53 protein-coding genes and 1 tRNA gene (1 of these 54 running past the window's edge) are annotated in these 57671 nt (G+C 56.8%); 24 read left to right on the forward strand and 30 right to left on the reverse strand.

Features of this window, described 5'->3' with window-relative positions:
* The 6 genes from H9X86_RS04870 to H9X86_RS04895 form a co-directional block, all read left to right on the forward strand.
* Nucleotides 1-839 (forward strand): DUF6076 domain-containing protein (locus tag H9X86_RS04870; RefSeq protein ID WP_204900455.1); only part of this gene is annotated, 839 nt, incomplete at its 5' end.
* Nucleotides 836-1684, forward strand: coding sequence for a sigma-70 family RNA polymerase sigma factor (locus tag H9X86_RS04875; RefSeq protein WP_204900456.1), 849 nt, complete (start codon nt 836-838; stop codon nt 1682-1684). The genes H9X86_RS04870 and H9X86_RS04875, both read left to right, overlap by 4 nt.
* A gap of 170 nt (nt 1685-1854) precedes the next feature.
* Nucleotides 1855-3300 carry an ATP-binding protein gene (locus H9X86_RS04880; RefSeq protein WP_204900457.1) on the forward strand — a complete coding sequence of 482 codons (1446 nt, stop codon included), beginning with the start codon at nt 1855-1857 and terminating at the stop codon, nt 3298-3300.
* Nucleotides 3301-4027: 727 nt separating this feature from the next.
* Complete coding sequence (locus H9X86_RS04885; RefSeq protein WP_204900458.1) at nt 4028-4357, forward strand: multidrug transporter; 330 nt, start codon at nt 4028-4030, stop codon at nt 4355-4357.
* 88 nt (nt 4358-4445) lie between these two features.
* A complete protein-coding gene (locus tag H9X86_RS04890) occupies nt 4446-5474 on the forward strand; it encodes a DUF6930 domain-containing protein (protein WP_204900459.1) in 1029 nt (342 codons plus the stop codon).
* 697 nt (nt 5475-6171) lie between these two features.
* On the forward strand, nt 6172-6639 hold the full coding sequence (locus H9X86_RS04895) for a helix-turn-helix domain-containing protein (RefSeq protein ID WP_087257261.1): 468 nt from the start codon (nt 6172-6174) through the stop codon (nt 6637-6639).
* Nucleotides 6640-6754: 115 nt separating this feature from the next.
* Here the strand turns inward: H9X86_RS04895 and H9X86_RS04900 are convergent, their stop codons facing one another.
* The 4 genes from H9X86_RS04900 to H9X86_RS12870 form a co-directional block, all read right to left on the reverse strand.
* Entirely contained in the window at nt 6755-7615 is an 861-nt protein-coding gene (locus tag H9X86_RS04900) for a DUF368 domain-containing protein (RefSeq protein ID WP_243416835.1), read from the reverse strand.
* A gap of 8 nt (nt 7616-7623) precedes the next feature.
* On the reverse strand, nt 7624-8292 hold the full coding sequence (locus H9X86_RS04905; RefSeq protein ID WP_087257259.1) for a potassium channel family protein: 669 nt from the start codon (nt 8290-8292) through the stop codon (nt 7624-7626).
* A gap of 17 nt (nt 8293-8309) precedes the next feature.
* Nucleotides 8310-9614, reverse strand: coding sequence for a TrkH family potassium uptake protein (locus H9X86_RS04910; protein ID WP_204900460.1), 1305 nt, complete (start codon nt 9612-9614; stop codon nt 8310-8312).
* A gap of 757 nt (nt 9615-10371) precedes the next feature.
* Nucleotides 10372-11781 (reverse strand): GNAT family N-acetyltransferase, encoded by a 1410-nt coding sequence (locus tag H9X86_RS12870; RefSeq protein ID WP_243416836.1) that lies wholly within the window; start codon nt 11779-11781, stop codon nt 10372-10374.
* A 465-nt stretch (nt 11782-12246) separates the two neighbouring features.
* Here H9X86_RS12870 and H9X86_RS04920 point away from each other — a divergent pair, with 465 nt between their 5' ends.
* Nucleotides 12247-12483, forward strand: a complete 237-nt coding sequence (locus H9X86_RS04920; protein ID WP_204871543.1) for a MurR/RpiR family transcriptional regulator — start codon at nt 12247-12249, stop codon at nt 12481-12483.
* Nucleotides 12484-13098: 615 nt separating this feature from the next.
* Here the strand turns inward: H9X86_RS04920 and H9X86_RS04925 are convergent.
* The 9 genes from H9X86_RS04925 to H9X86_RS04965 all read right to left on the reverse strand — a co-directional run bounded on the left by H9X86_RS04925 (nt 13099) and on the right by H9X86_RS04965 (nt 20999).
* Entirely contained in the window at nt 13099-13611 is a 513-nt protein-coding gene (locus H9X86_RS04925; RefSeq protein ID WP_204900461.1) for a transcription repressor NadR, read from the reverse strand.
* A 15-nt stretch (nt 13612-13626) separates the two neighbouring features.
* Nucleotides 13627-14613: a biotin--[acetyl-CoA-carboxylase] ligase gene (locus tag H9X86_RS04930; RefSeq protein WP_204900462.1), complete on the reverse strand. Its 987-nt coding sequence runs from the start codon at nt 14611-14613 to the stop codon at nt 13627-13629.
* 2 nt (nt 14614-14615) lie between these two features.
* The gene (locus tag H9X86_RS04935) at nt 14616-15842 is read right to left on the reverse strand and encodes a trypsin-like peptidase domain-containing protein (RefSeq protein WP_204900463.1); all 1227 of its coding nucleotides are present in this window, start codon (nt 15840-15842) and stop codon (nt 14616-14618) included.
* 154 nt (nt 15843-15996) lie between these two features.
* Complete coding sequence (locus H9X86_RS04940) at nt 15997-17439, reverse strand: sensor histidine kinase (RefSeq protein ID WP_204900464.1); 1443 nt, start codon at nt 17437-17439, stop codon at nt 15997-15999.
* Between the two features lie 36 nt (nt 17440-17475).
* Nucleotides 17476-18159, reverse strand: a complete 684-nt coding sequence (locus tag H9X86_RS04945; RefSeq protein WP_204900465.1) for a response regulator transcription factor — start codon at nt 18157-18159, stop codon at nt 17476-17478.
* A 101-nt stretch (nt 18160-18260) separates the two neighbouring features.
* A complete protein-coding gene (locus tag H9X86_RS04950) occupies nt 18261-19430 on the reverse strand; it encodes a cation diffusion facilitator family transporter (protein WP_204900466.1) in 1170 nt (389 codons plus the stop codon).
* Between the two features lie 175 nt (nt 19431-19605).
* The gene (locus H9X86_RS04955) at nt 19606-20193 is read right to left on the reverse strand and encodes an NADH peroxidase (protein ID WP_204900467.1); all 588 of its coding nucleotides are present in this window, start codon (nt 20191-20193) and stop codon (nt 19606-19608) included.
* Nucleotides 20190-20600 (reverse strand): Fur family transcriptional regulator, encoded by a 411-nt coding sequence (locus tag H9X86_RS04960; protein ID WP_204900468.1) that lies wholly within the window; start codon nt 20598-20600, stop codon nt 20190-20192. Before H9X86_RS04960 ends, H9X86_RS04955 begins: the two co-directional genes overlap by 4 nt.
* Nucleotides 20601-20922: 322 nt before the next feature.
* A tRNA-Arg gene (locus H9X86_RS04965) sits at nt 20923-20999 on the reverse strand.
* A 195-nt stretch (nt 21000-21194) separates the two neighbouring features.
* On the opposite strand from H9X86_RS04965, the gene H9X86_RS04970 reads away from it, so the two are divergent.
* The 9 genes from H9X86_RS04970 to pgsA all read left to right on the forward strand — a co-directional run bounded on the left by H9X86_RS04970 (nt 21195) and on the right by pgsA (nt 30408).
* A complete protein-coding gene (locus H9X86_RS04970; protein ID WP_204900469.1) occupies nt 21195-22565 on the forward strand; it encodes a hypothetical protein in 1371 nt (456 codons plus the stop codon).
* Nucleotides 22566-22579: 14 nt separating this feature from the next.
* A complete protein-coding gene (locus H9X86_RS04975; RefSeq protein ID WP_204900470.1) occupies nt 22580-23269 on the forward strand; it encodes a response regulator transcription factor in 690 nt (229 codons plus the stop codon).
* A 30-nt stretch (nt 23270-23299) separates the two neighbouring features.
* Nucleotides 23300-24763, forward strand: a complete 1464-nt coding sequence (locus H9X86_RS04980; protein WP_204900471.1) for a sensor histidine kinase — start codon at nt 23300-23302, stop codon at nt 24761-24763.
* 126 nt (nt 24764-24889) lie between these two features.
* Nucleotides 24890-25870 carry a DUF1385 domain-containing protein gene (locus H9X86_RS04985; RefSeq protein ID WP_204900472.1) on the forward strand — a complete coding sequence of 327 codons (981 nt, stop codon included), beginning with the start codon at nt 24890-24892 and terminating at the stop codon, nt 25868-25870.
* An 18-nt stretch (nt 25871-25888) separates the two neighbouring features.
* Nucleotides 25889-26782, forward strand: a complete 894-nt coding sequence (gene prmC / locus H9X86_RS04990; RefSeq protein WP_204900473.1) for a peptide chain release factor N(5)-glutamine methyltransferase — start codon at nt 25889-25891, stop codon at nt 26780-26782.
* Nucleotides 26783-26785: 3 nt separating this feature from the next.
* Complete coding sequence (recA, locus tag H9X86_RS04995) at nt 26786-27886, forward strand: recombinase RecA (protein ID WP_204900474.1); 1101 nt, start codon at nt 26786-26788, stop codon at nt 27884-27886.
* Nucleotides 27883-28542 carry a regulatory protein RecX gene (locus H9X86_RS05000; RefSeq protein WP_204900475.1) on the forward strand — a complete coding sequence of 220 codons (660 nt, stop codon included), beginning with the start codon at nt 27883-27885 and terminating at the stop codon, nt 28540-28542. The genes recA and H9X86_RS05000 overlap by 4 nt, the downstream gene beginning before the upstream one ends.
* Nucleotides 28543-28555: 13 nt before the next feature.
* Nucleotides 28556-29881, forward strand: a complete 1326-nt coding sequence (gene rimO / locus H9X86_RS05005) for a 30S ribosomal protein S12 methylthiotransferase RimO (RefSeq protein WP_204900476.1) — start codon at nt 28556-28558, stop codon at nt 29879-29881.
* A 5-nt stretch (nt 29882-29886) separates the two neighbouring features.
* Complete coding sequence (gene pgsA, locus H9X86_RS05010) at nt 29887-30408, forward strand: CDP-diacylglycerol--glycerol-3-phosphate 3-phosphatidyltransferase (protein WP_204900477.1); 522 nt, start codon at nt 29887-29889, stop codon at nt 30406-30408.
* A 134-nt stretch (nt 30409-30542) separates the two neighbouring features.
* Here pgsA and H9X86_RS05015 read toward each other — a convergent pair whose 3' ends face one another.
* Together H9X86_RS05015 and H9X86_RS05020 are read right to left on the reverse strand one after the other, a co-directional pair.
* Nucleotides 30543-31580 carry an aldose epimerase family protein gene (locus tag H9X86_RS05015; protein ID WP_204900478.1) on the reverse strand — a complete coding sequence of 346 codons (1038 nt, stop codon included), beginning with the start codon at nt 31578-31580 and terminating at the stop codon, nt 30543-30545.
* A gap of 76 nt (nt 31581-31656) precedes the next feature.
* Nucleotides 31657-32223 (reverse strand): manganese efflux pump MntP, encoded by a 567-nt coding sequence (locus H9X86_RS05020; protein ID WP_204900479.1) that lies wholly within the window; start codon nt 32221-32223, stop codon nt 31657-31659.
* A gap of 317 nt (nt 32224-32540) precedes the next feature.
* Here H9X86_RS05020 and H9X86_RS05025 point away from each other — a divergent pair, with 317 nt between their 5' ends.
* The 3 genes from H9X86_RS05025 to H9X86_RS05035 are packed head-to-tail and all read left to right on the forward strand — an operon-like array spanning nt 32541 to nt 36951.
* Nucleotides 32541-33242, forward strand: coding sequence for an ABC transporter ATP-binding protein (locus tag H9X86_RS05025; protein WP_204900480.1), 702 nt, complete (start codon nt 32541-32543; stop codon nt 33240-33242).
* Nucleotides 33236-36451: an ABC transporter permease gene (locus H9X86_RS05030; RefSeq protein WP_204900481.1), complete on the forward strand. Its 3216-nt coding sequence runs from the start codon at nt 33236-33238 to the stop codon at nt 36449-36451. The genes H9X86_RS05025 and H9X86_RS05030 overlap by 7 nt, the downstream gene beginning before the upstream one ends.
* Before the next feature lie 2 nt (nt 36452-36453).
* Complete coding sequence (locus H9X86_RS05035; RefSeq protein ID WP_204900482.1) at nt 36454-36951, forward strand: GNAT family N-acetyltransferase; 498 nt, start codon at nt 36454-36456, stop codon at nt 36949-36951.
* A 44-nt stretch (nt 36952-36995) separates the two neighbouring features.
* Here H9X86_RS05035 and H9X86_RS05040 read toward each other — a convergent pair whose 3' ends face one another.
* Nucleotides 36996-38024 (reverse strand): sugar-transfer associated ATP-grasp domain-containing protein, encoded by a 1029-nt coding sequence (locus H9X86_RS05040; RefSeq protein WP_204900483.1) that lies wholly within the window; start codon nt 38022-38024, stop codon nt 36996-36998.
* A 135-nt stretch (nt 38025-38159) separates the two neighbouring features.
* Here H9X86_RS05040 and H9X86_RS05045 point away from each other — a divergent pair, with 135 nt between their 5' ends.
* Nucleotides 38160-38717: a biotin transporter BioY gene (locus H9X86_RS05045; protein WP_204900484.1), complete on the forward strand. Its 558-nt coding sequence runs from the start codon at nt 38160-38162 to the stop codon at nt 38715-38717.
* Between the two features lie 19 nt (nt 38718-38736).
* Here H9X86_RS05045 and H9X86_RS05050 read toward each other — a convergent pair whose 3' ends face one another.
* The 14 genes from H9X86_RS05050 to rpmG form a co-directional block, all read right to left on the reverse strand.
* Nucleotides 38737-40956, reverse strand: coding sequence for a hydratase (locus tag H9X86_RS05050; protein ID WP_204900485.1), 2220 nt, complete (start codon nt 40954-40956; stop codon nt 38737-38739).
* Nucleotides 40957-41085: 129 nt separating this feature from the next.
* Nucleotides 41086-42378: a zf-HC2 domain-containing protein gene (locus H9X86_RS05055; RefSeq protein ID WP_204900486.1), complete on the reverse strand. Its 1293-nt coding sequence runs from the start codon at nt 42376-42378 to the stop codon at nt 41086-41088.
* Nucleotides 42362-42853, reverse strand: a complete 492-nt coding sequence (locus H9X86_RS05060; protein WP_204900487.1) for an RNA polymerase sigma factor — start codon at nt 42851-42853, stop codon at nt 42362-42364. Before H9X86_RS05060 ends, H9X86_RS05055 begins: the two co-directional genes overlap by 17 nt.
* A gap of 354 nt (nt 42854-43207) precedes the next feature.
* The gene (locus tag H9X86_RS05065) at nt 43208-45334 is read right to left on the reverse strand and encodes a sodium-translocating pyrophosphatase (RefSeq protein WP_204900488.1); all 2127 of its coding nucleotides are present in this window, start codon (nt 45332-45334) and stop codon (nt 43208-43210) included.
* Between the two features lie 125 nt (nt 45335-45459).
* The gene (locus H9X86_RS05070; RefSeq protein WP_204900489.1) at nt 45460-46899 is read right to left on the reverse strand and encodes a TrkH family potassium uptake protein; all 1440 of its coding nucleotides are present in this window, start codon (nt 46897-46899) and stop codon (nt 45460-45462) included.
* Complete coding sequence (gene trkA / locus H9X86_RS05075) at nt 46896-48281, reverse strand: Trk system potassium transporter TrkA (RefSeq protein WP_204900490.1); 1386 nt, start codon at nt 48279-48281, stop codon at nt 46896-46898. Before trkA ends, H9X86_RS05070 begins: the two co-directional genes overlap by 4 nt.
* Before the next feature lie 40 nt (nt 48282-48321).
* Nucleotides 48322-49500, reverse strand: a complete 1179-nt coding sequence (locus H9X86_RS05080; RefSeq protein WP_204900491.1) for a MalY/PatB family protein — start codon at nt 49498-49500, stop codon at nt 48322-48324.
* 199 nt (nt 49501-49699) lie between these two features.
* Entirely contained in the window at nt 49700-50071 is a 372-nt protein-coding gene (gene rplL / locus H9X86_RS05085) for a 50S ribosomal protein L7/L12 (protein ID WP_204900492.1), read from the reverse strand.
* A 71-nt stretch (nt 50072-50142) separates the two neighbouring features.
* Complete coding sequence (gene rplJ / locus H9X86_RS05090) at nt 50143-50673, reverse strand: 50S ribosomal protein L10 (protein WP_204900493.1); 531 nt, start codon at nt 50671-50673, stop codon at nt 50143-50145.
* A 287-nt stretch (nt 50674-50960) separates the two neighbouring features.
* Nucleotides 50961-51659, reverse strand: coding sequence for a 50S ribosomal protein L1 (rplA, locus tag H9X86_RS05095; RefSeq protein ID WP_204900494.1), 699 nt, complete (start codon nt 51657-51659; stop codon nt 50961-50963).
* A 19-nt stretch (nt 51660-51678) separates the two neighbouring features.
* On the reverse strand, nt 51679-52104 hold the full coding sequence (gene rplK / locus H9X86_RS05100) for a 50S ribosomal protein L11 (RefSeq protein ID WP_204900495.1): 426 nt from the start codon (nt 52102-52104) through the stop codon (nt 51679-51681).
* 82 nt (nt 52105-52186) lie between these two features.
* A complete protein-coding gene (gene nusG, locus H9X86_RS05105) occupies nt 52187-52708 on the reverse strand; it encodes a transcription termination/antitermination protein NusG (protein ID WP_204900496.1) in 522 nt (173 codons plus the stop codon).
* 12 nt (nt 52709-52720) lie between these two features.
* Complete coding sequence (gene secE, locus H9X86_RS05110) at nt 52721-53014, reverse strand: preprotein translocase subunit SecE (protein ID WP_204900497.1); 294 nt, start codon at nt 53012-53014, stop codon at nt 52721-52723.
* A 33-nt stretch (nt 53015-53047) separates the two neighbouring features.
* The gene (gene rpmG / locus H9X86_RS05115) at nt 53048-53212 is read right to left on the reverse strand and encodes a 50S ribosomal protein L33 (protein WP_087232476.1); all 165 of its coding nucleotides are present in this window, start codon (nt 53210-53212) and stop codon (nt 53048-53050) included.
* A gap of 299 nt (nt 53213-53511) precedes the next feature.
* Here rpmG and ruvX point away from each other — a divergent pair, with 299 nt between their 5' ends.
* The 4 genes from ruvX to H9X86_RS05135 form a co-directional block, all read left to right on the forward strand.
* Nucleotides 53512-53931 carry a Holliday junction resolvase RuvX gene (gene ruvX / locus H9X86_RS05120; RefSeq protein ID WP_204900498.1) on the forward strand — a complete coding sequence of 140 codons (420 nt, stop codon included), beginning with the start codon at nt 53512-53514 and terminating at the stop codon, nt 53929-53931.
* Between the two features lie 480 nt (nt 53932-54411).
* A complete protein-coding gene (locus tag H9X86_RS05125) occupies nt 54412-54780 on the forward strand; it encodes a GntR family transcriptional regulator (protein WP_204900499.1) in 369 nt (122 codons plus the stop codon).
* Between the two features lie 2 nt (nt 54781-54782).
* On the forward strand, nt 54783-56138 hold the full coding sequence (locus H9X86_RS05130) for a hypothetical protein (protein WP_204900500.1): 1356 nt from the start codon (nt 54783-54785) through the stop codon (nt 56136-56138).
* Nucleotides 56139-56279: 141 nt separating this feature from the next.
* Nucleotides 56280-57671, forward strand: partial view of an ABC transporter substrate-binding protein gene (locus H9X86_RS05135; RefSeq protein WP_243416837.1) — the 5' portion only. 162 nt of this gene lie beyond the right edge of the window; only the first 1392 of its 1554 coding nucleotides appear in the window; it begins with the start codon at nt 56280-56282; its stop codon lies off the right edge, out of view.

A 57671-nucleotide genomic window follows, 5' to 3' on the forward strand; every position in this document is an offset into this window, starting at 1 on the left:
AGGAGGAAGAGAACCAAACCATTCCCCCACAACTTCTCATCTATCCTGGCAGCCGCAGAGAAAAATGGCTGTACTACCGCAAGCAGATCGACCGCTACCAGCGTTACCTAGAAGAAGTGGCGGCGTTCAATCCTACCGTCCACAACTTTATCAACTTCGTTCTCTCCAAACTGGAACACAATTCTTCTGAGAATTATGCCGCTGCCATCTACCAGCTTTATCACGACGAGCGTCTGATAGAGAAGCTGATTGTAAACCCCATCGGCCTGGAACACTCCTTTTATCAGAAATACGACCGCTGTGTGGTGAGCTATGTACCAAGGGAATTGCCAGATGGGAAGTTTGCCATCTGCCAGGAGCATACTACCGACAGTTTGCAGATGCTGCTGAAGGCAGATTATATGACAGCCCTGAACGCCGGATACAACATTCGACGGTGCATTGTCTGCAAGAAATATTTTCTGGTACGAAGCGGCGCCCATGTGCTCTACTGTGAGGGGCAATGTCCGCTGGATGAGCGCTTTACCTGCCGGCAGTATGGCAGCTATGAAATTCAGAAGGAACTGGCCCGGGATGTGCCAAAGATCAAGGCCAAGATCACCGCCTTCAACCGTATCCGAAAGGATTATCAGCGGGGGATCATCACAGAGGAGGAAATGCGGCTGCTCAAGGATGCCGTGCGGGACAGGCTGTTTGACGCACTGAGCAGCCCTGACATCTCCAATGAAGATTTTGAGCGCTCCATCTCCTCCCAGCATCTCTATCCGATTTGCAGAGTGGCCCGTCAGGCCAAGCCTCGGGGCCGTCCCCGCAAGGCAAAGGACGGTGACGGTGCATGACCAACGAAGAACTGTTGGTGCGAATCTCCAACGGCGATGAGGCTGCCTTGACCAAACTGTGCCTGATGAATACAGGTCTGGTCAAGGACCGTGCCCGGTTGATCGCTCGGCAATATCACTGCCTGCGGCAAAACCAATATGGAGGGTTAAGTGATTACGCAAAAGAAATGCTCTCCGAACTGGAGAGCGTAGGAAGGCTGGCGCTGGTGGAGTGCGTCCGAACCGGCGGTTATGATGTGGGAAAGGGTCGATTCACTACTTATGTCACCCCGTTTTTGGACGGAGCCATGCGGCGGCATTTGGAATGCAGCATGGGGACACTATCTCTGGACCGGGACAGCATGGGGGTGGTGCGCAAGGCGCAGAATCGCTATCATCAAAAAGGGGAGAGTGTGGAGGAGATCAGCAAGGCGCTGGGCATCTCATTGCCTGCGGCAGCCAGAGCCATTGCCTACCCCACACATTTTTTCTCTGTCTATGACCTGCAAGCCCCGGATGAGGACGGAGACATCCTGGAACGGCTCACACCAGGTTGGTTGTCTGGGTCACCAGAAGAAACTGTAATTCGTTCTTTGACCATGGAATGCCTGCGGGAAGAGTTCCTGCAGCTTTCCAAGAAGGATCAGGAGATTCTGGGACGGTGCTTCGGCGTGTATGGCCACCCCAAGTCAGATCTGCGGGAAATCGCCATGCGCAACCGCATGAAGGAGGCTGGCGTGGAGAAAGCCAAGGATCAGGCCCTCAAGCGGCTGCGGGATCGGTGCCAGAATAGCCTTGCGTGGAAACTTCGTCGGGCCAGGCGGATGGTGGAGCGGTCTGTGTCAAAGGCAGGCAAGCTGCCATAGTAGCCAGATCTATAAAGACATGGCAAGCCTCGACAGGCAATACAAGACTAAGAGCGGGGAAAACGACAAAAAGCAATTGCAAAAGAAAACGTTGGAAGGTATAATTTCAACAGAAAATTTGCAAGAAGAGACCATAATGATGAAAAGTGAGCTAGTATTGGAGCGAGAATATGAGTACTATGATGTCTAAAATTGATCCTTCACTAACAAGTGAGAAACTGCGGTTTTCGGTAGAGAATCAATACTTTGAGCGTAAGTGTGCGCAAATTAAGGATAATGAGATTGCACACCAGATATCGGCGTTCGCAAATGCCTCCGGGGGTGTCATTGCTGTCGGCATTGAGGATAATGGTGATGTAACAGGAATTACGGAGGAACGAGAAAATAGGTTGCGTCAAATCCCCCATGATTTTTTAAAGACCATACCAGAGTATGAAATAGAAATTTTAACAAGTGAGAACGGGAAGAAAGTATTGCTGTATCATATTTCCCCTATGCCGGATGATGTGATTAAGGGGAAAGACGGTGAGGCGTATTTGCGGGTGGGCGACAATTCACGGAAGCTAAACACCGAAAGTCTTCTGGAACTTGAATACTCAAAGGGGATTCGAAGCTACGAAACGCAGGTTGTCGATGATGCCACTCTGGATGACTTGGACTTGGGTCTGGTTCAAGAGTATTGTCAAATACTAAATTTAAATGCCAGTAGCCCCTCGGATATTTTAAAAGCACGGGGGCTGATTAAGAAAAAAGATGCGGGCTGGGCTATAACTGTGGCGGCAGTTTTGCTGTTTGGGAAAATACCAACTCAATTTTTGCCTTCAGCAAGAGTACGCTTTTTAAGATATGAGGGAACTACCGCAGGTGTGGGCAGTGAATTTAATGTGGTGAAGGATGTAACTATTGAGAGGCCCCTTCACTATCTGATTACAGAGGGGAAACAGCTCATTGCCAGCCAGATGAGAGAATTCCAACAGTTAGGCAAAGACGGAAAGTTTAGAAAGATTCCGGAATACCCGGAGTTTGCCTGGCTGGAGGGATTGGTAAATGCAGTGACACACAGAGACTACTCGATTTCTGGTGAATACATTCGGGTTACGATGTATGATGACCGAATTGAATTCCTGAGCCCTGGCAAGCTACCCAGTATTGTAACAATTGAAAATATTCAAGAAACGCGGTTTTCCAGAAATCCGCTCATTGCGCGAGTCTTATCCGACTTTGGTTGGGTTCGAGAGCTAAATGAGGGCGTCAAGCGGATCTACACAGATATGAAATCTTATTTTCTGGAGCCGCCTGTGTTCAGCGAGCCGAATAAAAAGACGGTACTTCTGGTGCTGAAAAATAATATTGCATCCCGCTCTGTGCGAAAAATGGAGGGGCTCAAATCGCTCAGTGTTGATGAGTGGGCAAACCTGGGCAAGTTGGATCGAGAGATTGTTTATTATATTGCCAATTTGGAACAATGCACCATGAAACAGTTAGAGGAACACACAAGAAGGTCTCGGCCGGCACTGGTAAAGCATATAAAAGCCTTATTGAAAGAAAATGGGGGCCCCATTGAGGAACATGCGTCTTCACCGAACGATCCCAGAAAATACTACACGATAGAGTAAACAGACTTCTCAGGAACTCTAAACTTACTCTCAATGTGATGGAAGATTGAACCGCCATAAAAGTTTGCAATAATATGAAATATAATGAGAGATACGAACATTATGTTGTGAATAAAAAATCTACTCTTAATTTTCTCTCAGGAACTCTTAACTTCTTAGGCAGCTGATAGGGACATATAAAACGGGCCGAGGACACTGATACCAGTGTTTCCTTGGCCTGTTCTGTTTACTATAAAGGTTTTGTTGTTGAACAGCAATCGATGTGCTATAATAACAACAAATTTAAAAGATATTCCTTCTGGCAGTAAATATGGGAATGGTGGAGGAACCAAGTGATTATTAACATTCAAGATGATATTCTGAAACTTCATGCCCTCGGGCTGCGGGACAGAATGTTGATGGATCGAACGACAAAACAGCATATCATGTGGGCCACCGGCGCTTATACGCCCCTCGGGGAACGATATGAGTATTACCGAGGAAATTACATCAGATCTCATTGTATGGGGATAAGAACGCCAAACTTGGAACCAACTTGTAACTAACTTGCAATATAGTTGTAAGCTGGAGCAAGGTATAAGATTTGAGATGTGGCTATCATATGGAGCAGTCCCATGCTGAGTGCGGTTTTCTTTGTTAACACCGTGCTAAACTTTCCCTCATTGAAATTTTCAAGCCCTCATGATACCCTGTTGTCAGGAATTCCGTATAGAAAGGTGGGCCTTCTATGGAGCCATCCAAGAAGGATTGGAAAATGTTCAGAGAAAAGATCGGTCAGTGGCAGGAAGCCTATATGGAGATCTTGAACCAGAGATACATAGCGCTTTTGTCTAATGAGGAGTTGCCTGCCTCTGAGCGGTTTTGGAAATTGCAGCAAGCCATTCAGGTAGACAGGCACAGGCCGGGTGTTTGTCTTGAACTGAGAAAACAGACGATAGTATATGACCTTGCTGCGCTGATTGCGGATTGTGCCATTACGGTCGAGGACCTTGCTGAGTTTAGTGATGAAGTGAAGGAACGGGTAGCCATTCTCTTGCAACAACCGCTTGGAGAGTAACTCTCACCCTCGTTGCCAGAAGAGCCATGAGGCGGAGATCTTGACCACACAACCCGCCACAAAACAGAGGAGAAAGTAGGGGGAGAGCATGGGGAAAAAGATTGATTTTCGAAAGGCAGCGCAACGAGAGCGGGAAAAGCGGGAGCGGCAGTTGTGGCAGGCGCTTTGCAGGCCCTTGCACGCGATTGTGGAGCTATGGCCCTGGGGGTGGCTGGACCCGGAGGATCCCTTTCTCTTCATCACCAAGTCCGGGGATCGGGCGGTCTATTTTAGCTGCGTCCAGGAACAGGAGAACGATGTGGGAATTCTCATATTTCCCTCCCCAAGGGACTACCAATACGCCTTCCACCAACGGCAGCCCACCAGACAGGAAATTCGTCATTTCATTGAAATAGAGCAGTATACCGTCTCCCTGGTGCATTGGGAGGCGCTGCCCGGTGAGGTGACGGAGCGCTACCGGCACTTGGGACTGGACTTCGGAGAGGGGATGTGGCCCTGGGTGACGGGAAAACGCAGAGGCTACCTGGACACCGACGTCCAGGGGGAGGAGCTGGCCTTTGTGGCCGATTGCCTGGGGAACTTTCTCATGCAGCTGCGGGCCATACAGGAGGACGGGATGCGCCCGGAGTTTCAAAAGGGAGATATGATGCTCCGCTTCTATTCTACCCGGGAAAACCTGTGGATGAACGTAGTGGCACCGCTGGAATTTCCCGCAGACCCCGGAAATCCAGTGGTTTTCCGTCCAAATTCCTCAAAGCTGCGAGCCATGCAGGGGTTAGGGCGCAGTGCCACCCATCGGAAGGTGGAATTTGACTTTGGCTGGCAGCAGGAGCCGGAGGAGGACGGCTGTTTTTGGATGGAAGTGCTTCTCACCGACCGGGAGACGGGAGAGCTGCTGTGCCTGTATCGGTGCAGGCCGGAGGAGCTGATGAACTGTGCCTTTACGGCATGGAGAGAAGTGGTGGAGGAACATGGGATCCCATCTACGCTCTACCTTTGCCGGGACGAGAGCTATGATCTATTTGAAGATCTGGCCCAAAAGTTGGGGGTCAAAATCAAACGGGTCAAGCGTCTGCCCGCTGCGGAACGGATTTTGCGGGATTTGGGCGCAGTGTAGGAATAGCTGGCAAAGCGTGTTTGACCACACGGCCAGCCACAGACCGGCGTGGAATATATGGACACTCCATGGCTGGAAAGTGACGGAAAGCAATCAGACTGGAGCAGAAACTGCGGAAAATAGGCCGAAATAATTTGAAAAAAGTCTCCTTTTCGCTTGGTAAGGATGAGGTCGGCAGTTCGAATCTGCCTAGCAGCTCAAAAAAGCCTTGAAAACTTCGGTTTTCAAGGCTTTTTTGCTTCCAATAATGATATTTTGGTGTGGGGCAAAGAGTGCCGGACAGGAAGGTCATGATTCCTGTCCGGCTTTTTCTCTCTGCTTTACATCACTTGTGCCATAAAGCTGCCCATGGTGGCCGCTGCCAGTGTCCTTGAAAGCCGCTTAAATTGGGCAGAGCCGCCCTAGGTGGGGGAGAATATGGCCCTGCGCCGAAGAAGGGGACACAGAGGCTTACAGGGGCAATGGTTGGGTCATCGGCCTGTCCTGGGTGCCGGTTTGGGAAGGCAAACAAGAACGGCAAACCCATCTGCCCAAACAGACGGACGTATGGTAGGATACAACAGGATAGGAAAAACCGTATGAATGGGTATCGGCATGTCCTTATTTCATGGATTCCCCCGAAATTCTCCAGATAGGGGGTGTTTTTTGCGGGATGCTTGGGCTATACTCGTTCCATCAAATGCGAGGAGGGGACATTGTGAACCAAACCGGCATTGGCCATTTCATTGCCTTGAAACGAAAAGAGAAAAACCTGACTCAAGCGCAACTGGCCGAGCGTTTAGGCATTTCCAATAAGACGGTCTCTAAGTGGGAGAATGGAAGGTGTATGCCCGACTACAGCGTGATTCAGGCCTTGTGCCGAGAACTGGGCGTTACCCTACAGGAGCTGATGGACGGAGGAGAGGCAGGCCCCAACAGCATCAGCACTTGCGATGAAGCGCAGATGTTAGATTTGCTGCGGCGGACCCAGACCCTGGAGAATCAGCGTACATCTCTATACGGCATTGTGTTGCTGTTGATGGGAGTTGCCATGTTGGCTTTGCACGATAATGTGGGCGGGAGCGACGTGCAGGACTTTGTTTCCGGTCTGCTGCTGGGGATCTCTGTGGGGGCAATGCTGGTAGGCATCTATGTGACCATATTGGGTTTCTCAAAACGAGACTGAGAGAACAACGTGTGGTGTGTTCCGTGGATGGGGAATGCTTTGTTTAAGAGCAATAGACAACGAGAGGTCGCCCGATTTCTGGGCGGCCTCTCGTTGTGTTTGCATGATAACGTGATTAAGCATGCTGTTCGCTTATGGTATGAGGCCCGTCGTCCGGGCAACTGCTTGGTAAAAAGTATATCGCCGCAAATCCACCACAAATGGCGATGGAGCAGCTCAATAGTTCACTCAAAGTGGGAAGTCCAGGGAAAATGCTGACCACTGAACCAAGAATAAAGCCAAGAATCACTAAATAGGTCACTTGTGGATAGCGGGCCATCGCTTTTTCCAACAGTTTGGCCATTAGGATAATACCAACCAGGCCGCCCAGTGCCATGGGGAGTAAAAAGGAGAATTGGAGGGCTTTGATCGCAGTGATCGTCTTGCTGTACAGTCCCAGCAGCAGCAAAAGATAGGATATACTGATGCCTGGGAGGAGCAGGGCGATAGCAGCAATGATTCCCGCAAAAAACAGAAGCAGAAGTTCGAATATCCCATTGGATTGCTCGATGCTTTCTGAGTTCAACGGAAGAATGGAGATCGCACAAACCATTAGCATCCCGAGAAGGATATAAACAGGTACTTTCCATGAAAAACTCTGAATTTTCGCTTCTCGAAACATCATGGGGATGCCCCCGACCACTGCACCGATAAAGAAATACATCATCGGTTTGGGAAATGCGTCAATTAAATCGGAGATGGGATTGGCAAGCAGTGCCATTCCGATGACGGCACCGATGCAAAATGTAAAGAGGAAACAAAAGCTATCCTTTTTTCTCTGGTAAAATGAACTGACAGCGGAAATGAGAGAGGAGTATATACCAAGAATCATTGCCATCGAACCACCGCTGACACCGGGAACCAGCATGGTCCCTCCGATGACGAATCCCTTTGCGGCAACCGAAATATATTTCTCCCAAATGTTCTTCATTTTCATATGTGCAATCAATGAATGTCCTTTTCAAAATATTCTACGTTTTTGCTCTGCCCCACGATACAAATGGCATCGCCCTCGCGGAAGAAATAGTCCGCGTTGAAGTTTACATTTGTATGGCCATCGTGTTCGATTGCAATGATGTTTACCCCGTAGCGATGACGGATGTTCATATCCTGGATTGAGGTGCCGATGAGCTTTTTGGTCACCAGGATTCTCCGAACTTCGGCATCTCCGCCTAAGGCGACAGAGTCCAGGAAACTGTCATAAATTAACCCTTTTCCAAGGCGGATTGCCATATCTCGTTCAGGGAAAACCACAGAAGCACCTAACTGCTTGAGTGCCTCCCCATGAATAAAGCTGGTGGCTTTTGAGATAACATGAGCAATCCCCATTTTCAGCACGGTCATGGTGACAAGGATGCTGACATCGATTCTTTCTCCAATACACACCACCACGACGTCGCAGTTTCGGATGCCTGCTTCTTCCAGCGCCTCTTGATCCAGGTTCTCCACAACCAGAGCCATTTCTGTGAAACGGCGTGCTTCCCGCACACGAGACTCTTCTTTGTCAATGGCAATGACTTCTTTTCCGGCGGAGGAAAGGCATTCCACAAGGGCCATGCCAAACCGTCCAAGACCAATCACTCCATAGCTGCTTGCGTAGTCTTTTCTTTTCATCGGTATTTTCTCCTTATTTATCCGATCGAAACGGATTCTTCTGTATAACGAACGCTGGGGGCTGGACGATCAATCCACATTGTCAGCAGGGTAAACGTGCCCACTCGTCCAGCAAACATGGTGAAAATCAAAATTAACTTGCTTGCTACACTCAGAGTCGGCGTAATGCCGGTAGAAAGGCCCACAGTACCGAACGCGGACACTTCTTCAAATAGCAGTTGGACAAAGCTGTACTCCGGCTCCAGCACACAAAGGAAAAATGTTCCCACACATACGAGTAGAAGGGAAAGCAATGAAATGGTGCAGGCCTTGGAAAAGACTTCCAACGGGATGTTGCGCCGGAAGGCACTGATATGCCTTTTTGTGAACAGGCTTCGTACGTGCTGCGATAAGACGAAGAACGTGCTTGTTTTGATACCGCCGCCGGTAGACCCGGGGGAAGCGCCAATAAACATCAAAATAATGAGGGTGAACAGACCGGCATTTGTAAATTCGCCAATGGGGTAAGTAGAAAAACCAGCTGTTCGTGCAGATACGCTCTGGAAAAAGGCTCCAAGCCAGGTGATATCCTCCGTGGCCTTTAATAGTAACGTACCCGCCACAAGCAGAGTGAGCGTTGTGGTTAAAACCACTTTGGAGTGAAGGGTTAGTTTGCGAAAAGATCTCTTTTTCAAGACGTCTAAAATCACAAGGAAACCCAATCCACCAAAAATGATAAGTCCGCTTGTGGTCAGATTCAAAAGAATGTTGTTCTGGTAAGGGATGAGGTTTCTCAGCCCGCCTAAAATATCAAAACCAGAGTTGTTAAAAGCTGCGATGGAATGAAATATGCTGATCCAAAGGGCTTTCAGCACAGGATAGTCCTGAACAAATACAAGAAAACTCAAGACAATACCCATCAGTTCAAAGCACAGCGTCATAAGCAAAATAGACTTCACCAAACGGATCATGCCTTTGATTCCCTCGATATTTAAGGCTTCTTTGAGCAAAATACGCCCTTTGAGACCCACGTTCTTTCGTGCGGCCAAGATCAAACCCACACCAATGGATGTAACGCCTAAACCGCCAACCTGAATCAAAACGGCAACGACAGCTTGACCAAAAGTAGTGAAGTGATCTGCCACATCAATTGCAATGAGACCTGTCACACAAACTGCACTGGTGGAGGTAAAAAGAGCATCAATAAAGTGTACCTCCGCGTCGCCTCTCACGGACAGAGGAAGAAGGAGAAGAACTGCCCCAAACAGGATAAGCATTGCAAATCCGGCAGCAATCAGTCTTCCCGGTGGCTGTTTTTTGAATTGAATCATCAGTTTTTCCATAATGACGGCCGGTAATCATTCCGGCAGAATACGCCCCTTTCCATCTTGAGCAGTGTTCGCACTGAACATGGATTTGTGGTACGACGATAGGATTCCATCTGTACCGACAGATGTGGTATTTTCACCTCCTACACTTGTTCCAGACGACAGGATGAGATGGAACACGATAATTGGAAATACAAAAAGACCAGTCCAGAGATGAGCCATGACGATGGAACAAGCAGCTCCAAAAAAACAGAACGCTGATAAACATTTGTCCATCCTGCGCTCTGTGAATGAATGGTATGGCCACGGAATAAAGTCTCCGCAGCACCACCAAATGGATCGTTCTGTCTGCACTCATTGTCATCCCATCAAGAGGTCATCAAATTACATATCATCCGCCTCAGTACGATCCCAGGTCTGGGAAACCCACATGTTCATCGTGGTTATGCTTGGAACGATGGCGGTTCGTCCATCGCTTCAATCCTGGGAAAGACTACTCCAAGTGTAAACTGCACGGTAACAAGTGGCGTGAAGTTTGATACAATCCCGTCCGTAGATGCGCCAAAAGGATACGAAAGAACCTTTTAAAACGCAAAAAAAGACAGTCTCCCCCTAGAAGAGCTGTCTTTTTCTCTTAATCAAGAATTATACTAATTTTGATTAAAATCCCCTTTGGAATAAATAGAGATGCATCCAAGCACTCTATGACAGACTCCACCACTTATTCCTACGTGGGAGTATAGCACGGAGTGGACAAAATGTCAAAATGAATTTACTGGTGTATGAGATAGATCCGTTTTTGACGGACCGCAGCCCAATGCCCTATGCCTTTCCCACAAACAGCAGGTGGTTGGTTGGAGGCGCCCAGGTGTTCAGGTTTCTCGCAGGTGTAAAAGTGGTACCGCAAATATTGGGCGTAGCTGGCGGCATCCATCGCGTTGATCTGATCCTGGAGCAATTCGCTCACACCGTCGGAGGCCACTTCATGCAGCACCTTCACACCACCCTGACGGAGCAGTTCCCGACATGCGTCTACGGTGTGGAATACGAAGGGGAAGTCCTCACAGCGGAAGGTTTCCTTGTCATAGGCGCCATGGAGAAAATAGTCCGGCTCCTCATGAAACATGGTGAGAATGACCATATCGTTGGCGATGAAGGCGAAGAACAGGGTGCCATCCGGTTTGCACACCCGCTTGGCCTCCTGAATACAGCGGAGTTTGTTGGCCTGGCTGTGCAAGTGATACAGAGGGCCAAAGAGAAGCACAATGTCAAAGGCGTTGTCCGGGTAGCGGCTGAGGTCCAGGGCGTTGCCCTGCGCCAGGTCGATGTTGTCCTCTGGGGTCAGTTTGGCCCGGAAAGCTGCGATGTTGGCCTCAGACAGCTCCAGAGCAGATACCTGGTAGCCCTTTCGGGCGAAATACAGGCTATATTCTCCAGCCCCGGCTCCGATATCCAGAATCTTGGCCACCGGAGTGAGATAGCGCTCTATGTAGCGCACGGTGGTGAGAAACTCTACCCGGGCCGCCTGGGAGCGGGTGAGACGGCGGCTTTCATCCAAGCGGCGGAACAGGTCATGCACCAGTTGGGTGTCGTTTTCGTATACAAGCCCCTCCGTGAAGTCCTTGGGGCGATTCCATTGGCGTTTTAAGATGGCATAGTGGACGGTGTCGCAAATGCCCTGGATGTTGCAGTACGATTCTCGGGAGGTGCCCTCGCAGGTCATACCACATTTTTGCATGACCCCGCCGGAGTGGGGATTGCGGGTGTCGTGTTTGGCGGTGATGCGGTTGAAGTCGCAGGTTTCAAACAGGTAGCGGATCACCCCTTCCACCGCCTCGGTGGTGAGGCCCTGGTGCCACCAGGGCCGCCCAATGCAGTAGGCCAGCTCCACGCAGGAGAGCAGGTCGTTGGGGTTCATGCCGCTGATGCTGCCGATGGGCTGTCCCAAGTCCTTGTGTACCATGAGCCACTGGTAGAAGTTGTCCTGCTGGTAGCCATTCACCCAACTCTGGAGCACCTGACGGGTGAGGTCTGTGCTGGTGTGGGCCGGCCACATGAGATAGCGGGTCACCTGGGGGTCGGAGGCCCAGTTATTAAACATGGCCTGGGCGTCGTCTACGGTGGCCCGGCGGAGCATGAGCCGGGGGGTCTCGATGGTCTGGGTTCCTCGGTGGGTGGGCATACAATCAGTCCTTTCCGTGAAAATAAAACGCAGTGCAAGCACCCGGTGATGGGGTGAGCTTGCACTGCGTCTGCTTTTTGGGACTATCCCTGGGGGTTATGCCGAAAAAGAGTATGACCATGCAAGCCCGACACTGCCACAAGGCATACCGGACAGAAGATCGTTCATATTGCCGTTATCCATACGACGAAGCATGGTCACACCTCCCAAAAGTTTTGCACATTATACGTCCCCGCTGTGGAAAAGTCAAGGGGTGGAGGAACATTTTACACGCAGCACACCCAGGGATACTTGGGGCCTTTACATGCCTTTGTTAAAATCATATAACCCCTAAAATGACAACGCCCCCCGGGGGAGGGGGAAAAAAGTTTTGTATTTCTTACAAGACGCCTGGCTGGATTTTGTAAGAGAAAGCAGGGCGGGGAAAACGGGATGTGTAAGTTTATTACATAAGGAGGAAGACCCATGCGGCAGGATATTCAGGTCTTAGATCGAGTAAAAAGCGCCTATGCCTCCCTGCGCCCTTCGGAGCAGCGAGTGGCAGACTATGTGCTGGGAGACCCGGAGGGATGCACCCAGTGCACCATTTCCGAGCTGGCCGAGCGCGTGCAGGTCAGCCAGCCCACGGTGGTGCGCTTTGTTCAAGCTATGGGCTTTGACGGGTACCTTTGTCACAAGGGGTTCCTGCTAATACCTTGCTAATACGACATTTGAAAAGCCGTTACAAGGCAGCATGTTTTAGGGGGGGTGTGCAAATTGACCTGCCTCCAAGCAGCGCAATTTGCGAAAAAACAACATGGGAAGATATGATATGAACAATCTGCGAAATGGTAGCCGTACTCCTAAACGGTATGTTTTCAACTTCCCGTTATGCCCATAATTACACGAAGCCTATGCAATACGTCGAAAAGTGGAGTGAGCGTCATCCTCTGACCATTCCAAAGAAATGCACCCACAGCAGTAGTATGTGGACCGTTTCTATAGAAACTAGTATAATCCGTTGAGCGGCTTTCTTTGTTAACGGTGTACTAAAACCACTGAGAAGAGAAAAGCCATTGTGGCTGCTCTTTGGCTGGCTGAAAAAATTGACCACACAACCAGTCACAGACAGCCCCGGAACACGTGAAAACCCTGCCAGCGGAAAGTGCTAAAAAGCAAATAGAATGGAACGAAAACTACTAAAAACAAGCCGAAATTATTAGAAAAAGTTCCCCTGACGCTTGACGTGCAGGGGGTCACAGGTTCGAGTCCTGTATCGTCCACCAAAAATCCCGAATGCGAGAGCATTCGGGATTTTTCTTTTTCCCCATTCCCTCTTCAATCTTCCACCAAAAAACCAGCTTGTCTCAGGCCGTCCACCACGCGCTGAAAGGCCTGGGCGTCCTTGCACCGCAAGGTGTGCAGATGGATGCCACCGGTGAGATCAGACAGGGGGCGCATCTCGTGGGCCTGAGCTTTTTGGACAAACTGGGCCACATCGTACCGGGAGGACAGGTTCAGCTGGCCCACCAGCTGCCCGTATACGGGGTGTTCCACCACCACCGACTCCACGGTGCAGCCGTGATCCACCATCAGGTTCAGCTCCTGCTCCATATCCTGGGCGGCATGGCGGCAGGCCACGGTGTATGCCTGGCCTGGGGCGGGTGCATCCAGCACGTAGCCCCGGGGGGTGGCGATGATATGGGCACCGGAGGCCCGCAGCAGGGCCACATCTCCCACAATGATCTGGCGGCTTACCTCCAGGGCGTGAGCCAGCCAGGTGGCAGATACGGGCTCATGGGCCTGGGTGAGATATTCTAGGATGCGCCCACGGCGCCCTTGGCTGTTCATGGCAGTGTCCTCCCGTCAGGAATTGGTGTGTAGGGTGCAGGGGGTGACCCGGCCCGAGGACACCTGGTGTGTCTCTCCCTGCCCGTCCAAGACTTCCAGGGAAAAGTCGGGCAATACGGCCTGGGCCGTAGCCCGGTAGCTGTGGCTGCCCACTTCCACCTCCACAGGCTGGTGGAGGGTGAGACAGTGGGCGGTGTAGGCCTGCAAATAGTCCTCCCGGGCCTGGGGGAACTGCTGGGCCATGGTGTGCAGGCAACGCAGCAGAGTTAGGGCCATGTGGTTTGGCTCCACCGGATAGCCTTCCAGGGCCAGAGAGGTGGCGATACCATTCAGACCCAGTGACTGGAAGGTATGGGCATCCTGGGTGAGGTTGATTCCCACCCCAATGACCACATAGTCTGGCTCACTGCTCTCTCCCAACAGGGACAGCTCGGTGAGAATGCCGCACAGTTTGCGGCGGTTTAGGTAGATGTCGTTGAGCCATTTGATGCTGGCAGGGGCCCCGCAAGCCTGTTCTACAGCCTCCCGCACTGCCACCGCCACCCACCCGGTGAGGGAGAACAGCTGGGACAGCTCCACCTGGGGGCGCAGCAGCAAAGACAGATACAGGCCACCGGGGGGAGAGGAAAAGGTGCGGCCCCGGGTGCCCCGTCCGGCAGTTTGCTCCAGGGCAGCCACCACCGTGCCGTGGGGAGCACCCTGGGCGGCCATGGCCTTGAGTACGGTGTTGGTGGAATCCACCTGGTCAAAGACGTGGATGTGTCCTGAGGAGATGGTGCCCTCCAGCATCCCCTCCAGATAGGCGCCGGAGAGGGTGGGAGGCGGGCCGTCCAGGCGGTAGCCCAGCCGGGTGGAGGAGGAGATGGGCCAGCCCTGCTCTCGCAGCTGGGACAGCTCTTTCCAGATGGCACCCCGGGTCACCCCCAGCTCCTGACTCATCTCCTGGCCGGAGACATAGCCTTGGCGGCGGGCCAGCAGGGCGATGAGGTGGTCTCGATTCATGCTCATTCCCCCTCGCCCTGGGTCAGACGGTCATAGAGGGTGATGGAGATGGAGAGGGTTTCCCCGTCCCGCAGCACAGACAGCTCCACGGGGTTGCCCACCCCGGTGTTGTTGAGCACCCGGGTGAGTGCGTAGAGAGTGGGGGTGTTCACCCCGTTGGCGGAGACGATCAGATCTCCCTCCAGCAGCACTCCCACAGCGGGGGTACCGGGGGTGGTGCTCACCACGTAGACACCGGAAGTGCTGTCCAGCTGTGCCTCCTGGCACAAGATGCCCAGGGAGGGGCGGAAGCTCTGTCCGGTGTGGATCATCTGGTTGAGGAAGGGCAGGGCATCACTGATGGGGATCACCAGGCCCAGACCTTCGATGACGGTGTCATTTTCAATGCCGGTGATTTTGGCGGTGGTGATGCCCACCACCTGTCCATAGGCATTGACCAGGGCGCCGCCGGAGTTGCCGGAGTTGAGGGCGGCGCTGGTTTGGAGCACATCCATGTCCTTGCCATCCACCTGGACGGTGCGGGTGGGGGAGGAGATGATGCCCTCAGTCATGGTTCCGTGGAGATAGCCCATGGGGTTGCCAATGGCGTACACAGTGTCTCCCACCGACAGCTGGTCAGAGCTGGCCAGCTTTGCGGGGGTGAGGTTGTTGGCATCCACCTTCAAAACAGCCAGATCCAGCTCCTGGTCATAGCCCACCACCTGAGCGTCATAGCTGTCCTGGGTGGAGAGCATGGACACCTGGATGGATACGCCTCCCTCGATGATGTGGAAGTTGGTGACGATGTACCCGGAGGCGGTGACCACCACCCCGGAGCCCACACTGGCCGAACCGTTGCCCTGATCGGCGGTGACGCACACCACCGAGGGGAGCACTTGCTTGTAGATGAGGTTGCTGGAGATCACCTGGGTGCCCTGTCCCTCGACGGAGAGAGAGACGGAAGGATCGGCCTGGGTCCAGGGCAGAGCGGAGGGATCCCAGTTGGCGCTCACCCCCACATGGGCGGTGGGACTGGGCCTAAAGGAACCGGAGTGGGATCCCACCAGGGTGTTGGCCAACTGCATCATGCCCAGATATCCGCCCAGAATAAGGGCGGCGGTGGAGACCAGGCCCAGCACCAAATACCGCAGTACCCGGGCGGGATGTCTGGTCTTGACGGCTGGGGTGTAGCGATAGGTGATAGGCCGGGGATCCCCCTGGGGCCAACGGTGTGAGAGATGGTTGGACACTAAAAACGCCTCCTGAGTCAGTTTGCGGTGCAAGCGCACAGCAAACCAATGAAATGTGTCATTTCCTCCCCTGTGGGGCAACTGGAAATGATGCACAAAACTCCATGGGTGAGCCATTTGGCTCTTTTGCGGGGCGCACGACACACATGGAGTTTTATGCACGGGGCAGACTGAAGGTAAATGTGGTCAGGCCGTCCTGACTGGTGCAGGTGATGGTCTCCCGGTGGCTGTTGAGGATGGTCTTGACGATATACAGACCCAGTCCAACGCCGTCCCGGTTCTCACTGCGGGAGTGGTCAGCTTTGTGGAACCGGTCAAAAATGAGGGATAGCTCATCGGGGGGGATGGTCTTGCCCTGGTTGCTCACCGACACATTGGCCTTGGAGCCTTTGGGCACGATGGATAGGGAGAGGGTGCCTCCCTCCTGGGAGAACTTAATGGCATTGTCCAGCAGGTTGTAGCACACCTGGGTAATGGCATCCTGGTCGCCCCACACCATGACAGGCTCCTCGGGGACTTGGGTGTCCACCTCCAGGCGTTTCTGGGTGATCTTACCCTCCAGGCTCACCAGGGTACGCAGCATGGTCTCTCCCAGGTCAAACTGCTGCTGAGCGGCCCGCTCATCCGACTGCAGCCGGGACAGATCCAGCATAGAGCGCACCAGCCGGGACAGACGCCGGGTCTCCGAGGAGATGATGCGCAGATAATCCCGCTCTTTTTCCGGTGGTATGGTTCCATCCAGAATGCCGTCGGCAAAGCCGGCAATGGTGGTCATGGGGGTTTTCAGCTCATGGGAGACATTGGCGATGAACTCACTGCGCCGCTGTTCACTTTTGGACAGGGACTCAGCCATGGCGTTGAAGGCCTCGGCCAGCTCCCCAATCTCGTCCCGGCGGTTGCCCACGTCCACCCGCACATCCAGCTTGCCCAGACCGAACTGGCGGGCAGCAGCGGCGATCTCCTTCATGGGCTTGGACTGGTGCATACTGGTCACCGAGCTGAGAATGGCGGCAATGAGAATGACGGCGCAGGCCACCACGATGAAAATGGCGGAGAGATCCCGCCACATGGCGGTGATGTCTGAGGTGTTGGTGGACAAGAACACCAGTCCCTGTAAAAAGCCTCTGGACGTGGCAATGGGCAGGCCCACCATGAACCGGGAGCTGGAGTACAGCCCATTTAAGGTGGTCATCCCCTCATAAACCTGGTCATTGACCACGGCGTTGACGATATCCCGGGGCATATTCTGGGAGGCCATGTTGTACAGTACCCGTTTGCCGTCGGTGGCAAAGAGAATGGTGCCTTCGTTGGTGGCTACGATGATGTGGGAGTCCGCCACCTGTGCAACCGTAGCGAGGTACTGCTGAAACTCTGCGGTGGTCCACACAGTGCTGCCGTTGCCGGTGGTGCTGGCCGCGTTTTCAGCGGCAAAGGAAGTATATTCCGCAATGTACTTGGCATTGCGTATGAGAGTATCCTGTTTTTCCTTTAACGTATACTGGTAGCTCAGGGCGGCAAAGGACGCCCCCAACAGGAGAAAGGACAACAAGACCATACCGGCCATGGTGGCAAATTGTCGGCCATACATGGATTTCATGGGTAGGACACCTCCTGGTCTGTGGTGTAGAAGCGGTTAGCTGTTGGATTCGAATTTATAACCCACACCCCAAACCGTCTTTAGGCTCCACTTGTCGCTGACTCCCTCCAGCTTCTCACGCAGACGCTTGATGTGCACATCCACCGTGCGGCTGTCGCCGAAGTAGTCAAAGCCCCACACCTCGTCCAGCAGTTGGTTGCGGGTGAATACCCGGTTGGGGGCGGAGGCCAGGTGGTAGAGGAGCTCCAGCTCTTTGGGGGGAGTGTCCACCCGCTTGCCATCTACCAGCAGCTCGTAGGAGTCCAGATTGATGACCAGCTTGTCAAAGCTCAGTCGCTTTTCCGTCTGTTCCTCCTCGCCATACCGGCGCAGCACGGCGTGGACCCGGGCCAAGACCTCTTTCATCTCAAAGGGCTTGGTGATATAGTCGTCTGCGCCCAGCTCCAGGCCGTTGACCTTGTCCTCCAGCTCGCCCTTGGCGGTGAGCATGATGATGGGTACCTTGGAGCTTTCCCGGATCTTGCGGCAGATGGACCAGCCGTCCATGCCGGGGAGCATGATGTCCAGCATCACCAGGTCGGGCTGGAACTGGTGAAACTTCTCCAAGCCCTCCAGGCCGTCGTTGGACACCTGGCAGTCCATAGACTCCTTTTCCAGATACAGACGCATGAGGTCTGCGATATTTTTGTCGTCTTCTACGATGAGCACTTTACGGGGCATAGCCAACACCCTTTCTTTGATATCGAGGGGGTTCCTCGTGAAATTTTGTGATAGCTGTATTATAACTCATTTTATGGGGAATTGGATAAGAATTTGTAAATTTACCCCACGTAAGAACGATCCACGTGAATGACGGGGTTGTAAGAGGGGTCTTCGTTATGCAGGGCCTGGGCCAGAGACTCCTTGACCTGCTGGGGCGGGAGGGACACATCGTAGGGGATCACCAGGTCAAAAATCAGATTGGTGTACAAGGGTCCGGCGGTGATGCGGAAGTCGTGGATGGACAGATTGGGATGAATGTCCTTGGCCAGCTGGGCGGTGAGTGCTCTCAGCTGTTCCACCTGAGGATTTCCAATCTGCACCGGATCCATGTGGATGACTGCCTCGATCTGGAACCGCTCTCCCAGCTCGCGCTCGATGTGGTCGATGATGTCGTGGACTTCCATCACATCCGCCTGGGCGGACACCTCGGCATGGACGCTCATCATCCGGCGTCCGGGGCCGTAGTCGTGGATGATGAGATCATGAATGCCCACCACCCGCTGGTGCTCCAAAATAAGGGCCTGGATCTGATTTACCATCTCCGGGTCAGGGGCAGTGCCCAGCAGGGGGTCAATGGTGTCCTTAGCGGAAGACCAGCCGGCCTTGAGAATGAACACTGCCACCAGAAGGCCCAGCCACCCGTCCAGCTGCAAGCTGGTCACATGGGTGATACCCAGGCCCAGCAGCACGGTGGAAGTGGCCAGAGCGTCGGAGCGGGAGTCCGTGGCGATGGCCCGCAGAGTCTCGGACTGGATGCGATTGCCCAGAGCGCTGTTGAACCAGCCCATCCACAGCTTTACCAGAATGGAGACTACCAAGATGATACCGCTCAGTGCGGTGAGTTGGGTGACCTGGGGGTGTAAAATCTTTTCCAGGGAGCTTTTGCCCAGCTCCACCCCCACCAACAGGATGAGCAGGGACACCAGCAGGCCGGAGAGGTACTCCATGCGCCCGTGGCCAAAGGGGTGGTCGGCATCCGGTTTTTGTCCAGCCAGGCGGAACCCCACCAGGGTCACCACCGAGGAGGCGGCATCTGAGAGGTTGTTAAAGGCGTCTGCGGTGACGGAAATGGCACCTGTGAGCAGTCCAGCCGCCAATTTTCCGGCAAAAAGCAGCAGATTCAGGGCAATGCCCACACTACCGGCAAAGACTCCGTACTGTCGGCGCACCACAGGATCTTTGGTCTGGGTATGGTTGGGAATGAAACGATGAAGGATGATATCCAACAAGGGAACTACCTCCTATGCGAATAATTAACACCCTATTATACACAATAGCGAGGAATAAGGCAACGCAAACTCCCACCCCCGGCACTGGGGGCAAAAAACTCCCCTGAACTTCAATTTGACGAGGCCCGTCACGACAGCAAAACCCCCGAGCCGAAGCCCGGGGGTTTAGGAAATCTTACTTGAAGTAACGCTCCAGCAGACCCTTCAGAGCCTTGCCGTGGCGGGCCTCGTCGCGAGCCATCTCGTGGACGGTGTCGTGGATGGCGTCCAGGCCGTTCTTCTTGGCGCAGATGGCCAGATCCATCTTGCCCTGGGTGGCGCCGAACTCGCAGTCCACACGCCAAGCCAGGTTGGCCTTGGTGGAGTTCTTCATGTTGGGCTCCAGCTCCTCGCCCAGCAGCTCGGCGAACTTAGCGGCGTGCTCAGCCTCCTCATAGGCGGCCTTCTCCCAGTACAGACCCACCTCGGGGTAGCCCTCACGGTGAGCAATACGGGCCATGCACAGATACATACCAACCTCGGAGCACTCGCCGGTGAAGTTGGCCATGAGCTGCTCACGGATGTAAGCCTTATCCTCGTCGCTGATGTCGGGGTTGTTCTTCACGGTCTTGGCGTAGATGCCGTACTCGTGCTCGGCAGCCAGCTTCAGCTCGCCGGTCTGCTCAATGAACTTGGAGCCGGGGACGTGGCAGACGGGGCACTCGGCGGGAGCGGTCTCTCCCTCGTGAATGTAACCGCAGACAGGGCAAATCCATTTCTTCATGATGTAATCTCCTTCGTTAATTTAGATTTTTTGCAGGCCTGACACAGGCCTTTGACGTGAACCTCATAGCTTTCTGCTTCGAACCCAAACTGTTTGCTGCATTCCTCCACATACCCCTGGGTGGGAGGGCTGGGAGGCAGGTCGATGACCGACCCGCAGCAGGTACACACAAAGTGTGCGTGGGGACTCACATCCCCGTCATACCGCTCTTGCCCGTTGACCGTACCCACCCGCTTGATGAGCCCGTGCTCACACAGCTGGTTGAGGTTGCGGTACACCGTGCCCAGACTCAGGTCAGGGTACACGGGCCGGAGCTGCTGAAAGACCCAGTCTGCCGAGGGGTGGCAGTCGGTGCTTCGCAGCAGGTCCAGCATGGCGTCACGCTTCACACTGCGTCTGCAAATCATCGCTGTCACCTCACTAACAGGAACTGTTCTTGATAAGAGAATACCACAGGGGGTGGTGTTTGTAAAGAGGAAAATTGAGATTTCTTGAAAAATTTTTGAAAGCCATAGTAGGGGAGATAACACCTATGTGATACATTATAATAAGAGAAGAGGGAAAGCAAAAAGCCAGGGTAGACCTTACGATCTATCCTAGCTTTGTATCGTATCGATGTCAGTAGGACATGGGGCCCCACAGGGTGGGGCGGCTTTGCTGCCCCGAGCATTGAAATGAGCCTGTGGCGTACCAAAATAAAAGCACCTGCAAAAGCAGGTGCTTTTATTTTGGTACGCCCGAAGGGACTCGAACCCCCAACATTCAGAACCGGAATCTGACGCTCTATCCAATTGAACTACGGGCGCATCTTGAATGCTAAAGTAGTATAGCAGATAATTCCGCCTTTGTAAAGGAGAAAATAAAAAATAACTGGAAGAGGGTGAAATAGGCATAGGCAAGGGGAGGGGATTGTGGTATCATACTATAATGGTAAGAGATAGACTCCCTTCCAACGGCTGAGCAGGGGGAGGGATGTTCGGAAAAGAAATGAGGTTGAAACGGTGAAGAGACGAGTATTTCGCGGTGTGGGTCTGTGTGCCCTGCTGCTTTTGCTGTCGTTGAGCTTGTGTGGATGTATGTTTGAGCAGGCGGAGGGGCTGTATGCCCTGCCCATTTTGCCTGAGGAATATGCGCAGTTACAGAGTACCATCCAGAACGTCATGGATCAGCAGGGGGCGGAATATGCCACCATCAGTTCGGGCAGCAACACCTCCACGGTACAGCTGCTTGATCTCAATGACGACGGACAGCAGGAAATGGCGGCGGTGTTCCTCCGGGTGACCTCGGCAGAGGAGAAACCTTTGCGGGTGTGCCTGTTCCGCAAGGGTGCAGACAACAATTATCGCCTGACCTATGTGGTGGAAGGGGATGGAACTTCCATTAACTCGGTCTCTTATGAGGATGTCACCGGGGATGGGACGCTGGATCTGGTTGTCTCCTGGCAGATGAGCAGCAAGGTACATATTCTCTCTGCCTATGCGCTGCTGGATGCCGGAGTGAGTGAGCTGATGAGCACGACCTATAATGAGAGCTACTTGGTAACAGACTTGGACAAGGATGGCACCAAGGAGATCGTGGTCTGCCACCAGGACAGCACCGGAGAGGGGGTAAACCTGGCCGAGCTGTATGACTATAACGGCGGTGTGATGACCATGGCTTCCTCCACCCGCCTGTCCAGTGGGATCTACGGGATCTATTCCATGGTGGACGGGAAGCTGTCCAACGGGGCTCCGGCGGTGTTTGCATCCTCGCTGTTTTCAGGCGGAGTGCTCACTGACGTGATGACCATAAAAAATGGAAAGCTGCACAACGTCACCTTGAATGCCGAGGCGGGATACAGCCAGGCAACGACTCGGGTGGATACCGGTGTTGCCCTGTCTGACATCAACAAGGATGGGGTGCTGGAGATTCCCATCACCAGGATGCTGCCCAGCCTTAAAGAGGAAGAAGAAGCGGGTGAGTCGGTGGTGTACTGGTGTCAAGTGGACCAGGGCGGCACCCTTGCGGTGAGCTGTGTGACCTACCATTGCCAATCGGATGGATGGTACCTGGTGCTGCCGGACAACTGGCCGGAAAATATCACCGTGGCCCGTGACGATACCCTCAGCCATCGGGGGGAGCGGTCTGTGGTATTCTACTATTATCCTGGCGATGAAGACACCGAGCCGGAGCCGTTTTTGACCATCTACCGCCTGACTGGAAGCAACCGTCAGGCCAGAGCCATGCTGCCAGGCCGAGTGATCTTGTACAGTGACAGTACAACGATATACGCCGCCTCTTTGCAGGAGGACGTATGGGACTGCAAGCTGGAGACCAAGGATCTTGCGCCCCGGTTCTTCCTCATTACAACGGAATGGGCCAGCGAGTCATAAAGGAGTGAGTGAGCATGAGAAAAGTTTTGGTTTTGGAGGATGAATCCAACATTCGCAGTTTTGTGGTCATCAACCTCAAGCGTGCGGGGTATGAGACCATTGAGGCGGGCACCGGCGAGGAGGCACTGGAACAGATTGCCCGCAACCCGGACATTCGGGTTGCCCTGCTGGACATTATGCTGCCCGGGGAGATGGACGGCTTTGAGGTGTGCCGCCGCATCCGGGCGGGAAACGCCCAGATCGGCATCATTATGCTCACTGCCCGAACCCAGGAAATGGACAAGGTCACGGGCCTGATGACCGGGGCAGACGACTATGTGACCAAGCCCTTTTCCCCCGCTGAGCTTACCGCCCGGGTGGACGCTCTGTATCGCCGCACAGGAGGGGAGCCAGCCCGGGAATCTGACGAGATCCACCAGCCGCCCTTCCTGCTCAACACCCGCAACCGCACCTTGGAGAAAAATGGACAGCGGGTGAAGCTGACCCAGGTGGAATATTCCATTGTCAAGCTGTTCATGGACAACCCGGGCAAGGCCCTGGCCCGGGAGGAGATCCTGGATGCCGTATGGGGCAAGGACTACATCGGAGAGCTGAAAATTGTGGACGTCAATATCCGTCGCCTGCGTATCAAGCTGGAGGATGACCCCCAAAGTCCCACCTATATCAATACTGTGTGGGGGTTTGGCTACAAGTGGGGCTGTTAATGGGCGATGGAATCATGGAGAGGATATAAGATGATATGGAAGAACATCCCTTTTGTGAAGCGCAAGCATGAGGGACAGGAAGATAAAAAAACAGTGCGCCGGGGCGTACTGCGCCGCCGCTGGCTGGTAAACACCCTGGTGACCACCTTTGCCATTGTGGCCATTGCGGTGTCCGCCTTTTCTCTGTCCATCTATAATTACTATTTGGCCACCATTTTGGCCACCCTGGAGAGCAAGGCCCAGACGGCGGCAGGAATGTTTCAGAATTACACCGAGACCACCTATCTCTACGCTGCCCGGCAATTCATCAACCAGTTTGAGGAGAAGACCACCATTGAGGTGCAGTTTCTCACCCCTGATGGGGAGGTGCTCATGACATCGCTTATGGACATTTCCGGCGCTACCCCCCAGGGCCAGGATATTCCCGATGCCATCAAGACCCAGGAGCTGTCCACTTGGCGAGGGGAGGATACCTCCACGAGAGACTATGTGATGGCCGCCTCCGCCCCCATTGTGTACAACGGCTCGGTGGTGGGTGTGGTGCGCTTGGTCACCTCTCTGCGGCTGCTTCAGGCACAGATGCTGAAAGTGGTGGGTGTGAGTGTGCTGGTGGGTATGGTCATCATTGCCCTCATGGTGTTCTACGCCTCCTATTTCATCCGCATGATTTTGGAGCCTGTGACCCGAGTCACGGAGACCGCCAAGCGCATTGCCGCTGGCAGCTACGGGGTGCAGATGGAGGTGCGTGGAGACGACGAGATGGGCCAGCTGGTGGATGCCATCAACGACATGTCCCTCAAGATCGACCAGGCGGAGAAGACGCAATCTGAGTTTATCTCCTCGGTGTCTCACGAGCTGCGTACCCCTCTCACCGCCATCAACGGCTGGGCAGAGACCCTGTATAACGGCGAGGTGCGGGACGCTGAGGACGTGAAGAAGGGCATGGGTATCATTGTCTCCGAGGCCCGACGCCTGACCAACATGGTGGAGGAACTGCTGGAGTTTTCCCGCATCGAGACAGGGCGGTTCAACCTGTCCGTGGAGCCCATCGACATCAAGGCAGAACTGGAAGATGCCGTGTATACCTACCGGGAATTTTTCCGCCGCAAGGGTCTGGAGCTGGAATACATCGAGTGTGAAGAGGAGTTCCCCCCCATCAGCGGCGACCCGGAACGGCTGCGCCAGGTATTCTGCAACCTGCTGGACAATGCAGACAAGCACGGCGGCTCCGGCGGCAAGGTGGACGTGTCCATCCACCCCGAGGGCAACGTGGTGGCCATCCGGGTGCGGGACTACGGCCCCGGTGTGCCTGAAGAGGAGCTGCCCTATGTGAAGTACAAGTTCTACAAGGGCTCGTCCAAGGCCAGAGGCTCCGGCATCGGCCTTGCGGTGTGCGAGGAGATCGTTACCTGTCATGGAGGTACCCTGGAGATTGAAAACGCCATAGGCGGCGGGTGCGTAGTCACCCTGCGTCTACCCATGACCGTGGAATAATGAAACAAATGTACGAAAAGCCCTTGTCAATTTTCCCGGCATCTGCTAAGATGTTCTGTGAAGTGACAACGGGGAGATATATGATGAGAACATGCCGGTATTCCCCGGCATAAAGGAGTTTGTCCCATGGAAAAGCACGAAAGAGCCGCCGGCGCAACGCCGTATAAGACCACCTGCGGCGGCCAGGCCCTCATTGAGGGGATCATGATGCAGGGCCCGGAGAAGCGGGCCGTGGTGGTGCGCAAACCCAGCGGCGAGCTGGATATCACCACCAGCAAGAACAAGGCCAGGGGCGCATGGGCCCGCCTGCCTTTGGTGCGGGGGGTATTTGTCTTCGGCTCAGCCATGGTGCACGGGGTGAAGGCGCTGATGTACTCCGCTGAGGTGTCTGAGGAGGGGCTGGAGTCCCAGGAGACCCAGGAGCCCAGTCGGCTGGAGACCTGGCTGGAGTCCCATTTTCCCCAGGAGAAGGCCAGCTCTATTTTTGTGACGTTGGCGGCGGTGTTGGGCATGGCCTTCTCCGTGGCCCTGTTCATCCTGTTGCCCACCGCCATCACGGGACTCATTCGCCTGGTGTGGCCCCAGATGCCCCTGTGGGTGCAGGCTGTGCTGGAGGGTGTGCTGAAGGTGGCCATTTTTATGTGTTATCTGTGGCTGTGCTCCCGCACCAAGGAGATGCGTCGGGTGTTTTCCTACCATGGGGCAGAGCACAAGGCTATTTTCTGCTATGAGAACGGCCTGGAGCTGACGGTGGAAAATGTGAAAAAGCAGCCCCGGCACCATCCCCGCTGTGGCACCAGCTTTCTTTTCGTGGTGATTGTGGTGTCCATTTTCCTGTCCATTGTGATTTTCACGCCGCTGGAAATCACCAATACCCTGCTGCGTATGGCCCTGCATCTGGTGCTGCTGCCCATCATCGTGGGGGTGACCTATGAGTTCAACCGCTATGTGGGCGGACATGACAACGCCCTGTGCCGGGCCCTGCGGGCGCCGGGGATGTGGATGCAGAACTTCACCACCTTCGAGCCGGACGAGAGCATGATCGAGGTGGCGATCACGGCGTTGAACCTGGTGCTGCCTGAGAACAAAGGGGCAGATGCCTGGTGATGGGAAGGGAGAGACGTTGTGCAGACCTATAATGAGATCTACTTGGATGTGCGCCGCACCCTCAAGGAGTCCGGGGTAGAGCAGGCCCAGCTGGAGGCCATGGAGCTGATGTGTGCGGCTCTGGGTAAGCGCCGGGAAGAGGTGCTGCGGGATCTGTCCCTGTATGCCGGGGAGCACATGACAGACCAGGTGTATGAGCTGCTCCGGCGTCGGCTGGCAGGGGAGCCCATTGCCTATATTGTGGGGGAGTGGGACTTTTACGGCCTCACCCTCACGGTCACGCCACAGGTGCTGATTCCCCGCCCGGACACGGAACTGCTGGTGGAGCGGGGCATCCTGGCTGTACGAGACATTCCCAAGGCCAGGGTGCTGGATTTGTGTACCGGCAGCGGCTGTGTGGGGCTTGCCCTGGCCTACAACTGCCCCAACACCCAGGTGGTGCTGGCTGACTGGTCAGGGGATGCTCTAAAGGTGGCCCAGCAAAATGTGCTGCGCTGCCAACTCGCCGACCAGGTGCAGCTGGTGCAGGCCAATGCCCTGGAGGACCCAGCCCGGGAGCTGGGTGACTTTGACCTGATTTTGTGTAATCCTCCCTACATCCCCCGCCAGGTGGTGGAGGAGGAGTTGGACGTTTCTGTGCGAGACTACGAGCCACATATGGCCCTGGACGGCGGCGAGGACGGCCTGGATTTCTATCGGGCCATCACCCTGCACTGGAAGTGGGCCCTGCGGCCCGGCGGCAAGCTGATTTTTGAGATCGGCTATGACCAGGCCCCCGCTGTGGAGACGCTGATGGTGGAGCGTGGTTTTGAGCAAGTACGTAGTTTTCGAGACCCCGGTGGCCACTGGAGAGTGGTGGAGGGAGTCTTAGAACCCATACAGCCGGAAGATCCGGCAGGAAAGGAAGAATGACACATGGCAGATAAGAAGAAGCCCCTGGATCCCGTGGGGCCTGCTGCGGATAAGAAGAAGGCGCTGGACACCGCCATTGCCCAGATCGAGCGGGACTTTGGCAAGGGTTCCATCATGCGCCTGGGTGAGAACAGCGGAGTGGTGGTGGAGGCCATCCCCACCGGCTCTCTGTCTCTGGACATTGCCCTGGGCATCGGCGGCGTGCCCAAGGGACGTATCATTGAGATTTATGGCCCTGAGTCCTCGGGTAAGACCACCCTGGCCCTCCATGTGGTGGCAGAGGCTCAGAAGCGGGGCGGTGAGGTGGCCTTTATCGATGCTGAGCACGCCCTGGACCCCACCTATGCCCGTGCCCTGGGTGTGGACATCGACTCCATGCTCATCTCCCAGCCGGACACCGGCGAGCAGGGCCTGGAGATCTGCGAGGCCCTGGTACGCTCCGGCGCCATTGACGTGGTGGTGGTGGACTCTGTGGCCGCCCTTACCCCCCGGGCAGAAATTGAGGGCGACATGGGCGACTCCCATGTGGGTCTGCTGGCCCGCCTCATGAGCCAGGCCCTGCGCAAGCTGGCTGGCTCCATTGCCAAGACCAACTGCGTGGTCATCTTCATCAACCAGCTGCGTGAGAAGGTGGGCGTGGTGTATGGCAACCCCGAGGTCACCACTGGTGGCCGTGCCTTGAAGTTCTACGCCTCTGTGCGTATGGAAGTGCGCCGGGTGGAGGCTCTGAAAAACGGCACCGAGGTGGTGGGTAACCGCACCCGTGTGAAGATCGTGAAGAATAAGGTGTCTCCCCCCTTCCGGGAGGCAGAATTTGAGATCATGTACGGCGAGGGCATTTCCAAGCTGGGTGAGCTGGTGGATCTGGGTGTGAAGCTGGATCTCATCCAGAAGTCCGGCTCCTGGTTCTCCATGGGGGAGACTCGTCTGGGCCAGGGCAAGGATGCGGTGAAGAAGTACCTCACCGACAACCCCGAAATTGCCCAGGAGATCGAAGACCAGATCCGGGCCAATTCCTTCAAGCTCATGAGCCGCCAGTCCCAGATCGCCGCCCGGGCCGCTGGACGGGCTGTGGATGTGTCCGCTGACGACTTTGAAGGATGAAACTGACCAAGCTGGAGCCATCGTCCCGGGTAGCGGGGCGGTGGCTGGTGTGGCTGGAGGACGGCACCCTGCTGCGTGTGGGGGAGGCGGACGTGGTGTCCTTCTCCCTGTATGCGGGGATGGAGCTGGGTGAGGAGCAGCTGGACGGGCTGCGGCTTGCCCAGGAGCAGGCCAAGCTGAAGAATAAGGCGCTGAACCTGCTCTCCGCCCGACCCATGTCCCAGCGAGAGCTGGAGCGCAAGCTCTCCGCCAAGCCCCCCAGAAAGGGAGAAGCCCAGGAAGAAGGGGAGGAGCAGCGGGAGCAGCGCCGGGAGCTGGCCCAGCAGGTGGCCCAGCGCATGGCCCAGGTGGGGCTGGTCAACGACCGGGAGTACGCCTCCACCGTGGTGCGCCACTATGGCCGCAAGGGCTACGGACCGGCGAAGATCCGGGATGAGCTGTACCGCCGTGGCGTCCCCCGGGAGTTCTGGGACGATGCCATGGAGGAATTGGACCAGGATGACCAGCAGCTGCGGGCCCTGGTAGACAAAAAACTCCGGGGGGCAGCGCCCACCCGGGAGGAACTGAAAAAAGTGTCCGCCTATCTGGCACGCCGTGGCTTTGGCTGGGAGCAGATCTCCCGGGTGCTGCGGGACGTGGAGCAGGAGGCGGAGTGAAAGGATGGATCAAATGAGTTATACCGTGGCATTCCAGTCCCTGGGCTGCTCCAAAAACCTGGTGAATACCGAGCAGATGATGGCTCTGTGCCGGGCTGCGGGTTACAACGTCACCGGGGAACCCCGGGGTGCGGACGTGGCGGTGCTCAACACCTGCGGGTTCATTGAGGCGGCCAAGAGCGAGGCCATTGACTGCATTTTGGAGCTGGCCCAGCTGAAAAAAGAGGGACAGCTGAAAAAGCTGCTGGTCACTGGCTGTCTGTCCCAACGCTATGCCCAGGACATCCGTACCGAGCTGCCCGAGGTAGACGGGCTGCTGGGCACCGGCAGCTATACCGACGTGGTCTCCGCCGTAGAGGAACTGATGGCGGGGGAGGAGGCCCAGCACTTTGGGGACATTCACCGCACCTACGAGGACGGGGAGCGAGTGGTCACCACACCCCCCTATACGGCATTTTTGAAGATTGCGGAGGGGTGCAGCAACGGCTGTGCCTTCTGCATCATCCCCAAGCTGCGGGGCCGCTACCGCAGCCGCTCCATGGAGCACATTCTGGAGGAGGCTCAAAAGCTGGCGGACAACGGGGTGCAGGAGCTCATTGTCATTGCCCAGGACATCACCCGATACGGGCAGGATCTGGAGCAGCCCACCACCCTGGCGGCTCTGCTCACAGAGCTTTGTAAGCTGCCCTTCCACTGGATTCGTCTCCACTACCTCTATCCCGAGGCGGTGACCGATGAACTCATTGAGGTCATCGCCCGTGAGCGGAAGATCGTCAAATACCTGGATATTCCCATCCAGCACGCCAACGACGGCATTTTGAAGGCCATGCGCCGCCGCAGCACCAAGGCGGAGATCGAGACCCTGTTTGCCAAGTTGCGAAAGGCCATGCCCAAGGTGGTCATCCGCACTTCCCTTATCTGCGGCCTGCCCGGCGAGGGGGAGGCGGAGTTTGAGGAGCTGTGTGAGTTCCTCAAGGAACAGAAGATCCAGCGGGCGGGTGTGTTCCAGTTCTCCCCCGAGGAGGGCACTCTGGCTGCCGCCATGGACAACCAAGTGGACGGCGAGGTGGCCGCCCGCCGGGTGGAGCTGGTGGTGGATCTCCAGTCCCGCATCATGGACGAGTACAACCAGGAGCGGCTGGGCACCTGCATGGAGGTTTTGTGTGAGGGCTTTGACGGGGCGGAGGGCTGCTTTGTGGGCCGCACCTATGCCGACTCGGTGGACATCGATGGCCGGGTGCTGTTTACCGCCGCCGGAGACATCAAAGCGGGAGAATTTGTGTGGGTTCGCATCACCGGCACCGCCGATGGGGATCTCACCGGAGAAATTGAGGAGTGAGTGAAATGCAATGGAATACCGCCAATAAGCTGACCATGCTGCGGGTGATTTTGATCCCTGTGTATCTGGTGCTCTGGTATCTGGACATGGAGACCAGTGCCTATTGGGCGCTGGGGGTGTTTGTACTGGCCAGCGTCACCGACTTTTTAGACGGCTATGTGGCCCGGCACTACAACCAGGTGACCACCTTCGGCAAGTTCATGGACCCCCTGGCCGATAAGATCCTGGTCATCACCGCCATGATCTGGTTTGTCTCCACCGGACTGCTCCCTGTGTGGGCTCTGGTGATCGTGGTGGCCCGGGAGTTTGCCGTTTCCGGTCTGCGCCTCATCGCCGTGGACAACGGCCGGGTCATCGCCGCCGCCTGGTCTGGCAAGGTGAAGACCTTTTCCACCATGGTGTGCCTGTGCCTGATGCACCTGCCCATCCCTGAGGTGCTGGTGCAGGTGTGCGTGTGGGTCATCGTGCTCACCACCGTGTACTCCGGCATTGAGTACTTCTGGAAGAATAAAGACGTGATGAAATAAACAAAAAGGCCTGTTGCGTGAAGCAACAGGCCTTTTGAATTGTTTGGTGGTATTGCTGTGCCCAAAGCCTTCCCCCGTGTAAAGGGGGTCGTCGCCGTGGGCGGGATTGTCCCTGGCCAGGCGTCACCACCCGCTTACACGAACTTGTAGATGGTCTCCTCCTGGTACACCTCTCCGGGCCGCAGCACCGCAGAGGGGAAGTTCTCGTGATGGGGAGCGTCGGGGAAGTTCTGGGTCTCCAGGGCGAAGCCACAGCGGTTGGCATAGGCTGCACCCCCCTTGCCGGCGGGGCAGCCGTCCAGGAAGTTTCCGGTGTAGAACTGCATCCCGGGGGTTGTGGTATGTACCTCCATGGTAATCCCGGTGGCGGGGGAGTGGGCGGTGGCCACGCACCGCAGCTGTCCGGGCTGGCCGTCCAGCACCCAGTTGTGGTCGTAGCCTGCGGCCTGGGTCAGCTGGACAAAGTCGTCGTCCCAGTGCTTGCCCATGGCCACGGGGGTGCGCAGATCCATGGGAGTGCCCTCCACGGTGGCGATCTCTCCGGTGGGGATGGAGGTGGCATCGGTGGGGGTGTAGCTCTGGGCGGCAATGGAGATGGTCTGCTCTCCCACCACGCCGCTGTTGTGGCCGGAGAGGTTGAAGTAGCAGTGGTTGGTGAGGTTGCACAGGGTGTCAGCATCGGTGGTGGCCCGGTAGGCGATGGACAGCCCTTCCTGGGTCAGGGTGTAGGTGACGGTGACGGTGAGGGTGCCGGGGTAGTTCTCCTGGCCGTCAGGGCTCACCAGAGAGAGCACCGCCTGGTTGTCGGTGAGGGACTCCACCGTCCAAATCTGTTTGTCAAAGCCCACCTTACCGCCGTGGAGGTGGTTGGGGCCGTTGTTGACAAAGAGGGGGTACTCCACCCCGTTGAGGGTGAATTTTGCCCCGCCAATGCGGTTGCCATAGCGGCCAATGATAGCGCCGATGTAACAGGTCTGGGTCTGATAGTCCTCCAGGGTGTCAAAGCCCAGAGCCACATCCACGGGGTTGCCATCCCGGTCGGGGACAATGAGGGTGCGAATGGCCCCACCGTAGGTGAGAATGGAGCAGCTGAGCGCCCCGCAGCGGAGGGTGAGTTCTTCCACCAGTGTGCCGTCGGGCATGGTGGCAAAGGGGGTGCGGTTGGCAGACATGGGCAAAACCTCCTGAGAAATTTTTAGTAATTTATAGCCTCATTGTAGCACCCTGTTCCAGGTGCGTCAACCGCTGTCACAGTACCAGAATGCCCAGGTGCTCCAGGAGGATCTTGGTGCCGATGAGCACCAGAACCACACCGCCGAACAATTCGGCTTTGGACTTGAACCGTGCGCCGAACACGTGGCCGATCTTCACACCCACAGCGGAGATGACGAAGGTGCACACCCCGATGAGGGCCACAGCGGCCCAGATGTTCACCTTCAAAAAGGCGAAGGTGACCCCCACCGCCAAGGCGTCAATGGAGGTGGCCACGGCCAGCAGGAACATCCCCGGAGCGGCCAGGGAGGGGGAGACCTCCTCCTCATCGCCTCCCAGGGCCTCCCGGATCATGTTGCCGCCGATGATGAGCAGCAGCACAAAGGCCACCCAGTGGTCAATGGACTGTACCAGCTGGGCGAAGGTGGAGCCCAAGAAGTAGCCCAGGGTGGGCATCAGGGCTTGGAATGCCCCAAACCACAGGCCCACCACCAGGCAGTGCCCCAGCTTCAAGCGCCGAATGGACAGGCCCTTGCAGATGGACACGGCAAAGGCATCCATGGCAAGGCCCACGGCCAAAATGAACAGTTCCCAAAATCCCATGTAATATCGTACCTTTCTGTTTGGTGTGGGCGGAGACAAAAAAAGAGACTCTCCGCCTTTATAAAGCGGATAAGTCTCACTGTTTCAGGCCCGACCAGACGGAAACGCCGCCAGTATGTTGACCGGGCCACGACGGGGAAACGTCGCCAATTACTCCCTTATCTTGAGATGATTTTAGCCAAGATACAGGGGGTTAGTCAATGGAAACAGAGAGAGTTGATAAACAATCTATAAACAATGATGGGAAAGGATTGCAGAACGGGGGAAGAATGTGTACTATATAATTAAAATAATAGGATAGCGGGATGGTGATGATTATGAGTTATATCTCTTTCCAGGAAGTGCGTAAGGAGTATGTCATGGGAGAGGTGACCATCAAAGCGGTGGATGGAGTGAATTTCCACATTGAAAAAGGGGAATTTGCCATCATTGTGGGGCCATCCGGTGCAGGAAAGACCACCGTTTTGAATATGCTGGGGGGCATGGATGCCTGTACCAGCGGCGAGATCCTGGTGGATGGCACTCGGGTCAGTGACTTCAACCCCCGCCAGCTCACCCAATACCGCCGCAACGACATTGGCTTTGTGTTCCAGTTTTACAACCTGGTACAGAACCTCACTGCCCTGGAGAACGTGGAGCTGGCCGCCCAGATCTGCCGGGATCCCATGGATGCCAAAGAGGTGCTGGAGCATGTGGGGCTGGGCCATCGGCTGGGGAACTTCCCAGCCCAGCTCTCCGGCGGCGAGCAGCAGCGGGTGGCCATTGCCCGGGCCCTGGCCAAAAACCCCAAGCTGCTGCTGTGTGACGAGCCCACGGGTGCGTTGGACTACGTCACCGGCAAGGCCATTTTGAAGCTGCTCCAGGACACCTGCCGTCAGCATGGTATGACGGTGGTGGTTATCACCCACAACACCGCCCTGACCCCAATGGCAGACCGGGTCATTCACATCAAAAACGGCCGTGTGGAAGAGATGACCTGCAATCCCAACCCCACGCCGGTGGAGGCGATTGAATGGTAAAGAGAAAAAATAGGCTGCTCACTGATTTTATGCGGGAAGTCCGCCGTACATACAGCCGATTTTTGTCCATTCTTCTTCTCTCCGCTTTGGCAGTGGCCTTTCTGGTGGGTCTGCGGGCCACCGCCCCGGATATGGAGTACACGGCGGACAACTACTATGACGCCCACCACCTGATGGACGGCTATGTGATCTCCACCATGGGCCTCACAGAGGAGGACTTGCAGGCCCTCTCCCAGGCTTCGGGGGTGGAGCAGGTGGAGGGGGCGTGGAGCGTGGATGCCACGGCGGTGGACTCCATTGTGTCCCTGCGCTCCATGCCAGAGACATTGAATCTGCTCAACCTGAAGAGAGGGCGTCTGCCGGAGCAGGCGGATGAATGCGTTACCGAGGAGATGCTCCTCACCGCTCTGGGGTTGGACATCGGGGACACCCTCACTGTCACCCTGGAGGAGGGGGACAAGGATAGCCTCACCCGCACCAGCTTCACCATTGTGGGTACGGTGCAAAGCCCTCTGTATGTGGGCACAGACCGGGGCACCTCCAGACTGGGCAGCGGCAGCGTGGATGCCTTTGTGTATATCCCCGGGGAGAATTTCAACCTGGACGTGTACACCACTGCCTACTTCACCGGGACAGGTCTGGAGGCGCTAAACAGTTACAGCCAGGCCTATGAGGATCATATGACAGCCCTGGTGGACAGCCTGGATGGGCTGGCCCAGGAGCGGGCCGACCTGCGGGATGAGCAGGTGCGGGGTGATGCTCAGAAGGAGTTGGACGATGCCAAGGAGCAGTTGGCCGATGCCCAAAAGAAGCTGGAGGATGCTCGCTTGGAGCTGGAAGATGCCCGGGCGGAGCTGGACAGCGGGTGGAACGAGTACCGACAGGGCCTTGCCACCCTGGAGCAGAAGGTGAAGGACGGCCAGGCTCAGCTGAATGCAGTCAGGTCCCAGCTGGAGGAGGCCCAGACCCGATATGAACAGGGCAAGGTGGATTACCAGGAGGGGCTGGCCCAGTATCAAGAGGGGCAGCAGGCTTATGAGGAGAATTTGGCCCAGTTAGAGACCCAGCAGGAACAGGTGGCAGAGGGCTATGAGGAATATTACGACGCACTAAAGCCCTTTGAGGGCACGCCCATGTACGACCAGATGGTGGAGCAGTTGGCCCCCCAGAAGGCTCAACTGGACCAGGCTGCCGCCCAGATTCAGGCGGGCTATCAGCAGCTGGAGCAGGTGAAAACTCAGCTGGACGGGGCTAGGGCGGAATTGGATGCAGCCCAGGCCCAGCTGGCGGACTCTGCCCAGCAGCTGGAGAGCGGATGGGCGGAGTACCAGTCAGGGCAGCAGACCCTGGATCAGGAGACCCAGCAGGGCCGCAGCCAGCTGGCCCAGGCCAAGGCGGAGTTGGACCAAGGCGAGGCGGAATACCAGCAGGGCCTGGAAGAGTATGAGCAGGCCAAGGCGGATGCCCAGGAGGAACTGGAGCAGGCCCAGGCGGACATCCAGCAGGGCCAGAAGGAACTGGATGAGTTGGAGGCCTGTGAGTGGTATGTGCTGGGCCGCAACACCAACTCCGGTGTGGTGGGCTATGCCCAGGACGCAGAACGAGTGGAAAATCTGTCCAGCATTTTCCCTATCATCTTCTTTGTGGTGGCGGCCCTGGCCTGCCTGACCACCATGACCCGCATGGTAGAGGAGCAGCGCACCCAGATTGGTGCGTTGAAAGCCCTGGGCTTCTCCCGCCTGGCCATCTCCCAGAAATACATTGGCTATGCCTTTACAGCCAGCCTGGTGGGCGGGCTGCTGGGCTTGGGGGTGGGCGCCACCCTCATTCCGGCGGTGATCGCCAACGCCTTCCAAATCATGTATGCCATCCCCGGCCTGGACTACAAGGTGCAGTTGCCCCTGTTTGTTCTGGCGGTGCTGGCAGCGGTGGTTTGTACCACCGGGGCGGCGGTGTGGGCCTGCCTGTCCACACTCATGGACACCCCGGCCAACCTCATGCGTCCCCGGGCGCCCAAGGCGGGGAAACGGGTGTTCTTGGAATACATCAAGCCCCTTTGGCGCAGACTGTCCTTTACCTGGAAGGTGACCATGCGCAACCTGTTCCGCTATCAAAAGCGGTTTTGGATGACGGTCATCGGCATTGGCGGCTGCACGGCCCTCATTGTCACCGGCTTTGGCCTCCACGAGTCCATTTTTGATGTGCTGGATAAGCAGTTTGATGAGATTTCCCAGTATGATGCCACCGTGGGCCTGGAAGAGACTATGACTGGGGAACAGAAGCAGGCCCTGCAATCCTATCTCAACGGGGATGAAAGGGTGGAGAACTATTTGTTCAGCCACCAGCAGCTGGTGGAGGCGTCTTCCACGGGGCTTTCCTATGATGCCTACCTCTTTGCGGTGGAGGATGCCCAGGCCTTTGGCCGATTTGTGGATCTGCGCCACCGCAGTGACCACTCTGATGTGGAGCTGACCCAGGAGGGCGTGGTCATAGATGAAAAACTCTCTGAGCTGCTGGATGTATCCGTGGGGGACACCATCACCCTGGAGGGGGATAAGCGTGTGGAAGTACAGGTGGCGGACATTACGGAAAATTATGTCTACCACTACATTTACCTCACCAGTGATCTGTATACCCAGCTCTACGGTGGGGAATACCTGAACAATGTGATGCTCCTGGATTACCGGGACGGCATAGGGGAGAATGAATCCAACCAGGTCTCCCAGACTCTCATGAACATGGACGGGGTGGCCTCTTATTCCTACATTGCCACCATTCGAGACAGCTTTGAGGACAGTATGGACGCCATCAATTATGCGGTCATCATCATCATCGTGGCCGCTGCCGCTCTGGCCTTTGTGGTGCTGTACAACCTGACCAACATCAACATCACCGAGCGCAGGAGTGAGCTGGCCACCTTGAAGGTGTTGGGGTTCTACGACCGGGAGACCACCGCATATGTATTGCGGGAGAATGTGTTTCTCACCCTATTTGGGGTGATTTTGGGGCTGGTGCTGGGCCGCTTCCTCCACAGCTGGATGGTGGTGACCGTGGAGGTGGATCTGGTGATGTTTGGCCGCACCGCTCCGCCCTACGCCTATGTGTTGGCCGCAGCGATGACCGCCCTGTTCTCCCTCATTGTCAATGTGGCGGCCCACTTTAGGCTGAAAAAAGTGGACATGGTAGAAAGTTTGAAAACAGTGGAGTGAGTATGAACAGTACAGGACATCTTTTAATTCGTCACGCCAATCTCAAGGACCTTCCCGCCCTGGAGCAGCTCTACGCCCAGGCCCGGGCCTTTATGGCAGCTTCGGGAAATCCCAACCAGTGGGGGGATGACAAGCCCACCAGGGAGCAGATTGTGCAGGATATTGAGCTGGGACACGGGTTTGTGTGCATGGACAACGGCATCATTGTGGCGGCCTTTGCCTTCCACACCCAGGGGGACCCCACCTACGCCCACATTGAGGGGAAGGGGTGGCCGGATGACGGCTCTTACGGGGTGGTGCACCGCATTGCCACCGGGGGAGCCCGGCATGGTGCGGCCGCTTTCTGCCTGGCCTGGTGCCGGGCACACTGCCGCCAGGTACGCATCGACACCCATGAGGACAACATTCCCATGCAGCGTCTGTTGGCAAAGCTGGAGTTTGTACCCTGCGGTACCATTTACCTGGAGGACGGCAGCCCCAGATTGGCCTATTATCGATAAAAAAGGATGTGTCGCAAAATGAAAGTTTTGCGACACATCCTTTTTTACTGTTTTTTCTGCTGTTCCAGGGCCTCAATCTCCCGGAATCGGGGCATGATGCCGATTTTGTCCGGGGTGTGCACAGGCAGCTGATAGATGTCATGGCCGGGGAAGGGGTTGCCTTCCACCAGGCAAGGGCCATCGGGGGTAAAGCACACGTCCCACCCCACATACCCCACCTGGGGCAACACTTGGGCGGCCTGCCGTACCATATCCACCGCCTGGTCCCAGTCCGGGACTTGCAAGCCCTGAATGGGGGTGCCGGTGGCCGGATGATTGACGTACAGGTTTTTGGCCTTGTCCAGAGCCCGGTCGATGACCACGCCTCGCTCCGGGTCCATGGGGGCCACCATTCCGCCGCTGTTGAAGTTGTCCACAAATTTGCCATTGCCGATGCGCAGCATGGCGGTGACCAAATACACATCTCCGCTTTCCCCACGGATGGTGACAATGCGCACGGTGTTGATGGAGCCAGGGTACACCGCTGCCATAGCGGGGTGCTGCTCCAGCACCTCCTCCAGCACCAGAAGCGGCGCCCACTGGGTCAGATGCTCATAGAGAGCCTCCAGGGAGGGGTAGTCCCCGGTGTGCAGCTTCTCAATGCCGTGCCCGCAGGTGCCCCGGGAGGGCTTGGACATGAAGGTCTCATGGGCGGACAGGAAGGCCATAACCTGTTCCCTGTTGTCCCCCGTCACCGGTACCCAGTCCCGGTGCAAATAGGATTCAAATCGGTTGTTAAACTGAATTTTGTCGTCAAAGCAGTCAAAATACTCCTTTTGATTGTATTTGACCACCAGGGCGTTGTTGCGGCCCCGAGTGAGGTAGGTATCCCGCTGCTGATCGGTGAGATTGTACATCTCAAACAGGTCGTAATCCATATATCCGGCCCCATATTTGACCGCACAGTTTTTCATATCCCGGAAAATGGACAGCCGGGAGACTCCGGTTTTCTTGTGGATGGAATTGATTTTCTCCCACATGGACTTATAGTTCATGTTGAGCACACGCTGGAATAGATACTTGACGTTTGCCACGGCAGTTCCCTCACATGTTTCATAGAATTGGGTCTAGCATATCACACATGACAGCCAATGGCAAGGAGTTGACAGTGTGGGAGGTTTATTGTATACTGTGAAACGAAAAAAGTATACAATAGGATGGTGGAGCAAATGAGAGATCAAACCATACAACATCTGTGCGCTTGTGGCGTTTTAGCGGCAGTTATTTGTGTGCTCAGCCCTTTTTCCGTCCCCATCGGCCCCGTGCCTGTGGCCTTTGCCAACCTGGCCATCTTTTTGGCGGTGTATCTGCTGGGGTGGAAGTGGGGGACGGTGAGCTGCCTTGTATATCTGCTGGTGGGACTGGCAGGTCTTCCGGTGTTTTCCGGATTTGGCAGCGGAGCGGGGCAGCTGTTGGGTCCTACGGGAGGTTATCTGATTGGTTATCTCCCCATGGCTCTGGTGGGAGGCTGGATCATTGACCACACCCGGTCCAAATGGCTACACGGACTGGGGCTGGTATTGGGCACTGCTCTTTGCTATCTACTGGGCACCGCATGGTTTTGCTGGCAGGGTGGATATTCTGTGGGGACAGCCCTGGGCCTGTGTGTGATCCCCTTCATACCCTTTGATCTGGGGAAAATTGTCCTGGCCATTGGCCTGGGCAGTGTGCTGCGCCGCCGCTTGCAGCAGGCGGGACTTCTGGAAGAAAAACGGGTTGCACCTTAAGTGCAACCCGTTTTTGCGGTTATTGAGCGTAGTAGTTGATGAGGCAGCCAGCCAGGATGATGTCACGCTCCTCCCTGGAGAGGCCGGGGAGGGAGAGGGTGACAGGGGTGGAGGTGCCGCCCCGCAGCACCTGGGCCTCCACCGTTTCGCCGTCACCTTGGAGAAGGGCACGGATGCCGGGGATGTAAACCCGGTCGCCGGGCTGGAGGTTCAGCTGCTCCAGCTCACTGGCGATGAAGGGGAGCATACCCCAGTTGACCACGTTGGAGCGGTAGCGCTTGGTGGCGTACTCCTGGGCGATGTTGGCGCAGCCGCCCAGCACCCGCTGGCAGGAGGCGGCCTGTTCCCGGGCGGAGCCGTCGCCGGGTTTGAGAGCCATCACCAGAGAGCCCAGTCCGGTGGTGGCGGGGTCGTAGCCGTCCAGAGCGGCCAGCACCTGGGGATCCTGGGGGGTGGAGCGGCGCAGCTGCTCCACCTTCTGGATCTCCTTGGCCCGGGGCACATACTGGGGATCCTTGCGGCTGAGGGCGAACTCAGACAGGCGCAGGGGGTTGGAACGGTAGGAAGAGGTTTCGCCGGAGGGAATGAGCTCATCGGTGGTGGTGACGGGATCGTAAATGGCACAGGCCACAGTGAGCATCAGGTTCTCCGGCAGGGCGATCTGCTCCGGCCAGTCGGCGATGTTGGGGCCAAACACCAGTTCCTCGTCAGGGTTGGCCTTACCCACGCCGTAATAGACACGGGCCTGGTAGGAGGAGCCGTCATAGCTCCACTGTTCATCGGCCCGGTCGGCGGGTACCTCAGGCAGCTGGTCGGCGGCGGTGAGCACACCGCCCATTTTGGCGGTGGCGGCGATGGAACGGGCGTCCATGAGGGCCACATAGGACACCTGGCCCTCGCCGGGCTTGGAGCCCTCCCGGTTGGGGAAGTTGCGGGTGGAGTGACGGATGGAGAAAGCGCCGTTGGCGGGCACGTCTCCGGCACCGAAGCAGGGGCCACAGAAGCAGGAACGCACCGAGGCACCGGCGGCCATGAGGGAGGTGATGTAGCCCTGTTGGGTCAGCTCCTGCATCACGGGCATGGAGCCGGGGTAGCAGGACAGCCAGAAGTGGTCAGACCCGGTGGGGGTGGTGCCCAGAATCTCAGCGGCTCGGCGCAGGTTCTGGTAGGTGCCGCCGGAACAGCCGGCAATGACCGCCTGGTCCACATGGAACTTGCCGTCTTTGATTTTATTGCTCAGGGGAGCGGGAGGCTCAATGCCCAGCTGATCCCGGGTGTTCTGCTCCACCATGTGCAGCATGTCCTCCATGTTGGCCTGGAACTCGGCGATGGGGAAGGCGTTGGAGGGGTGGAAGGGCAGGGCGATCATGGGCTGCACCTTGTCCAGCTCCACACACACAACCCGGTCGTAGTAAGCGCCCTCACCAGGCTGCATCTGGTGGTAGCTGGCCCCACGGCCCAGCAGAGTCAGGGCGGTCTGGGTGTGGGCATCGGTCTGCCACACCGAGGACAGACAGGTGGTCTCGGTGGTCATCACGTCAATGCCGGAGCGGTAGTCCATGGACAGATTGGCCACACCGGGGCCGAAGAACTCCATGACGGCGTTCTTCACTGCACCGGACTGGAAGGTGGCCTTCACCAGGGCCAGAGCCACGTCCTGAGGGCCTACACCGGGCCGGGGTGCGCCGGTGAGGTAGATGCCCACCACCTGCGGATAGGCGATGTCATAGGTCTTGCACAGCAGCTGGCGGGCCAGCTCGGGGCCGCCCTCCCCAATGGCCATACAGCCGTAGGCGCCGTAGCGGGTGTGGGAGTCGGAGCCCAGGATCATCTTGCCGGGGGCAGCGTACCGCTCCCGCATGTAGGAGTGGATGACAGCCTGGTGGGCGGGGACGAACTCGCCGCCGTACTTTTTGGCAGCGGACAGGCCGAAATTGTGGTCGTCCTCGTTGATGGTGCCGCCCACAGCGCACAGGGAGTTGTGGCAGTTGGTGAGCACATAGGGCAGGGGGAACTCCTTGAGCCCAGAGGCCCGGGCGGTCTGGATGATGCCCACATAGGTGATGTCGTGGGAGGCCATGGCGTCAAAGCGCAGGGAGAGCCGCTCCATGGAGCCGGACGTGTTGTGAGATTTCAGGATGGAGTAGGCCATGGTGGCCTCCAGCCCAGCCTGGGTCTTTGCCGCCGGGACCAGCTGGCCCTTCTGCCAGCTCATGCCCTGGTTGTGAATGGTAATCATAGGGGAAACCTCCTTGGGAGTGATTTGTCACTTTCACTTTAGTGTAGCAAACAATCCCCCACTTTGCAAGGGCTCAGGGGTGGAAATTGCAAAAAAATCCCCGAACCGAAGTTCGGGGATTTTGGAAGGTCACTGGGAATAGGGGACAGCCCAGGCGTGCATCCGCTCCAGAATGGTGTCGTCATAATCGAAGGAGAGGAAATAGGTGGCGTCCTGGCTGGGAAGGGAGCCTGCTTCAAACCCTACTTTCAGAAGGTCGGGGTATAGGATCAGTCGATCCAGGTCAAAGGCCTCCTCCATCTCCTGACGCAGGGTGGGGTCGGTGATTTCGGCCTCATCCAAAAGGGCCTGCTCCAACTCCTCCGAGGTGCAGGTGAACAGGTCTTCCATGTCCACCCGTTCTCCAGTGTCTCGGTAGAACGCCGTGCCCACCTCCAGATACTTGGAAGGTGCTTGGAGGGATGTGGTGAAATAGATTACCCTAGGACTGGATGCAGAGAGGTAGGTATCTTGGAGAATGAGACAGGTGGAGAAGGATGCAGGGGAGCCTGCCTCGAGATAGGACTGGTAGACGGCTTCCAGCTCTTCCAGTTCGTCATACAGAAGACACTGTTTTTCGTAGTACGCTACAATATTGTCCTGAGCCTCCTGGGATAGTTCCTCCAGACCCTGGACACCGTCCAAAGCGATATCGGGAGGATAGGGGGTATGCACGTCCAGCAGCTCCGGGCCGTCGTGCAGAGCGTACAGCACACCTCGATGCCCCTGCCAGACCTCCACCTGGGTACCATCGTTCAAGGTCATAAGATCTGGCATTTGGTAGGCATCGATTTCCACCAGCTGGGCGGGATAGGCGGGGATCTTTTCCCCATCTTGATTGAGAATCGTCTCCTTGGAGCCACCTAGTTCGGCGTAGATATGCAGGGCATCGGCGATCTCTCCATCTCGGAAGGCCTGGTCGGTATAGGCATCAAAATAGGATCTGATCCAGGTGTCCTCCTCCATGAGCAGCCCAATCTGCTCCCCTCGGGTTGTGTACACCACGTAGGTCACGTCCCCGGTGGTGTTGTCCAGCTGGGTTTCCACGATGCGCCCGGTTACTGTCCGGGGGGAGCGGTTGCCCCAGGCCCACAGGGCCACCAGGCCGCACACCACTGCCACCAGCACGGCGGCCAGGACGAAGCCTTTGGAGAAGGCACGCCGCCGCCCCCGCCGCCAGGCGGAGGACGCCGCTGCTGCCACGGTGCGCTCGTTCACCTGGGGGTGCGCGGTGGGCAGGGGAGTGTCCATGCGCTCCAGCTCCCCACGGCAGTCGGCGCATTCCTCTAGGTGCTCCTCCACCAGTTGACGGCTCTCCGGGCTGCACACGCCATCATGGTACAGAGGGAGCAGGTCCCGGATGACATTACACGGTGTCTTCATCGAAATCCCTCCTCAGCTTGGTTTTGGCCCGGTAGAAAATCACTCTGGCCCAGCTGTCCGTCTTTCCAAACAACTCTCCGATCTGGGCAAAGGGCAGCTCCCCAAACACCCGCAGGGAAAAGACCTCCTTGTACGGCTCAGGGAGCTGGTGGAGGAGCACATGGAGCCTGCGAGCGGTGTCCTGGTCCAGCAGCTGGCGCTCAAAGTCCGGGGCGGCGGAGTCCGGGAGGGGGGCTTCCCCCTCCTCTACCAGGTGCTTTTGTTTTTTGAAATGGGTGAAATAGGTGTTCTTGGCGATTTGGCACAGCCAGACGTACAGCTGACAGGTGCCGTCAAACCGATGAATGTGCATCATGGCCTTGTAAAAGGCCTCTTGGGTCACCTCTTCGGCCACGTCCGGGTTGCGGCACATGGAATAGACAAATTTGTATACGCTGGGGAAATACTGGGCGTAGATCTGTTCAAAGTCAGCCATACTCTCACCTCCTTCACCCATAAGACTGGGAAGTAGCCCAAACGTTTCAAAGTATCCCAAAAATATTTTACCATGAAAGCTGGGATAGAAAAAGACCTCCCCGAACCGAAGTTCAGGGAGGCTGAGACAATGATAAGAGCCTAAAGATATGTGAAAATTTCCCGGAAGGAAAGCCCTCGGCAGAGTTTTCCCGCCAAGGGCGGGAAAATAAATTGAAATCCGTTTTTCCCGGGGACATGCGCATCGGGAAAAACACTTCTCAGCCCGCTAGTGTGGCCTTGGGTTGCCCTTTGACCCAAGGATGCATGCAGCGGGCTGCAATCCTCTCAAAAATGCTGGCATTTTTGAGAAGCGTCAGCTCATAAACGCCTGGACAGCCACGATGAGGCCGGAGAACACGATGGACACGGTGGACACCAGCTTGATGAGAATGTTCAGAGAGGGGCCGGAGGTGTCCTTGAAGGGGTCGCCCACGGTGTCGCCGATGACGGCGGCCTTGTGACAGGGAGAACCCTTGCCACCGTGGCTGCCTGCCTCAATGTACTTTTTGGCGTTGTCCCAGGCGCCTCCGGCGTTGGACATAAACACCGCCATGGCAAATCCCGTGACAGACACGCCGCCCAGCAGACCCACCACACCCTCAGGGCCCAGCAGCAGGCCGGTGAGGATGGGCACCACGATGGCCAGCAGGGAGGGGGTGACCATCTCTTTCAAAGCGCCCTTGGTACACAGTCCCACACAGGCGGCATAGTCGGGGTCAGCGGTGCCGTCCATGATGCCCCGAATCTCTTTGAACTGGCGGCGCACCTCCACGACGATGGACTGGGCGGCTCGCTGCACGGCGCTCATGGTGAGAGCGGCAAAGACGAAGGTGAGCATGGCGCCCACAAACAGGCCAACCAGCACGGCGGGGTTGGTGAGGGACAGGTCAATGGCCAGCCCCTTGGCCTCCAGCTTCACGGATACGATATCCACATAGGACACCAGCAGGGCCAGGGCGGTGAGGGCGGCAGAGCCGATGGCAAAGCCCTTACCGGTGGCGGCGGTGGTGTTGCCCAGAGAGTCCAGAGCGTCGGTGCGGTTACGGACCTCTTCGCCCAGCCCAGACATCTCGGCAATGCCGCCGGCGTTGTCAGCCACGGGGCCGTAGGCGTCGGTGGCCAGGGTGATGCCCAGGGTGGAGAGCATACCCACCGAGGCGATGCCGATGCCGTAGAGGCCCTTGGAGAACAGCTCTGTGTAGTTCTCAGCGCTGGTGGTCAGGGTACCGCCGGCAGCCACAAAGGAGACGATGACCGCCACACCCACAATGAGGATGGGGGCGATGGTGGAGAGCATACCCAGGGACAGACCACCGATGACGGTGGTGCCTGCCCCGGTCTCGGTGGCATCGGCCAGATCCCGGGTGGGCTTGTATGTATCGGAGGTGTAGTATTCGGTGAAGTAGCCGATGGCACAGCCTCCCACCAGGCCGCACAGGATGGCCACATACACGCCCCAGTTGCCCAGCAGGTAGTAGGTCAGGGGGGCGGCCACGATGGCAGCTAATACGGCAGCGGTGTAAGTGCCCCGGCGCAGGGTGGCCAGAAGCTCCCGCTGGGTGGCGCCCTCTTTGGTGCGGATGAGGAAGGAGCCGATGATGGAGCAGAGAATGCCCATCACAGCCAGGGCGATGGGCAGCAGCATGGCCTCCCAGGACTTGCCCTGAGAAGCGTAGGCGCTGACGCCCAGGGCAAAGGTGGCCAGGATGGAGCCCACATAGGACTCGTACAGGTCGGCACCCATGCCTGCCACATCGCCCACGTTGTCGCCCACGTTATCGGCAATGGTGGCGGGGTTGCGGGGGTCATCCTCGGGGATGCCCGCCTCCACCTTACCCACCAGATCAGCCCCCACGTCTGCGGCCTTGGTAAAGATACCGCCGCCCACACGGGCAAAGAGGGCCATGAAGGAGGCGCCCATGCCGAACATCACCATGGTCTGGGCAATGTGGGGTGCGTCAAAATGGGCCACATATCTGAGAATATGGAACCACACCGAGATGTCCAGCAGACCCAGCCCCACCACGGTGAAGCCCATGACGGCACCGGAGGAGAAGGCCACATTGAGGCCCTTGTTCAGGCTCTCCGAGGCGGCCTGTGCGGTACGGGCGTTGGAGGAGGTGGCGATTCTCATGCCCACAAAGCCTGCAATGGCGGAGTAAATGCCGCCAGTGAGGAAGGCAAAGGGAATAAACCAGTTATCCAGAAGGCCGAACCGGCACAGCACCAGCAGCAGCACAAAGACCACGGCGAACACCTTGAACACGGTGGCGTACTGGTGTCGCAGGTAGGCATTGGCACCCTGGCGTATGGCGGCGGCGATCTTCTTCATGGTGTCACTGCCTTCGGAGAAGGCCATGACCTTGCGGCTCTGGAATGCTGCGAACAGCAGCGCCAGAATGGCACCCAAAATGCCCAGCCAAAACAGGTTTTCCGTCATGAGAACAACAACTCCTTTTCTTAAGATGTACCGATAAACCCCACACATGTGAGGAGGGGAATAAAAGATGGTAGATGTGTCAAGAGCAAAGAGCTGAGGGACAATATTCGGTTGTAAAGGGATGGTCAGGAGCGCTTCCACGCACTGCGGCTGAAGAGCACCAGGATAGGGAAGATCTCCAGACGTCCGATGATCATGCAGAAGCTCAGCACGATCTTGCTCAGGGGTGAGAAGGCGGCGAAGTTGCCCATGGGGCCAACTGCCTCCAGACCGGGGCCCACGTTGCTGATGCAGGTGATGACAGCGGTGAGGGTGGTGCCGAAGGAGAAGTTGTCCAATCCCACCACAAGCGCAGATGCGAAGATGATGAAAATATAGGTGGCGGAGTAGGTGTAGATGGTGCGCACGGTGGAGTCAGACAAGGGGGCTCCGTCCAGCTTCACCACAGATACAGCCCGGGGATGAATGATGGAGCGCACCTGACAGCGGATGGTGCGCAGCAGAACCAGAATGCGGGAGCACTTCATGCCGCCGCCAGTGGAGCCTGCACAGGCACCAATGAACATGAGAACCACCAACAACATCCTGGACAACTCAGGCCAGCAGTTAAAATCCACAGAGGAGAACCCGGTTGTGGAAATGATAGACGCCACCTGGAAGGCGGCAGCCCGTACAGCATCAGCATATGAGGAAAAGTGGGAACCTATGTTCACAGAAATGATGATGGTGGCCAGGGCGGTGACTCCCAAGAAGAAGCGCAGCTCATCACTTTTCAAAGCCTGCTTCACCTTTCCTGTCAGCACCAGGAAGTACAGGGCGAAGTTGAGGGAGAAGAGGATCATGAAAATGGTGATGATGATCTCAAAGGCGGGGTTTCCGTAGGCGCCCACCGACAGATTGCGGCTGGAAAAGCCGCCGGTACCGGCAGTACCAAAACTGTGGATAAGGGAATCATATAGGGGCATCCCGGCAATACGCAGGCACAAAACCTGGATGATGGTGAGACCCAGATAAATGGCGTAGAGGATCTTGGATGACTGGGAGGCCCGGGGTACCAGCTTGCTCTTCACCGGCCCGGGACTCTCCGCCCGAATCAGGTGGGTGGAGTTGATGCCCAGGAAGGGGAGCAGAGCGGTGGTGAGAATGAGTACCCCCATGCCACCAAGCCAGTGGGTGAAGGAGCGCCAGAAGAGAAGCCCTAAGGGCAGCCCTTCAATGGAGGTGAGGATGGAGGACCCAGTGGTGGTAAACCCTGAGATGGTCTCGAAGAAGCAGTCCACATAGCTGCCAAACTGTCCGGAGAACCAGAAGGGCAGAGCGCCGAACACACCGGACAGCACCCAAATAAGGCCCACGGAGAAAAAGCCCTCCCGTGCGAAAAACTTGTGCTGATTGCGGAAGCCCAGCACAGGCAGCAGCCCAGCCACCACCATAATGGCGATGGTTTTCAGAAAGGGGAAGGGATCCTCCCCATAGTACAGGGCCACCGCCATGGGCAGCAGCATGGCTGCGGCCTCCACCAACAGAGTAAACCCTGCCACTCGAAATACGGTCTTAAAATTCATAGGCCGCCTCGCAGGCCGAAGGTGTCGGCGTAAATGTCATTGAGGTCCAGAATTCCGCTGTCCTTGGCGATGACAATGACGATGTCATCCACCTGGAGGCAGCTGTTGCCCTCGGGGATGATGACCTGATCGCCACGGACGATGCCTGCAATGAGCACGCCGTTTTTCAGCTTCAGATCCTTCAGGGGGGTGCCCAGGTTGCGGGTGGCAGAGCTGACCACAAACTCCATGGCCTCTGCATGGCCGTTGGCGATGTGGTGCAGGGCGGTCATGCGGCTGCCCTTGGAATTTTGAATGCCACGGACCATGCGCAGGATCTGGTAGGCGGTGGTAAGTTTGGGGGAGACCACCGACTCAATCCCGGCGGAGCGGGCAATGAGGGAGTAGTTTTGGCGGTTGGACTTGGCAATGATCTTGTTCACGCCGCACTGATGAGCATAGAGGGAGATGATGAGGTTGTCCTCGTCCCGGTCGGTGAGGGAGATGAATACGTCGCTGGCGGGCATACACTCCTCGGTGAGCAGCTCCGGGTCGGTGCCGTCTCCGTGGAGGATGAGGGCGTGGGGGAACCACTCAGCCAGCTGTTTGCAGCGGGCCTCGTTTTTCTCCACCACCTTACACTGGATGCCCAGCTTTTCCAGTTGCTGGAGCAGGTAATAAGTGACCCGTCCGCCGCCGATGATGAAGGCGGAGCGCACCCGATGGTTGTGGCGGCCCAACACCTTAAAAAACTGGCTTACCCCACTGGGGGTGCCTGCCACATAGATCTTGTCTCCCACGGCAGGGATAAAGGAACCGTTGGGGATCATCACATCGTTGCCCCGTTCCACAGCGCAGAAGAGAATGGGCAGATTTTTGATTTTGGAGGCCAGGTGGGATAGGGGCTGGTCTGCCATGCGGTCCCCAGGCTGGACGTGGAAGGAGACAATTTCCGCCTTGCCCTTGGCAAAGGTGTCCACGTCGGCGGCGTTGGTCAGGCGAATCATCCGGGAGATGTCCATGGCGGCGGCAGACTCCGGGTTGATGAGCTTGTTGATGCCAAAATCCCGACGCAGGTTGTCCAAATCGGCCAGATAGTCCCGATTGCGCACACGGGCCACGGTGTATGAGGTGCCCAGGCGTTTGGCGGTGTATCCGCATAAAAGATTGATTTCATCGGAGCTGGTGGCGGCGATGACGAAGTCTGCATCGGCGGCTCCTGCATCCTCCAGCACGGTGCGGGAGGCGCAGTTTCCCTTGACGCACATCACATCCAGCTGGTTGGAAATGCGGGTCAGGGTATCGTCCGAGACATCCACCACAGTGATGTTGTGATGCTCTGCGGCCAGGTGAAGGGCCACCGTTGAGCCCACTTTTCCGGCTCCTGCAATAATGATATTCAAAATAATTCCTCTCGTTTCTCTCTAATTCAGTGCGGATGGATTACACCAGTCCACGGCGCCCGGCGGCGTGGAGCAGTCGCTCCAGGGCGGCTTGGAGTACCTGGCGGGAACAGGCCAGGTTCAGGCGCATGAAGCCGGGGGCTCCATAGTTGATGCCGTGGCTGAGGTACAGCCCGGCCTCCTGCTCCAGAAAGTTGGCCAGGGCCTCATCGTCCAGTCCAAAGCTGGAGAAGTCCATCCAGGCCAGATAGGTGCCTTCCAGCGGAGAAATCCAGACCTTGGGGAAGTTCTGGGCCATAAAGTCCACCAGATACCGATAGTTCTCCCCCAGGTAGGTGATGAGTTCCTGCAACCAGGGCTCACATTGCTCATAGCCCACTTCCAGGGCCAGCGTGCCAAAGGCGGAGTCGGCATAGGCGCCGGAACGGGCCACTTCCGCCACCAGCTTGGCCTGGTTGTCCCGGTCGGGCACGATGATATTGCCGCAGGCCAGCCCCGCCAGGGAGAACGTCTTACTGGCGGCCATGCCAATGGCACAGTGTTTGGCATATTCTTCGCCAAGGGTGGCATACACGGTATGGGGATGGTCCGGCTGGCACAGATCGCAGTGGATCTCGTCGCTGATGACAAACACGCCGTGGGCCAAGCACAAATCGCCCACCCGCTGCAGCTCCTCCTTTGTCCACACTCGGCCCACCGGGTTGTGGGGAGAACAGAGGATCATAGCGGTGGTGGTGGGACGAGACAGCTTGTCCTCCAGGTCCTCAAAATCCATCTCATAGTGGCCGTCCACCAGCTTCAGGGGATTTTCCAGCAGGGTGCGCCCGTTGTCCCGGACAGCTCGGTAGAAGGGGGGATAGACGGGGGTCTGGATGACGATGCCGTCTCCAGGGTTGGTAAAGGCCCGGACGGCGGCGTTGATGCCGTGGACCACACCGGTGGTGCGGACGATCCAATCCCGCTGGACCTCCCAGCCGTAGCGGCGGGATACCCAGGAGTGAATGGCGTTGTAGTAGCGATCACCCCAGCCAGTGTAGCCCCATAGCCCGGAACTGGCCAGTTCTTCCAAGGCTGCTACAATGGCGGGCGGGGATCGAAATTCCATATCTGCCACAGACAAGGGGACGATACCGGGGGCCGGATCCTGGCCCATCAAGTCCCACTTTTCCACCTCTACTCCCACACGAGGGGGAATAGGTTGGTCAAAGAATTGGTTCACGGGAGACACTCCTCACAATAATGGTGGTATTTTGTTAAAATGATATCACATTTGCACAACTGCCGCAAGGCCTAAGCAGTGAGATATTGGCAAAATCACAAGAATGGATCACTCACGGCAGGTGGCGAAAAAGCACGGGAGGGCTTGCCGCAGAAGTGTCTGCGACAAGCCCTCCCGATAGTACTTGTGGGGAAGTAAATTACTTCAGCTCCACCTTGGCGCCGACCTCTTCCAGCTTGGCCTTCAGAGCCTCGGCGTCCTCCTTGGAGATGCCCTCCTTCAGAGCCTTGGGGGCAGCCTCGACCATAGCCTTGGCGTCAGCCAGGCCCAGGCCGGTGATCTCACGGACAACCTTGATGACCTTGATCTTCTCGGCGCCGACCTCAGCCAGGACCACGTCGAACTCGGTCTTCTCCTCAGCGGGAGCAGCAGCAGCGCCAGCGGCGGGAGCGGCCATGGCGGCGGCGGAAACGCCGAACTCCTCCTCCAGGGCCTTGACGAGCTCGTTGAGCTCCAGAACGGTCAGGGACTTAACCTCTTCGATCATAGCAGTAATCTTCTCGCTAGCCATGATGAAATACCTCCTTAAATAAATAATATAAAGTAAAATGTGGGCGGGTCAACGTCTGACCCGGTGCTGAATTATTCAGCGGCAGTCTCCTCAGCAGCAGCAGGCTCGCCGTCCTTCTCGGCAATAGCCTTCAGGACAATAGCCAGGCTGGTAATGGGAGCCAGCATCATGCCGAGCAGCTGAGCCACCAGGCCGTCCTTAGAGGGCAGATCGGCCAGAGCGGCGATGTCCTCCAGGGGGAGCACCTGGCCGTCCATGAAGCCGGCCTTGATGTTGAAGCGATCGCCCAGCTGCTTGGAGTACTTGTTGATAATCCGCATGGGGGCGATGGGGTCGTCCTTAGAGATGGCAATGGAAGTAGTACCGTTGAGCACCTCATCCAGCTCGCCGAGACCGACATTGTCAGCAGCACGACGCAGCAGGGTGTTCTTCACGACGGAATATTCCACACCGTTTTCTCTCAGCTCGGCACGCAGAGCAGTGTCCTCGGCCACGGTGATACCCTTGTAGTCCACCAGCACACCGGAAGAAGCGCTCTGCAGGGTCTCGGTCAGAGAGGCCACGATGGCTTGCTTTTCACTGAGAACCTTTGCGTTAGGCATTTGGAATTCACCTCCGGAAAATTTAGTGCAGCGGTCTTTGCAGCAAAGCAAAAACGCCGCTTTCGTGTCAAGACGAAAACAGCGCAAACATATCGTTATGAGCTGCATTCTCGGTAGGGTTTATGGCTCACGCCACCTACTGTCTCCGAACACGAGTGGTATTATATCAACCCGGGAGGGATTTGTCAAGCAAAATCCTCCCGAATTGGATATAATTTTACGAAAACTCCATAGCCCGCCCCAGTTCTCGCCCAGAGGGGAGAACTGGGGACGTGGCAAAGGGGTTCTTAGTTGCCGAACTTGGCAGCGCTGACCTTGACGCCGGGGCCCATGGTGGAAGCAGCCACACAGCTCTTCACATACTGGCCCTTAGCAGCGGCGGGCTTAGCCTTGACGATGGCGGTCATGAGAGCGTTGAGGTTGTCAGAGAGCTTCTCAGCGCCAAAGGAGACCTTGCCGATGGGGCAGTGGATGATGTTGGTCTTGTCCAGACGATACTCCACCTTACCGGCCTTGATCTCGTTGACAGCCTGGGTCACGTTGGGGGTCACAGTGCCGGCCTTGGGGGAGGGCATCAGGCCCTTGGGGCCCAGAACCTTACCCAGACGGCCAACCACACCCATCATGTCGGGGGTAGCCACGACCACGTCGAAGTCGAACCAGTTTTCCTTCTGGATCTTCTCCACCATGTCCATATCGCCCACGTAGTCGGCGCCGGCGGCACGGGCCTCCTCGGCCTTGTCGCCCTTGGCGAAGACCAGCACACGGGCGGTCTTACCAGTGCCGTGGGGGAGAACGATGGCGCCACGGACCTGCTGGTCGGCGTGACGGGAGTCGACGCCCAACTTCACGTGCAGCTCCACGGTCTCATCGAACTTGGCGGTGGCGGTCTTGATGACCAGCTCCATGGCCTCGTTCACGTCATACTGAGCAGCGCGGTCGATGAGCTTAGCGCTGTCCACATACTTCTTACCCTTAGTTGCCATTGTTTGTCTCCTCCTTTCCTTACTCTTCCACCAGGATGCCCATGGAACGGGCGGTACCGGCGATCATGCTCATGGCGCTCTCCAGGCTGGAGGCGTTCAGGTCGGGCATCTTGGTCTCAGCGATCTTCTGCAGATCAGCACGGCTCAGGGTGGCCACCTTGGTCTTGTTGGGCACGCCGGAGCCGGACTCGATGCCGCAAGCCTTCTTGATGAGCACGGGGGCGGGAGGGGTCTTGGTGATAAAGGTGAAGGAACGGTCGGCGTACACGGTGATGACCACGGGGATGATGAGACCCATGTCCTTCTTGGTGCGCTCGTTGAACTCCTTGGTGAACGCGGCGATGTTCACGCCGTGCTGACCCAGGGCAGGGCCAACAGGGGGGGCGGGAGTTGCCTGACCGGCGGGGATCTGAAGCTTTACATATCCAGTAACTTTCTGTGCCATTTGAAACAGCACCTCCTACATAAAATGTGGTGGTGACGGAGCACTTTGTGCTCCTCCCACGGTTTGGGACGGAGTGTTTCCGTCAGTTGAGAGGCTCGACCTGGTCCAGTTCCAGCTCGACGGGGGTCTCCCGGCCGAACATAGAAACCACCACCCGAACTTTGCTGCGCTCGGTGTCGATTTCCTCCACGGTGCCGATGAAAGATTCCAGGGCACCATCGGTGATTTTCACGTTGTCACCCACAGCGTAGGACACCATGACCTCGCGTTTCTCCACGCCCAGAGCGGCGATCTCATCCTCAGTGAGGGGGATGGCCTTGTTGGCGGAGCCCACGAATCCGGTGACGCCACGAATGTTGCGCACCAGGTGCCAGGTCTCGTCGGTCATGACCATCTTGACCAGCACATAGCCGGGGAACACCTTGCGCTCCACGGTCTTGGGGCCGTTGTCGGTGATTTCGGTGACGGTCTCCATGGGGATGGAGACCTCGGCAATGACGTCGTGCATGTTGCGGTTTTCCACAGCCTGCTCAATGGAGACGGCTACTGTGTTCTCATAGCCGGAGTAGGTGTGGGCCACGTACCATTTCATTTCCTCAGCCATTGTTGTGACCTCTTAAGCGAAGAGGTTGAGCAGAGCCTCAACCACTTGGCGGGCGATGAAGTCAAAAACCCAGATGAACACGCCAACCAAGATCACGCAGACGATAACGGTGCCTACGTTTTTCAGGGTATCTTTGCCGGAAGGCCAAGTGACCTTCTTCAGCTCACCCTTCAGATCCTTCAGCCAGCGGGAGAGAGGGTTCTGCTTCTTGTCCTTCTTCTTCGCAGCAGTCTTGGCCTTCTTGTCGGCGGAGCTTACGGACTCCTTGCCGGAGACGGCCTGATCTCGCTTGTTCAGTTCAGACATTGGTGTACCCTTCTTTCTTTGAGCGAAGGCTCATTACTTGGTTTCGGTGTGCAGAGTGTGCTTTCTGCAGAAGGGGCAGTACTTGTTGAGCTCCAGACGCTCAGTGGTGTTGCGCTTGTTTTTGTTGGTGTTGTAGTTACGCTGCTTGCACTCGGAACAACGCAGGGTAATCTTCACACGGCTACCGGCTTTCGCCATTCTCGGCACCTCCTTTTGAATTTGCCGCCCGGCAGCAAAAAAGCGCCGGAGCGGCCATGGCCGATTCCAGCGCATCAAAGGGTGCCAGGGCACCCAAAATCTGCTACGGGAAACCGGCCTTTGCCTCCCTGTGACCCTCATGGAGAGGGGAGAGGGTTTTTGTGTTCATCCCGTAAAAATGCGCACAAAAAGAAAGCCCTGCTCACAGGTGCATCCAGCATATCACAGGCATCAGGGCTTGTCAAGAGAAAATTTATCCTATATAATACTGCAACAAACAATCAGGAGGGTATGCGGATATGCGAGTGATGGCAGTGGACTACGGAGACGCCCGCACCGGGGTGGCCATTTCCGATGCCATGGGGCTGCTGGCGGGATTCACCACGGTGATCCACAGCCGAAAGGCGGACCAGGTGGCCCAGGAGATCGGCAAGCTGGTGAAAGAGCACCGGGTGGAGGAGCTGGTGATGGGCTTTCCCCGGAACATGGATGGCACGGAAGGTCCCCGGGCGGAGCTGTACCGGGCCTTTGCCCAGCAGCTGACAGAGGTCACAGGGATGGAAGTGCACCTGTGGGACGAGCGGCGCACCACCATTGAGGCCCATCAGATCCTCCACGCCTCGGGAAAGAAGATGAAGCAGCACAAGAAGAATGTGGATGCCGTGGCGGCCACCTTAATATTAGAGGGATATCTCAACAAGCTGCGGAGAAGCATTTGATAATGAAGAATAAAAAAATGAAGAATGAATCATTGTGGTGTGCCGCTTTGCGGCACGGATTTTGATAAGTGCTGGAGACTTGGGAGATGTAAGGATCTCTCCGTCACGGCTGACGCCGTGCCACCTCCCTTTGCGCAAGGGAGTCGTTTGGCCTGGTGGAGGTCAGAGGGCTGTTTCCATTGACAGGGGCTGGAACTTCTGGTACACTGATAGTAAAATCTGTAAACTGTAAGCATAACACCTTTTGTGATTTGGGGGTGAACCGTATGAAATGGAAGAAAATGATTTCCCCGGTTTTGTCTGTGCTGGTGCTGGTTCTGATGGCCCTGTGGGGCGTGGGTATGGTGCCAAACCAGGAACATACCCCATAGAGCTCCGCTTAATAGGACGCAAAGTCAACCCCGCGAGGGGTTGACTTTTTATGTTATTTGTATTATTATATATAATACAAGCGAGACAAAGAGAGGACGGTGACATGCCATGCTATTCCAACTGAATTTCAACAGTGAGCGACCCATTTACCAGCAGATTCGGGATCAGATCGTGCTGGGCATTGCCCAGGGCAGCCTAGCCCCGGGGGAGAAGCTGCCCACGGTGCGGGCGCTGGCCGACGAGGCCGGAGTGAACATGATGACGGTGAGCAAGGCATACCAGCTGCTCAAGCAGGAGGGGTATATCACCACCGACCGGAGGAGTGGGACGGTGGTGAGTGCCCGGGAAGGGATGCAGACCGTGCCGAAGCAGACCATAAAGCGATTGAAGCTGTCCCTGTCCGAACTGCGGGTGGCGGGATGGAGCCAAGAACAGGTGTTGGAGTTGTGCCGGGAACTGTGTGAACAGGAGGGGTGAACATGATTGGAAAATTGATTTTGTGGGCGTGTATCGTGCCTCTGATACCCCTGATGTATTGGCAGCTGAACAATGAGACCAAGTTCAAAAAGAACATTGCCCTGGGGGTCACGCTGCCCTATGTGGGCCGCACCCATCCCCAGACGGTGGAGCTGCTGTCCCAGTTCCGCAAGGCGTTGAAGTGGGTGTGCTTGGGGTTGCTGGTTTCGGCTGTGGTGCTGGTGTTGCTGCCGGTCTCCTTTGGGCTGTCTCTGACCATCTGGCTGGTGTGGCTGGATGTGGCCATTGTGGTGCCAGTCATACCCTATGTGAAGTACCATAAGAAGCTGAAAGCCCTGAAAAAGGAGCAGGGGTGGTTTCCTGAAGTGCCCCGTACCCGGGTGGTGAATCTCACCGCTGCGGCACAGGAGGAGAAGCCCGTCTCCCCGGTGCAATTTCTCCTGCCTCTGGCGGTCAGCCTTGTCCCGCTGGTGTGGGGAGTGGCACAAAAGGACTGGCTGATGGCGGCGATGTTCCTTGTGGGCCCGGTGTGTGTGCTCCTCTTTTGGGCCATGTATCAGTGGGCCATGCGCAGAAGGGCGGAGACGGTAGACGGCAACGAGACCTTGACCCAGACCCTGACCCGCATCCGTCGGAGAGCCTGGCGGCGCAGCTGGGTGTGGGGCAGCTGGTTTATGGCGGGGGTGAACCTGTCCATGTGGCTGGCTCTGTTCCAGCCCCTGTGGGGACTGATGGCCATGCTGGGTCTATCTGTGCTCTTTGTGGTGTTTGTGGTGGGGCTGGAGGTTCATCTGCGCCACCAGCAGGAGTATCTCACCGCCCAGTGTGGTCAGGATTCCTATGTAGATGAGGACGAGAAGTGGATCTGGGGTATGTTCTACTATGACCCCCACGATACCCACCTGGTGGTCAATGCCCGTATTGGCATGAACACCACGGTGAACCTGGCGAAGAAAAGCGGACGTATCATTGTGGGAGTCACCGCAGTGCTGATGCTGCTCATGCCTCTGATGGGAGTGTGGGTCATGGCAGAGGAGCGTGCCCCCCTGACTCTGGCGCTTACCGACACGGCTCTGGTGGCAGAGCATGGCTGGGACGACTATGAAATCCCTCTGGCAGACCTGGAGCAGGTGGAGCTGCTCCAGGAGCTGCCGAAAGGGTTGCAGCGCGTGGCAGGTACCGGTATGGACACGGTGCAGAAGGGGCGGTACAGAAGTGATGACTATCCCAAACTCACGGTGTGCATCAACCCCCAGGTGGGCCCCTGGCTGCTTATCACCATGGACGACGGCACGGTGTACCTGGTGGGGGACGGACAGGGAAATGTGGAAGATATTTTTGAGCAATTGCAACAATGACTGATCCGGCGGCGCAGGGGGAAGGCTCTGCGCCGCCGGATGTTTTGGGAAAAACCCTTGCAATTCCAGGAAAGTGTGTTAGAATGAATCGGACAACTGAATACAGTTGCGAGAAAAGCAGAAACGAAAGGAAGAAGCAAAATGCCCAAGTTCATGAAACGGGCCCTTTTGCTGCTGCTGACCGGGGTCATGCTCTCGGCTTCACTGTACGGCTGTACAGGAGGCACGAAGGACGGCACCACCCCCACAGCATCTGCACAAACGGGCGAGTTATCCAAAGGAAACTCAGTCACGGTAGGTATCGCACAGGATTTGGACAGCCTGGATCCCCATAAGGCAGTTGCCGCAGGGACCAGTGAAGTGCTGTTCAACATCTTCGAAGGACTGATGAAAGCCAGTCCCGACGGCGGTGTTATCCCCGCTGTTGCCAGTGACTACACGGTTTCCGACGATGGACTCAAGTACACCTTTACCCTGCGGGAGGGTGTGAAGTTCCACAACGGCAGCGCAGTCACCATGGAAGATGTTCTATACTCCTTGGAACGCTGCGCCGGGTCAGAGAACGATGGAACGCCTCTGATTTCGGCGTTTTCTAATGTCACCAGCATGGAGGCCACCGACGACACCCATCTGGTGCTGACCCTGAAGGAGCCCAATCTGGAGTTCATCAACTCCATGACCGCCGCCATTATCCCTGCCAATTCCGGCGCTGACACCGCCACCACTCCCGTGGGCACCGGCCCCTTTGCCTTTGTCTCCTACACCCCCCAGCAGAGCCTGGTGATGAAGAAGTTTGACGGTTACTGGGGAGAGGGCGCCAAGCTGGACGAGGTGACCTTCCGCATCATCACCGACACCAATACCCTGGTGATGGGGCTGCAAAGCGGCACCCTGGACATGGTCATTCACCTTCCCAACACCGTCAAGCCCCAGGTGGAGAGCCAGTTCACCGTCCTTCAGGACACCATGAAGCTGGTGCAGGCCTTGTATATCAACAACAGCGTCAAGCCCTTTGACGATGTGCGGGTGCGCCAGGCCATGTACTACGCCATCAATGTGCAGGAGATCATCGACTTCGTCTGCGACGGAGACGGCGTGGCCACCGGCACCAGCATGTACCCCGCCTACACCAAGTACTTCATGCCCGAGCTGGCCGAGAACTACCAGCAGGACGTGGAGAAGGCCAAGCAGCTGCTGGCTGAGGCAGGCTATCCCAACGGCTTTGAAATGACCATCACGGTCCCCTCCAACTACACCCAGCACGTGGAGACCGGCGAGGTCATCGCCCAGCAGCTCTCTGCGGTGGGCATCACCGCCAAGCTCCAGCCTGTGGAGTGGGAGACCTGGGTCAGCGACGTGTATCGGGGCCGCAACTTTGAGACCACCGTGTGCGGCGTGGCCGCCAGCGACATGACCGGCCGGGAGATGCTGGAGCGGTATGTCAGCGATGGCAGCAAGAACTTCATCAACTTCAACTCCTCTGAGTACGACCAGGTGATGGAGAAGGCCCTGACTACCCTGGATGCCGACGAG

Source organism: Pseudoflavonifractor capillosus (genome assembly GCF_016902575.1).
GTDB lineage: Bacteria > Bacillota > Clostridia > Oscillospirales > Oscillospiraceae > Enterenecus > Enterenecus capillosus_A.

What these genes read in the sequence shown, in the direction of transcription:
- H9X86_RS04875 (WP_204900456.1), top strand. Translation starts at nt 836, where the DNA reads ATGACCAACGAAGAACTGTTGGTGCGAATCTCCAACGGCGATGAGGCT.
- H9X86_RS04880 (WP_204900457.1), top strand. Translation starts at nt 1,855, where the DNA reads ATGAGTACTATGATGTCTAAAATTGATCCTTCACTAACAAGTGAGAAA.
- H9X86_RS04885 (WP_204900458.1), top strand. Translation starts at nt 4,028, where the DNA reads ATGGAGCCATCCAAGAAGGATTGGAAAATGTTCAGAGAAAAGATCGGT.
- H9X86_RS04890 (WP_204900459.1), top strand. Translation starts at nt 4,446, where the DNA reads ATGGGGAAAAAGATTGATTTTCGAAAGGCAGCGCAACGAGAGCGGGAA.
- H9X86_RS04900 (WP_243416835.1), bottom strand. Translation starts at nt 7,615, where the DNA reads ATGAAAATGAAGAACATTTGGGAGAAATATATTTCGGTTGCCGCAAAG.
- H9X86_RS04905 (WP_087257259.1), bottom strand. Translation starts at nt 8,292, where the DNA reads ATGAAAAGAAAAGACTACGCAAGCAGCTATGGAGTGATTGGTCTTGGA.
- H9X86_RS04910 (WP_204900460.1), bottom strand. Translation starts at nt 9,614, where the DNA reads ATGGAAAAACTGATGATTCAATTCAAAAAACAGCCACCGGGAAGACTG.
- H9X86_RS12870 (WP_243416836.1), bottom strand. Translation starts at nt 11,781, where the DNA reads ATGCCCACCCACCGAGGAACCCAGACCATCGAGACCCCCCGGCTCATG.
- H9X86_RS04920 (WP_204871543.1), top strand. Translation starts at nt 12,247, where the DNA reads ATGCGGCAGGATATTCAGGTCTTAGATCGAGTAAAAAGCGCCTATGCC.
- H9X86_RS04925 (WP_204900461.1), bottom strand. Translation starts at nt 13,611, where the DNA reads ATGAACAGCCAAGGGCGCCGTGGGCGCATCCTAGAATATCTCACCCAG.
- H9X86_RS04930 (WP_204900462.1), bottom strand. Translation starts at nt 14,613, where the DNA reads ATGAATCGAGACCACCTCATCGCCCTGCTGGCCCGCCGCCAAGGCTAT.
- H9X86_RS04940 (WP_204900464.1), bottom strand. Translation starts at nt 17,439, where the DNA reads ATGAAATCCATGTATGGCCGACAATTTGCCACCATGGCCGGTATGGTC.
- H9X86_RS04945 (WP_204900465.1), bottom strand. Translation starts at nt 18,159, where the DNA reads ATGCCCCGTAAAGTGCTCATCGTAGAAGACGACAAAAATATCGCAGAC.
- H9X86_RS04955 (WP_204900467.1), bottom strand. Translation starts at nt 20,193, where the DNA reads ATGAAGAAATGGATTTGCCCTGTCTGCGGTTACATTCACGAGGGAGAG.
- H9X86_RS04960 (WP_204900468.1), bottom strand. Translation starts at nt 20,600, where the DNA reads ATGATTTGCAGACGCAGTGTGAAGCGTGACGCCATGCTGGACCTGCTG.
- H9X86_RS04975 (WP_204900470.1), top strand. Translation starts at nt 22,580, where the DNA reads ATGAGAAAAGTTTTGGTTTTGGAGGATGAATCCAACATTCGCAGTTTT.
- H9X86_RS04980 (WP_204900471.1), top strand. Translation starts at nt 23,300, where the DNA reads ATGATATGGAAGAACATCCCTTTTGTGAAGCGCAAGCATGAGGGACAG.
- H9X86_RS04985 (WP_204900472.1), top strand. Translation starts at nt 24,890, where the DNA reads ATGGAAAAGCACGAAAGAGCCGCCGGCGCAACGCCGTATAAGACCACC.
- recA (WP_204900474.1), top strand. Translation starts at nt 26,786, where the DNA reads ATGGCAGATAAGAAGAAGCCCCTGGATCCCGTGGGGCCTGCTGCGGAT.
- H9X86_RS05000 (WP_204900475.1), top strand. Translation starts at nt 27,883, where the DNA reads ATGAAACTGACCAAGCTGGAGCCATCGTCCCGGGTAGCGGGGCGGTGG.
- rimO (WP_204900476.1), top strand. Translation starts at nt 28,556, where the DNA reads ATGAGTTATACCGTGGCATTCCAGTCCCTGGGCTGCTCCAAAAACCTG.
- pgsA (WP_204900477.1), top strand. Translation starts at nt 29,887, where the DNA reads ATGCAATGGAATACCGCCAATAAGCTGACCATGCTGCGGGTGATTTTG.
- H9X86_RS05015 (WP_204900478.1), bottom strand. Translation starts at nt 31,580, where the DNA reads ATGTCTGCCAACCGCACCCCCTTTGCCACCATGCCCGACGGCACACTG.
- H9X86_RS05020 (WP_204900479.1), bottom strand. Translation starts at nt 32,223, where the DNA reads ATGGGATTTTGGGAACTGTTCATTTTGGCCGTGGGCCTTGCCATGGAT.
- H9X86_RS05025 (WP_204900480.1), top strand. Translation starts at nt 32,541, where the DNA reads ATGAGTTATATCTCTTTCCAGGAAGTGCGTAAGGAGTATGTCATGGGA.
- H9X86_RS05030 (WP_204900481.1), top strand. Translation starts at nt 33,236, where the DNA reads ATGGTAAAGAGAAAAAATAGGCTGCTCACTGATTTTATGCGGGAAGTC.
- H9X86_RS05035 (WP_204900482.1), top strand. Translation starts at nt 36,454, where the DNA reads ATGAACAGTACAGGACATCTTTTAATTCGTCACGCCAATCTCAAGGAC.
- H9X86_RS05045 (WP_204900484.1), top strand. Translation starts at nt 38,160, where the DNA reads ATGAGAGATCAAACCATACAACATCTGTGCGCTTGTGGCGTTTTAGCG.
- H9X86_RS05050 (WP_204900485.1), bottom strand. Translation starts at nt 40,956, where the DNA reads ATGATTACCATTCACAACCAGGGCATGAGCTGGCAGAAGGGCCAGCTG.
- H9X86_RS05055 (WP_204900486.1), bottom strand. Translation starts at nt 42,378, where the DNA reads ATGAAGACACCGTGTAATGTCATCCGGGACCTGCTCCCTCTGTACCAT.
- H9X86_RS05060 (WP_204900487.1), bottom strand. Translation starts at nt 42,853, where the DNA reads ATGGCTGACTTTGAACAGATCTACGCCCAGTATTTCCCCAGCGTATAC.
- H9X86_RS05065 (WP_204900488.1), bottom strand. Translation starts at nt 45,334, where the DNA reads ATGACGGAAAACCTGTTTTGGCTGGGCATTTTGGGTGCCATTCTGGCG.
- H9X86_RS05070 (WP_204900489.1), bottom strand. Translation starts at nt 46,899, where the DNA reads ATGAATTTTAAGACCGTATTTCGAGTGGCAGGGTTTACTCTGTTGGTG.
- rplL (WP_204900492.1), bottom strand. Translation starts at nt 50,071, where the DNA reads ATGGCTAGCGAGAAGATTACTGCTATGATCGAAGAGGTTAAGTCCCTG.
- rplJ (WP_204900493.1), bottom strand. Translation starts at nt 50,673, where the DNA reads ATGCCTAACGCAAAGGTTCTCAGTGAAAAGCAAGCCATCGTGGCCTCT.
- rplA (WP_204900494.1), bottom strand. Translation starts at nt 51,659, where the DNA reads ATGGCAACTAAGGGTAAGAAGTATGTGGACAGCGCTAAGCTCATCGAC.
- rplK (WP_204900495.1), bottom strand. Translation starts at nt 52,104, where the DNA reads ATGGCACAGAAAGTTACTGGATATGTAAAGCTTCAGATCCCCGCCGGT.
- nusG (WP_204900496.1), bottom strand. Translation starts at nt 52,708, where the DNA reads ATGGCTGAGGAAATGAAATGGTACGTGGCCCACACCTACTCCGGCTAT.
- secE (WP_204900497.1), bottom strand. Translation starts at nt 53,014, where the DNA reads ATGTCTGAACTGAACAAGCGAGATCAGGCCGTCTCCGGCAAGGAGTCC.
- rpmG (WP_087232476.1), bottom strand. Translation starts at nt 53,212, where the DNA reads ATGGCGAAAGCCGGTAGCCGTGTGAAGATTACCCTGCGTTGTTCCGAG.
- ruvX (WP_204900498.1), top strand. Translation starts at nt 53,512, where the DNA reads ATGCGAGTGATGGCAGTGGACTACGGAGACGCCCGCACCGGGGTGGCC.
- H9X86_RS05125 (WP_204900499.1), top strand. Translation starts at nt 54,412, where the DNA reads ATGCTATTCCAACTGAATTTCAACAGTGAGCGACCCATTTACCAGCAG.
- H9X86_RS05130 (WP_204900500.1), top strand. Translation starts at nt 54,783, where the DNA reads ATGATTGGAAAATTGATTTTGTGGGCGTGTATCGTGCCTCTGATACCC.